We start from the raw sequence: 57,207 nt of genomic DNA, 5'->3' as shown, positions 1-57,207 counted from the left end.
CCTCGACGTCAGGCGCGGCGAGGTGATGGGCTTCGTCGGCGGCTCGGGCCAGGGCAAATCGGTGCTGACGCGCACCATTCTAGGCCTCATCCCCAAGCGCGCCGGCACGATCGAGCTGTTTGGCGAGGATCTCGACAGGATCTCGCATGACGCGTTCCTGGCGCTCGAGCAGCGCACCGGCGTCATGTTCCAGGGCGGCGCGCTGTTCTCGTCGCTGACCGTCAAGCAGAACGTGAAGGCGCCGATGCGCGAGCATCTGAAGCTCTCGGCCCGCCTCGCCGACGACCTCGCCATGCTCAAGATCGAGCTCGTCGGCCTCGCCCTCGACGCGGCCGACAAATTTCCCTCCGAGCTTTCGGGCGGCATGGTCAAGCGCGCGGCGCTGGCCCGCGCGCTGGCGCTCGACCCGGAGCTCCTGTTCCTCGACGAGCCGACCTCGGGCCTCGACCCGATCGGCGCCGCCGAATTTGACGATCTCATCGCGACGCTGCAAAAAACGCTGGGCCTGACGGTGTTCATGGTGACCCATGACCTCGACAGCCTCTATTCGATCTGCGACCGCATCGCCGCGCTCGCCGACCGCAGGGTGATCGCGACCGGCGCGATCGACGACATGCTGGCGTCGGACCATCCGTGGCTGCGCGCCTATTTCCACGGCAAGCGGGCGCGCCAGCTCGACCCCCGGCTGGCGCGCCGCGGTCCGCGCCGAAGGCTGCGGACCGCGCCGAAGCTGCGGGCGAGCGCTGACTCCGCAAGACGCGCAAGCGGCAAGGACAAGGCGCCGCAAGGCGCGCGCAACGAGCGAAGGACGAAATGGAGACACGCGCCAATTACGCCCTGATCGGCGCCTTCGTCGTGGCGGTGATCGCCTCGGCCTTCGGCTTCGTGCTGTGGTTTGCGAGCGGCGACCAGGGCGCGGCGCGCAGCGTCTATAAAGTGGTGTTCACGGGCTCGGTCTCGGGCCTCTCGAAAGGCGCCGGCGTGCTGTTCAACGGGGTTCGCGTCGGCTCGGTCACCAAGATCGACTTCGAGCCCGAGAGCCCCGGCAAGGTCTACGCCCTGATCGAGATCGACGCCGACACGCCGATCCGCACGGACACCAAGGCGCGGCTCGAAACCACCGGCCTGACCGGCGTCGCCAACATCGCGCTTTCGGGCGGATCGGAGAGCGCCCCGGCCCTCAAGCCGCCGCCGAAGGGGGGCCCGCCGGTGATCGTCGCCGAGCCCTCGGAGTTCCAGGACCTGATCGCCAGCGCGCGGCGCATCGCCGGCCAGGCGAGCGAATTTCTCGACCGCACCAACAAGGTGCTCGACGCCAATTCGGGCTCGATCACCACCTCGATCCACAATCTTCAGAAATTCACCGACGCGCTCGCCGCCAATTCCGAAGGGCTCAATGATTTCCTCGGCACGATGAGCGAGGTCGGGCGGGCGATCAAACCTTTGACCGCGCGGCTCGAATCGCTCGCCGGCGACGCCGACGCCGTGGTCAAGGCGGTCGACCCCAAGGAGGTCAAGGCGATCGTCGCCAATTTCGGCGAGCTTTCGGCCAAGCTCAACGCCGCCGCCGACAAGGTCGACAGCGTGCTGACCAATCTCAACGGCTTCCTCGCGACCGGCGACAACAAGGGCGCCTTCGCCCAGGTCGCCGAGGCGGCGGCCTCGGTGCGCCAGCTCGCCGACAACGTCAACCGCAGCTGGAAGGACATCGGCGGCAATCTCTCGCGCTTCTCGAACCAGGGCCTGCGCGAATATCAGGCGCTCGCCGCCGACGGGCGGCGCACGCTCGGCTCCTGTCGCAGGCGATCCGCTCGATCGAGCAGAACCCGCAGCAGTTCATCTTCGGCAAGCGCCAGCAGATCCCCGAATATTCGGGGCGATAGCCGCCCCTACTTCCTCGATTTGCGCGAAAAAAACAGCGCGGCGAGGGCCAGGACCGGCAGGATCAGGTCGAACCAGAACACCGGGCCGGCGTTGTCGACCGCGAAATTGCGCGCGACGATCATCTGCCGCGCATGGCCGACGCCGTCGCCGAGCAGGAACACCGCCGTGATCAGCGTCACGGCGGCGCGAAAGCCGAAGCTCGCGAAAAAGCCGAAGCAGCCGGCAAGCCCGATGGCGAGGTCGGCCATGCCCACCTCGAACTGGAACGGGCTGTCGATCCAGCCGATGGCGCGGGCGGCGAGCTCCGGCTGGAACAGGTGGAAATAGGCGCTCCACAGCCCGCCGAGGCCGATCGGCAGCAGCAGAAGCCAGGACAGGAGCCGGTCGGCGACCGGCTTGCCGCGGTCGAAGCCCGCGACGACGAGGGCGATGACGAACAGGATGGGCGCGACGTTCTGGAGAACGAGGCGAATGATCTCGGAAAGGCTCATGGCTTGCGTCTCGAAGGCGCGGCGCGCTGATGTTTTGCCGGCGGCTGGTTAAGAGATGGAGCGTTAAACAAGCGCGCGCGGCGCAAATCAAAGCTGCGTAAAGAAAATGCCCGCGCCGGAAACCAGCCCTGCCGCAGAAATCGTCGAGCGCCTCGTTGGCCTCCTCGAGCCGGTACAGCACCGTCTCGGCGCGCGTCGGAACCTTCAGGGCCAGCGCCAGAAACTCTATCGGCGTCGCGGCGCGTCAGATTGGCGACCGAGCGGATCACGCGCTCCTCCCAGAGATCGGCGTAGGGAAAGGCCGGGATGTCGCTCATGTGGATGCCGCCGCAGCACACGCAGCCGCCGCGCGCGACCGCCTTGAGCGCGGTCGGGACGAGCGCGCCGACGGGGGCGAAGATCAGCGCCGCGTCAAGGGTTTTGGCGCAGGCTGCGTACTGTCCGGCCCAGACCGCGCCGCAGGCGCGCGCGAAGGCCTGCGCCGCGTCGTCGCCCGGCCGCGAGAAGGCGTAGATCTCGAAGCCGAGATGGCGCGCCGCCTGGGCGACGATATGCGCCGCCGCGCCGAAGCCATAAATGCCGAGCCGGCGCCCCTCGCCCACAAGGTCGGGCTCGGCCTCGAAGGCGAGGCGCAGCGTGCGGTAGCCGATCAGCCCGGCGCAGAGCAGCGGCGCGGCCTCGGCGTCGGAATAGAATTCGGGCAGCGGGAAGACATAGCGCGCGTCGGCGAGCGCGAATTGCGCATAGCCGCCGTCGACGTCATAGCCGGTGAACCGCGCCTTTTCGCACAGGTTCTCGCGGCCGCAGCGGCAGAAGCGGCATTCGCCGCAGGTCCAGCCGAGCCACGGCACGCCGACCCTGTCGCCGGCCCTGAAGCCCGACACGCCCTCGCCGAGCGCGTCGATCCGCCCGACGATCTCATGGCCGAGCACGAGCGGCAGCTTGGGATGGTCGAGCTCGCCGTCGATCACATGCAGGTCGGTGCGGCAGACGGCGCAGGCCGAGACCTTGACGCGGACCTCGCCCGGGCCGGGCGTCGGGGTGTCGATCTCGCGCATTTCGAGCGGGCGCCCGACGCCCTCGAACAGCATGGCCTTCATCCGCGCCCTCCCAGCCTTGCGCCCCGCCTTCAGCGCGCGTCGGTGAGGTCGAGCGCGAAAAGCTGCCTGATGCGGTCGGAAAAGCGCCGCGCCGAATGTTCGGAGCGGCGCCTGGCCGCGGCGCTCTCGTCGTTCTGCCGCATCGCGCGATGCCGCGCCAGAGCTTCGCCCAGAACGCGCGACAGCTCCGGCCGCTCGCGCAGGATCGGGGCGAGATCCTCGGCCCCGATCTCATAGACGATCGCGCGGGTCACGGCGCGCAGCGCGCCATGCTGCGGCTCGCCGAGCAAAAGCCCGTCCTCCCCGAAATAATCGCCGGAGCCGAGACGCACAAGCTCATGCTCGCGCCCGTCGCGCCCCTCGATCACGGCCACGGCGCCGGTCAGCACCACGCCGAGCGCGTCGGCGACGACGCCGCGGCCGATCACCTCGTCGCCCGGCGCATATTCGCGCCGGCGCATCTTGGCGGCGAGGGCGGCGCGGTCCTCGAGCGCCAGCGAGGCGAACAGCGGCAGATTTCCGGCGAGCCGCCGCGCCGCGTCGACGGCGACGTCGGCCTCGTGCGGCGGGGCGGCGTCGCCGGCCTCGGGCGCGAAGCGCAGCCCCGCCGCCGCGACATGGCGGTAGAGATGGTCGAACATCTCGTTGCGGGCGGCGTCGACCTGCGTGCGGTCGGGCGCCCGGCCCTTGAGTTCGAGCTCGATCGCGGTCGCGCTCAGCGACCTGATCACCACGCCGGGCGCCGGATCATGCAGGATCAGGTTGCAGCTCGCGAGCGCGTCGCGCGCCATGTCGACGACGTCGTCGGGGGGGAGGGTCGGGCGCAGCCGCGCCACGAGCTTGGCGTCGCGCGCGGACTCGGGCCAGCTCTGGTTGACGATGCGCGCCTTGGCCATGACGCTGTTCGGAACGATCGCGAGGTCATGCGTTCCGGTGAGCAGATGCACGTTCTGCCAGTTGGTCTCGACGACCTTGCCCTCGACGCCATTGTCGAGCGCGATCCAGTCGCCGATGCGGTAGGCGCCTCCAAGACCGATGGCGACGCCCGAGAAGACGTCGGACAGCGTGCTCTGCAGGGCGAGGCCGAGGATGATCGCGACCGCCCCCGAGGTCGCGAACACCGCGCCGACCGGGACCTCGAACAATTGCCCGAGAATGGCGACGACGACGCAGAGATAGACGAGGACGCCGATCAGCTGCCGGAACAGGCGGCTTTCGCGCGGCTTGCGCTCGAAGATGACGAAGACCTCGGCGGCGCCGGTGACGCAGCGGGCGAGGCTGACCCACCACAGCGCCGACACGACATAGACGCCAAGCCGCTGCGCCGGGCGAAGCGCGGACAGGTTCGGCTCATAGGGCGTGACGCCATGGCCGAGCAGAAGCAGGGTGAAGGCCGCAAACATCGCGATGCGGCCGGCGAGGCGCACCGGCGCGTCGCGCCGCAGGAGCAGGATCGCGGCCCCGCCGCAGCCAAGGATAAAAGCCGCGCAGAGGACCGCGAAGGAGGACTGGCCGGCAAGGTCGCCAAGGCTGGGAAGGCTCGAAAGCGTCGTCTCCATCCTGGCGTCCCCCCGGCCCGCCGGCCCATGGCGCCGCTCAGAGCTCGGCGGCGACCGCCGCGCCGGCGTAGGCGATCTGCGCGTCCTGCGGCGACTGCACGCCCGAGACGCCGATGGCCCCGACGATCGAGCCCTGGTTGAACAGCGGCAGGCCGCCTTCGATCGGGGTCGCGCCGGGCAGCGACATCATGACGAGCCGCCCGCCCGCGACCGCCTCCTCGATGCCCTTGGTCGGGCGCTTGAACAGGAAGGCGGTGCGCGCCTTCTCCTGCGAGACGACGATCGAGCCGGGCGGCGCCTCGTCGGCGCGCTGCAGATAGAGAAGATTGCCGCCCTCGTCGAGAATGGCGATGGTCACGCGCCATTCGTTCTTCTGCGCCTCGGCCTCCGCCGCGGCGGCGATGGCTTTGGCGTCGGCGAGAGTAAGAGCCTTCTTGAGATACATATTTCGGTCGCCCCTTCGACATCCGCGCGTCGGATTCGCTTTGCGCAGCCTACGCCTTTTAGGGGAAGCGAAAACGAAAATGGAGCGGTTTCGCACGAACGCGACGCAAAATCTGCGCGCCCCCCGGGGCGGCCGCCGCGCGCGGCGGCTTTCAGGCCGGGCGCGGCGCCGCGCCGTTCAGGAACAGGGCGATCGCGGCGCGGGCGAGGGCGCGCCGTTCCTCAGGCCCGGGCGGGGGCCTGAGGCCAATGAGGCACTGCTGGCGCACGCCGCCCGCCAGCATGTCGAGGAAATGGGCGGCCGCCGCGCCGGCGTCCCCCACGGCGAGCTCGCCGCCGGCGCGCCGGCGCTCCATGAAGGCTGAAAGAAAGGCGTGGGTGCGGGCCGGGCCGCGCGCCCAGTAGCGCTCGGCGAGCGCCGGGATGCGCGCGCTTTCGGCGATCAGCAGCCGGCGCAGCGCCAGCGCCTTGGGCGAGGTGACGGCGGCGAGATAGCGTTCGCTGAAAAAGGCCAGCGCCTCCTCGAGCGGCAGGAGCTCGAGGTCCTGCGGCGCCATGCCGACGAGCATGGTCTCGCAGATCTCCGTGACCAGCGCCTCGAACAGGCCCTGCTTGTCGCCGAAAAGCGCGTAAAGGGTCTGGCGCGAGCCGCCCGAGCGCGAGATCACGTCCTCGATCGTGGTCGCGGCGAAGCCTTTTTCCTCGAAGGCCGCGCGCGCGGCGGCGAGAAAGGCGGCGCGCCGGGCGGCGAGCCGCGCCCCGCCGCGCGCCGGCGCGGGGTCGTCAAGCGGAAAGGCGGGTTCGGCGGGCGGGTTCCGCGCGGTCATCATTCAAAGTTGAGCGATCCGGGATGGACGGTCCGGCGTTGCGTACTGTACCATACAGTACGCCGCCTTGTCGTAAAATCCATGCCCTTCGCCTGAGGCCGGCCGCCTTCGCCGTTCGGCCGGGCGCGGGGCGCAGGGCCCAATCGTCCGCCTTTTCTTCCGCGCGCGCCGGCTCCCGGGCGCCGCGACGGTCTGGAGCCGCCATGGGCCTCGTCGCCTTCGCCCTGCGTTTTCGCCACACCTTCTATGTGCTGGCGCTGATGATGCTGTTCCTCGGCGGGGCGGCGATCCTGACGACGCCGAAGGACATCTTCCCCAACGTCAACATCCCGGTCGTCACCGTCATCTGGCAATACGCCGGCCTGACGCCCGACGAGATGGAGGCGCGGGTCACGACCTATAGCGAATATTCGATCAGCTCCAACGTCAACGACATCCGCAACATCGAGAGCCAGACGCTGGCCGGGATCGCGGTCGAGAAGATCTATTTCCAGCCCAATGTGAACGTCGACCTCGCCATCGCCCAGGTGGTTTCGGCGTCAAACTCGATCAGGGCGCTGATGCCGCCGGGCATCAACCCGCCGATCGTGGTGCAGTTCAACGCCTCCTCGGCGCCCGTGCTGCAGCTCTCGCTGAGCTCCGACAGGCTCAACGAGCAGCAGCTTTATGACTACGGCATCTACCAGATGCGCCAGGCGCTCGCGCCCATTGCGGGCATCACCCTGCCGACGCCCTATGGCGGCAAGTACCGCCAGATCATGGTCGACCTCGACCCCGACGCGCTCAGCGCGCGCGGCCTCACGCCCGACGACGTGCTGCGCGCCGTCAACGCGCAGAGCCTCACCCTGCCGTCCGGCGACGTCAAGCTCGGCGACCAGCAGTTCATCGTCAAGGTCAACGCCTCCGCGCCCTCGATCGAGGACCTGAACCACATTCCGGTCAAGAAGGACGGCGGGGCGACGGTGTTTTTATCCGACGTCGCCCATGTGCGCGACGGCTGGGCCGTGCAGCAGAACATCGTGCGCGCGGAGGGCAAGCGCTCGGTGCTGCTGACCATCATCAAGAACGGCAACGCCTCGACGCTCGACGTCGTGAACAGGGTCAAGGCGGCCCTGCCCGAGATCCAGAAGGCCGCCCCGCCCGGCATGGAGATCAAGCTCCTGTTCGACCAGTCGACCTTCGTCGAGCACGCGATCGAGGCCGTGCTGCACGAGGGCGCGATCGCGGCCGGGCTCACCGCCGCGATGATCCTCCTGTTCCTCGGCTCATGGCGCTCGACGCTCGTCGTCATGGTGTCGATCCCGCTGTCGATCCTGACCTCGATCGCGGTCCTTTCGGCGCTCGGCCAGACCATCAACACCATGACGCTCGGCGGCCTCGCCCTCGCCGTCGGCATCCTCGTCGACGATTCGACGGTGACCATCGAGAACACCCACCGGCTGCTCGAGGAGGGCGAGGACTTCGACACGGCGGTGCTCGAGGGCGCGGCCGGCATCGCCGTGCCGACGCTGATCTCGACGCTCGCCATCTGCTGCGTGTTCGTCGCCGTGTTCTTTTTGCAGGGAGCCGCGCGCTATCTGTTCTCCCCGCTCGCCATGGCGGTGGTGTTCGCCATGCTCGCCTCCTACGGCATCTCGCGCACGCTGACCCCGATCATGATCTCGCTGCTCGTGCGCAAGGAGCACGCGCAGCGCCACAGCGGCGAAAAGGACTGGCTGACGCGATTTCACGACCGCTTCAACGCCGGTTTCGACCGCTTCCGCAGCTATTACGCCTGGCTGCTCGCCGGCGTCCTGCGGCGCAGGATCGCGACGCCGCTCGTCGCGCTCGCCGTCGTCCTTGGCGCCGGCGCGCTCGCGCTCGACGTCGGCCGCGACTTCTTCCCCCAGGTCGATTCGGGCCTGATCCAGCTGCATGTGCGGGCGCCGGCGCGCACCCGCATCGAGCGCACCGAGCAGATCTTCCAGGACGTCGAGGACAAGATCCGCGCCCTGCTGCCGCCGCATGAGCTGAAGCTCACGCTCGACAACATCGGCCTGCCGGCGCGCGTCTACAATCTCGCCTTCACCGACGGCAGCGCGATCGGCGTCAACGACGGCGTGATCCAGCTCGAACTCGGCGAGGGCCACAGGCCGACCGAGGAGATCGTCGCCCTGCTGCGCGCCGAACTGCCGAAGGCCTTCCCCGACGTGATCTTCTACTTCCAGCCGGCCGACCTCGTGACGCAGGTTCTGAACTTCGGCGTGCCGACCCAGATCGACGTCCAGATCCAGGGCCGCGACCGCGAGAACAACAAGCGCGTGGCGAAGCTTTTCGCGCAGCGCATGAACGAGCTTCCGGGCTTCGCCGACGTGCATGTCCAGCAGGAGCTCGACGCGCCGCAGCTCTATTACACGATCGACCGCACGCGCGCGCAGCAGCTCGGCCTCAACATGCAGCAGGCGGCGAACAGCCTGAACATCTCGCTGTCGTCCTCGGCGCAGGTCTCGCCCAACTTCTGGTCGGACCCCAGGACCGGCATCCCCTACTACATGCCGGCGCAGACGCCCGAATACCGCATCGCCACCAAGAACCAGCTCGACAACACGCCGCTCGCCGCCAGCGTCGACGCGAGCGGCACGCCGGTGCCGACGCTGCTCGGCAACATCGCCTCGGCGGAGCGCCGCTCGGTGCAGTCCGTCTACGCCCATTCGAACATCCAGCCGGTCTATGACGTCTACGCCAGCGTGCAGCGGCGCGACCTCGGCTCGGCGGCGGCCGACCTCAAAAAGCTCGTCGCCGAGCTTTCGCCCGAGCTCACGCCCGGCAACCGCATCGTGCTGCGCGGCCAGATCGAGAGCATGGAGTCGGCCTTCGGCAATCTGACGCTCGGCCTGCTGTTCGCCGCGGTGTTCGTCTATATGTTGATGGTGGTGAACTATCAGAGCTTCGTCGATCCGCTCGCGGTCATCTGCGCGCTGCCGGGCGCGGGGGCGGGCATCGTGCTGATGCTCTATGTCACCGGCACGAGCTTCAGCGTGCCGTCGCTGATGGGGGCGATCATGGCGATCGGCGTCGCCTCGGCCAATTCGATCCTGCTCGTCACCTTCGCGCGCGAGCAGCGCCAGCTCGGCATGAGCGCGCATGACGCCGCCCTGCTCGCCGGCGAGACAAGGCTGCGCCCGGTGCTGATGACGGCGGCGGCGATGATCGTCGGCATGGCGCCGATGGCGATCGGCGGCCCGGGCGCGGAGCAGAACGCCGTGCTCGCGCGCTCGGTGATCGGCGGCGTCGCGGTCGGAACCCTGACCACGCTGCTGTTCGTTCCCTTCCTGTATTCCTTCTTCGGACGTTTCGAGCATGTCGAGCCGCAGGGCGAGACGGCCGAGGCCTCCGGCCCGCACGCGGCCGCCGCCGCCCAAGGATCGGCGTCATGAACAGCGCTCCCCCCAAAGACGGCTTCAAGACGGACCATGGCCACGCGCGCCAGCCCGACCCGGGGCTCTGCGAGACCGCGCGCCAGGAAAAAAGCCGGCGCCGCCTCGCGTTTCTTCTCGGCGCTTTCGCGCTCGTCGCCGTCGGCGGGCTCGTCGCCGTCGGCGCCGCCTCGCGCGCCAGCCGGAGCGGCCTCGCCGCCGCCGCGGTCGAAGAGCGCCGGGCGCTCGTCCCGACCGTGCGCGCGGCGACGATGACCGAGGTCGCCGCGCCCCGCAAGCTGCTGCTCACCGGCAATATGGCGCCGTTCGAGAGCGCCACCATCTATGCCCGCGCCACCGGCTATATCGCCGAGCGGCGCGTCGACATCGGCTCAAAGGTGAAGAAGGGCGACGTGCTGGCGGTGATCGCCGCGCCCGAGCTCGACCACCAGCTCGAACAGGCGAAGGCGCAGCTGCTCCAGAACCAGGCGGCGGTGCGGCAGGCCGAAGCCTCGGCCGACCTCGGCAAGCTCACCGACCAGCGCACGGCGCGCCTCGTCGCCAAGGGCTGGTCGAGCGAGCAGCAGGGCGACACCGACCGGCTGACGCTCGAATCGCGCGTCGCCCAGGTCGCCGTCGCCAAGGCCAATGTCGCGGCGCAGGAGGCGGCCGTGAACCGGCTGCGCCAGTTGACGGAATTCAAGCAGATCGTCGCGCCCTTCGACGGGGTCGTCACCAACCGCCTGATCGACGTCGGCAGCCTGGTCACGGCCGACGCCGCGAGCGGCACGCCGCTGTTCCAGCTGGCGCGGGCCGACAAGCTGCGCGTGCAGGTGTTCGCGCCCCAATCCGCCGCCTTCGGCCTCAAGGACGGCGACCCCGCGAAGATCACGGTCGCCGAGCTGCCGGGCCGCGTCTTCGCCGGCCGGGTGGCGCGCAACGCCGCCGCGCTCTCGCCCGGCACGCGCACCCTGCTCGTCGAGATCGACGTCGACAACGCCGACGGGATTTTGAGCCCCGGCCTCTACAGCCTCGTCGAACTGTCCGCGCCGCGCCCCTATTCGGTCGTCGTGGTGCCGTCGCAGGCGGTGATCTTCGGCAAGGACGGGCTGCAGGTCGCGGTGATCCGCGACGACGGGACGGTCGAGCTGCGCAAGATCGACGTCGCCCAGGACAATGGCGCGACGCTCGACGTGCGCGCCGGCCTCAAAACCGGCGAGCGCATCATCCTGAGCCCGCCGGCCAACGCCGCGAACGGCATGAAGGTCGAGGCCGCGGCCGAGGTTCCGCAGAAAAGTTGACTTGTTTTATATGCTAAAATAAGAGCCGGAGCCTGCGTCCGGCCGCTCGGGCGCCCGCACGCGAGGGACCGATGAGCTTTTTCCGACTGACACGGCGCGACGCGGCCTTCGCGGCGGCGGCGGCTTTGGCCTGCGCCGCCCTGCCCGCCGCCGTCGTGCCCGCCGCCGCCGAAACCAAAATCAAGATCGGCTACATCCCGGTGCTCGGCTCGTCGCAGCTGTTCGTCATCGAGGGCGAGGGCTGGGCGAAGGCCGAGGGGCTCGATCTCGACCTCGTCCGCTTCGGCTCGGGGCCGCAGGCGATGCAGGCGCTGGCCGCGGGCCAGCTCGACGCCTATCTCGCCGGCGTGCTGCCGCTGCTCGTCGCGCGGTCGAAGGGCGTCGACGTCAAGGTGGTCGCGGCGGGCGCGATCGAGGAGCTCCAGCTCGTCGGGCGCGGCGCGCTCGTCGAGGCGGCGAAAGCCTCCGGCGGCGACATGAAGGCCGCCTTCGCCGCCTTCACGAAGGCGCAGGGGCGCAAGCCCAAGCTCGCCGCCCAGCCGGCGGGCTCCGTGCCCGACACGCTGCTGCGCTACTGGCTCGAACAGACGGGCGTCGACGCCGCAAGCGTCGACATCGCGAGCATCGACATCGACGCCGCGCAACAGGCCTTTCTGGCGAGCTCCGTCGACGCCGCCGTGCTGCGCGAGCCGGCCGTGACCGTGGCGCTCGACCGCGTCAAGGACGCCAAGATCCTCGTCGACGGCCATCAGTTCATGCCCGACCAGCCGGGCTCGGCGCTCGCCTTCTACAAGCCGCAGGCGCTGATCGACTCGGGCGTCGGCGCAAAGCTCCTGAAGCTCCATATCCGCGCGACGGCGTTTTTGAAGAACGAGCCCGACAGGGCCGCGCCGCATATTCTCGCGGCGCTGGGCTCGGGCCTGCTCACTGAGGCGCAGATCAAATCGGCCCTCAAGGGCTCGCGCGGAACCTTCGTCGCCGATCCGGCGCGGATCGTCGATTCGGTGGCAAAGCTGCAGGACTTCCAGGTCAAGCTCGGCGTGGTGCGCAGGGCGACGCCGGTCGCCGAGCTGTTCGACCTCGACCTCTACAGGCGCGTCGCGCCATGAGGATCAAGCCATGAGCTTGGCGCAGGCTCCAGCGGCCGGCGCCGGCCGGCGCCTGATCCGGCCCGGCGCGCTGCGGCCTCATCTTCTCGCGCTGCTTGGCCTCGCGCTGTTCTTCGGCCTGTGGGAGGCGGCCGGGCGGATCAGTCCGGCCATGACCGCGCTGATCCCGCTGCCGAGCCAGATCCCGCAGGCCTTCGCCGACGAGATTTCGGGCGGCTTCTGGCTCGCGGCGGTCAGGAACAGCCTGTCGCATTACCTCGTCGGCGTCTTCTTCGGCTCCTTTTTCGGCGTCGCCTTCGGCCTCGTCTGCGGCGTCGCGCCTTCGGTCGAGGCGCTGTTTTCGGGCGTGGTGCGCCTGCTGCGGCCGATTCCCGGCCTCGCCTGGGTGCCCTTCGCCATTCTCTGGTTCGGCCTCACCCCGGCGGCGGCGGCCTTCGTCATCGCCATCGCCGTGTTCTGGATCAATTTTTACGCCGCCTTCGGCGCGGTGCAGGCGATCGGCCCCGACCTGATGGAGGTCGCGCGCGCCTTCGGCCATGGCGGCTTTTTCGGCCGGCTGTTCAAGATCGCCCTGCCGGCCTCGACGCCGGGCGTGCTTGCTGGCGTGCGCACCGGGCTCGGCCAGGCGTGGATGTCGGTCGTCGCCGCCGAGCTGTTCGGCGTGCCGGGCGTCGGCGCGCGCATGATGCAGGCGGCGAGCCTGCTCGCCACCGACGTGGTGGTGGTCTACATGCTGACCATGGCGCTGCTCTACGCCGTCACCGACATGCTGTTCCTTCTGGCCCGCAGGAGGCTCACCGCATGGCTCCCATAGCGCAATTGCGCGGCGTCGCGCTCGCCTATGGCGAGGGCGCAGGGCGCACGCGCATCCTCGAAAACTGCGACCTCTCGATCGAGCGCGGCGAATTCGTCGCCCTGCTCGGGCCGTCGGGCGTCGGCAAGTCGACGCTGCTGCGCGTGCTCATGGGGCTCGCGCCGCCGAGCGCCGGCGAAGCGCTCGTCGACATTCCCGACCGGCCGGGGCGCCGCCGCATGGCGCTCGTCTTCCAGGACGCCAAGCTGCTGCCGTGGCGGCGCGTCGCCGGCAACGTCGCCTTCGGGCTCGAAGGGCTCGGCCTCGCGCGCCGCGAGATCGAGGCGCGCGTCGCCGCCGCGCTCGACCTCGTCGGGCTCAGCCCGCAGGCGCGGCGCTATCCGCACCAGCTTTCGGGCGGCCAGCGCCAGCGCGTCGGCCTCGCCCGCGCGCTCGCCGTCGAGCCGGACCTGCTGCTCATGGACGAACCTTTCGGCGCGCTCGACGCCATCACGCGGGCCGACCTTCAGGACGAGCTGCTGCGCCTGCGCGAGGCGACCCACAAGTCGATCCTGTTCGTGACCCATGACATCGACGAGGCGATCTATCTCGCCGACCGCGTGATCGTGCTCGCCGGCGCGCCGGCGCGCGTGCAGGGAACGTTCGAGACCCCGACCGCGCCGCGCAAGCGCGCCGATCCGCGCAGCTGGGGCCTCGCCGAGGAGATCCGCGCCGCGCTCGAATGCGTGAGCGAGATCGTCGACTTCGAGATCTGAAGCGGGCCTGAGCCGCTTGCGTCCGAAGCGCCGCGGCTTATCATCCGCCGGCCAGCGACTCATGAGGCGGCGATGAACGCGTATGATTTTTCGCTCAGGACCATCGACGGCGCGGATCTGCCGCTCGACGCTTTCCGCGGCCAGGCCGTGCTTCTCGTCAACACCGCCTCGGCCTGCGGCCTGACCCCGCAATATGACGGGCTGGAGCAGCTTTATAAAACCTATGGCGCGCGCGGGCTCGTCGTGCTCGGCGTGCCCTCGAACGACTTCGGCGGCCAGGAGCCCGGCTCCGAAGCCGAGATCAAGACCTTCTGCGAGACGCGCTTTGCGGTCGATTTTCCGCTCGCCTCGAAAGAAAAAGTGTCGGGCGAGGGCGCCCATCCGCTCTACCGCGCCATCGTCGCCGAAGCCGGCGAGGCGGCCGCGCCCAAATGGAACTTCCACAAATATCTCATCGGCCGCGACGGGACGCTGAGGGCGAGCTTCGGCTCGCGCACGGCGCCCGAGGCGCCCGAAATCGTCGCGGCGATCGAAGCCGAACTCGGCTAGGGCATTTTCAGTGGAAGTCGCAGACTTTTACCTTAAGAAAATGCGTAAGAACAAAATGTTAGAGCGCGTTCGCGACGCGATGAAGTCCGAACGCGCTTGAGAAGGCGCGCCCGGCGGCCTGACGCAAGACGGAGAGACCGGAATGGCCGGCCAGATTCTCGTGCTCGGAGCGACCGGCCATGTCGGACGCCCGCTGACGGCGGCGCTCGTCGCGCGCGGCGAAAGCGTGAAGGCCGCCTCGCGCACGGCGCGGCCGGTCGGGGGCGCGCGCGCCGTCCGTTTCGATCTTGCCGACCCCTCGACCTTCGCCGCCGCCTTTGAAGGCGTCGACCGCGCCTTCGTCATGGCGCCGACCGGGACGGTCGAGGTCGAGAAGCTGCTGACGCCCGTCATATCGGCCGCCGCCGAGCGCGGCGTCGGCGTCGTGCTGATGTCGGCCTTCGGCGTCGACGCCGACGATGAATTGCCCTATCGCCGCATCGAGCGCGTTCTTGCGGCCTCGGGCGCGCCCCATGCGGTCGTGCGGCCGAACTGGTTTTCCGACAATTTTCATGTGTTCTGGAAGCCGGCGCTGCTGTTTGGCCAGCTCGCCCTGCCCGCGGGCGACGGCAAAACGAGCTTCGTCGACACGCGCGACGTCGCCGCCAGCGCCGCGAGCCTGCTCACCACGCGCGGCCTCAGGGGCGAGGCCTTCGATCTGACCGGGCCGCAGGCGCTCGGCTACGCCGAGGCCCTCGCCATCCTCGGCAGGGCGCTCGGCCGGACCCTTCTCTATACGCCGGTCGAGGGCGAGGCCTTCGTCGCGCTGCTGCGCGGCTTCGGGACGCCCGAGGCCGACGCGCGCATGATGGCGGCGATGTTCATCCCCGTGCGCGCGGGCTTTTGCGCGCGCGTGACGCAGGACGTCGAGACGCTCACCGGAGAAACGCCGCGCGCGCTCGAAGCCTACGCGCGCGACCATCTCGCCGATCTCGTGATTTAAGCCGCGCCCTCACGCCCCGTCTTCGTCGAGCGTGAAGCCGACCTTGAGCTTCACCTGGAAATGCCGCACCTTGCCGCCGTCGATATGGCCGCGCGTCTCGACCACCTCGAACCAGCGCAGATTGCGCAGCGACGCGCTCGCGCGCTCGACCGCGACCCTGATCGCGTCGTCGATCGATTCGGTCGACGATCCCGCGAGCTCGACGATTTTGTAGACGTGATTCGACATCGAAGCCCCTTTCTGTCGCGTGGCGCCAAGGACGCGCCCGCGCGTTTCTCCCACAGCCGTCCGCGGCCGCCGGGACGGCGTCCGAGAGTGCGCCCGGCTCCAGACCTTCAGCAAGGCCATTTTGTCACAATCTTCCCGCCAAATTCCGACGCGCCCGCCGGGCCGGGCGAAACCAGAGGGCGCCGCAATGTCGAAACGCGCATGGACCACGCCGCGCGACCAGAACCTTGGCCTCCTGCACGCGAAGAACGCCTGCGGCCTTCATGTCTCGCGCCTGCCGAACGGCGCGCTGTTCGCGCTTGAGCTTGAAACCGGCGCGCGCCGCTTCATGATCAACCAGCTGCTCGGCTCGCCTGTCGCGGGCGGGCTCGCCGGAATCGTGCTGCGCGTCGAGGGCGAGGCGCCGGTCGAGGCGACGGGCGCCGGCGCCGCGCGCTTTGGCGGCGGGGAGCGCGGCTTCGTCTGGGAGGGCGAGGCGCATGGCGTCTCCTTCCGCGCGAGCCTCGCGCTCGCCGCGGCCGCCGCCGCCTGGGTCTGGGAAGTCGAGGTCGAAAATCGCGGCGGCGCGCCGCGCGCGCTCGACGCCGTGCTGATCCAGGACGTCGGCCTCGGCCCGCGCGGCTTCCTCATGAGCAACGAGGCCTACGCCTCGCAATATGTCGATCATTTCATCGCCGCCCATCCGGCCTTCGGGCCGGTCGTGACCTGCCGCCAGAACCTGCCGCAGGACGGCGCGCATCCCTTCGTCATGCACGGCTGCTTCGACGGCGCGACGGGCTTTTCGACCGACGGCAGGGAGATCTTCGGGCCCCGCGCAAGAGGCGGCGCAAGAAGCGGCGGACGCGGCGGCGGGCGCTTCGCCTCGCCCTTCGGCGAACTGCCCCCGTCGCTGCGGCTGCAGCACGAAATGGCCTGCGTCGCGCTTTACGCCCCGGCGCGCCGTCTCGCGCCGGGGGAGTCCGCGCGCTGGCGCTGGTTCGGCCTTGCGGGCGCAGACCAGCCGGGCGCCTCGAGCGAAGCCGGCCTCTCCCGTATCGACGCCGTCGACTGGCCGCCTCCGCCGGCCGTCGCGGCGCTCGCCGCCCCGCGCCGCAGCCTCGTCGAGACGGCGCCCGTTCTCGCGGCCGAGCCGCCCTGCGCTGACGACGTCGCGCGCGCCTATCCGGGCCGTTTCGAGGTCGAGGCCGGCGCGGGCGACGCGCCCGCCTCGTTCTTTGCGCCCGACGGCCCGCTCAACCGGCATGTGGTTTCGCAGGGCAAGGAGCTTGACGTCACGCGCCGCCACGGCGCCATTCTGCGCACCGGCGCGGCGCTGCTGCCAGACGACGCGACGCTCTGCGCCACGGCGTGGGCGCATGGCGTCTTCGCGGCGCAGCTCACGATCGGCAACACCTCGTTCCACAAGATCTTCACCGTCTCGCGCGACCCCTACAACGCGACGCGCGGAAGCGGGCTTCGCATGATGGCCCTCATCGACGGGCGCTGGCGGCTTCTCGCCGTCCCGACGCTGTTCGAGATGGGGCTTTCCGACTGCCGCTGGATCTATGTTTTCGCGGGGGGCCGCATCGTCGTCTCGGCCGAGGCTGCGGGCGAGGACCCGGCCATGATCTTCCGCGTCGAGGCCGAAGGCGCGCCCTTGCGCTTTCTCGTCTTCGGCCAGCTCGCGCTCGGCGAGCGCGAATATGAGCACGCCGGCCGGATCGAGGCCGACGCCGAAGCGAGGCGCTTCACGCTGCGCCCCGACCCCGACTTTCTGTGGGGCGCGGCCTATCCGCAGGCGGCGTGCCACATCGTCAGCGCGACGCCCGGCGAGATCGAGGCGATCGGCGGCGAAGAACTGCTGCATGACGATCCTCATGTCTTCGGCGGCGGCCATGTCGCGCTGCGCACGCGCGCGACGAACGGCTTCTCCTTCGCGGTCACGGGCTCCATGAGAAGCGCGCGCGAGGCCGAAAGGCTCGCCGACAAATACGCGCGCGGCGCATCGCGCGAACAGGCGCTCGAGCCGGCGCGAAGCTTCTGGAGAACGCTCGCGCGCGGCGCGCGCGTCGAGGGCGACGACGCGCTCGACGCCGTCCTGCCCTGGCTCGTGCAGAACGCGCTCATTCATCTCAGCGTCCCGCGCGGGCTCGAACAATATACGGGCGCGGCCTGGGGCGTGCGCGACGTGTGCCAGGGCCCCGTCGAGCTGCTGCTCGCCCTGCGCCACGACGCGCCGGTCAAAGAGATTTTGCGCGTCGTCTTCGCCCAGCAATATGAGGACACGGCCGACTGGCCGCAGTGGTTCATGCTCGCGCCCTATGGCGCGGTGCAGGGCCGCGTCAGCCATGGCGACGTGATCGTCTGGCCGCTGAAGGCCGTCTGCGACTATCTCGAAGCGACGGGCGACTTCGCCTTTCTCGACGAAGAGATGTTCTGGCGCGACCGCGAGAGCCTTGAGCTTTCGCCGCGCAAGGACACGCTCGGCGCCCATCTCGAACGGCTCATGGCGGCGGTCGAGGCGCGCTTCATTCCCGGCACGCGGCTCATCGCCTATGGCGAGGGCGACTGGAACGATTCGCTCCAGCCCGCCGACCCGTCCCTGCGCGAGCGCATGACCTCCGCATGGACCGTCGCCCTGCTGTTCCAGCAGCTCGAACGCTACGCCGCGGCGCTCGACGCCGCCGGCCGGAGCGCCGAAGCGGCGCGGCCGCGCGCCCTCGCCGCGGGCGTGCGGGACGATTTTCGCGCGCTTTTGATCCGCGACGGCGTCGTCGCCGGCTACGGCCTGTTCGACGCGGACGAGGCCGCCGCGCCCGAGCTCCTGCTGCACCCCTCGGACCGGCGCACCGGCCTGTCCTATTCGCTGCTCGCCATCGAGCGCGCCATCGCCGCCGGCCTGCTCGACCCCGGCGAGGCCGACGCGCATATGACGGTCATCAGCGAACATCTGCTCTACCCCGACGGGGCGCGGCTGCTCGACCGGCCGGTGGCCTATCGCGGCGGCCCCGAGAAAATCTTCCGCCGCGCCGAATCGGCGAGCTTCTTCGGCCGCGAGATCGGGCTCATGTATACGCATGAGCATCTGCGCTACGCCGAGCTTCTGGCGCGGCGCGGCGAGACGGAGCGTTTCTTCGAGGCGCTCGCCGCGGTCAATCCGGTCTGCGCTGCGGCGCGCGTTCCCGCCGCCGCGCCGCGCCAGCGCAACGCCTTCTTCTCGTCGTCGGACGCGGCCTTCCGCGATCGCGCCTCGGCGAGCGCCGACTGGGAGGCGCTGCGCGCCGGCAAGATCGCGCTTGAAGGCGGGTGGCGCGTCTATTCGAGCGGGCCGGGCATTTTCCTGCATGCGCTCGTCGCGCATGGCTTCGGCCGCGTCCGCCGCTTCGGCGTCGAGACGGCCGCGCCGCGAACGGGCGCGGCGCGGCTCATCTGGGATCTTGACGCGCAAGCCTGACGCGCGGGCGGGCGGCACGCGCGGGGCCCGCCGTTCAGCCGGCCTCGCCCGTCGATTTTTTCGTCGCCTCGCGCGCGCCTTTTCGGGCGTCCTTGCGCGCCGCGGCCCTGTGCGCCCGCTCCTCTTTCTGCCGCTCATAAGCCTCGTAGCGGGCGCAGCAGGCTTCGCTCGCCGCGGGCCCCGGCGCGAGCTTCAGCTGCATGGCGGCGAGCGGCGCGCCGGTGGCGCGGTCGATCAGCACGGGATCGACCGCGCGGCCGGTCTCCTCGTCGACGATCGCGACCGCCGCGCCCTCCGGCGCGAAATGACGGTTGCCATAATCGAGCAGGGCGAGCAGCACCGGAAAAAAATCGCGCCCGCGCGGGGTCAGCACATATTCATGGCGCTTCGGCCGCTCCTGATAGAGCCGGCGCTCGAGCAGCCCGTCGGCGACCAGCGTCGAGAGCCGGCGGGTCAGCATGTTGGGCGCAATCTTGAGGCTCGCCTCGAAGGCGTCGAAGCGGGTCACGCCGCTCGCCGCGTCGCGCAGGATGAGCATGGTCCACCATTCGCCGACGCGCTCGAGGCTGCGGGCGATGGGGCAGTCCACGCTCTCGAAACTCTTGCGCCGCATGGCCTCCTGCGCCGCCGGGCCGCCTGCGCGGCCCCGCGGCCTCCTTATCTCAGGCCGATTTCAGCGCCTGCGCGTCGATCGGCAGCTTGCGCAGCCGTTTGCCGGTGGCGGCGAAGACGGCGTTGACGACCGCCGGCGCGATTCCCGCGGTCCCCGGTTCGCCGGCCCCGCCCGGCGCTTCCTCGCTTTCGACAAGATAGGTCTCCATCAGGGGCGCCTCATTGATCCTGAGCACGGGATAATCGTTAAAATTCGACTGCTCCACGCGTCCGTCGGCGAGGGTGATCTCGCCGTAGAGCGCCGCGGCGACGCCGAACAGGAGCCCGCCCTCGACCTGCGCGCGCAGCGTGTCAGGATTGACCTTGCGGCCGCAGTCGAAGGCCGAGACGACGCGCTTGACCCTGACCGAGCCGTCGGGCGCCACCGCCACTTCGGCCACCTGCGCGAGGTAGCTGCCGAAGGCGAAGATGACGCTGACCCCGCGGCCTTCGCCTTTCGGCAGGGGGCTCCCCCAGCCGGATTTTTCGGCGGCGAGATTGAGCACGGCGAGCGCGCGCGGCGACTTGCCGAGCAGGGCGCGCCGGTAGTCGACCGGATCCGCCCCCGCCGCCGCCGCGAGTTCGTCGACGAAGCCTTCGACCATGAAGGCGTTATGCGTCGAGCCGACGCCGCGCCACCAGCCCGTGGTCATGCCGGCGGGCGGTTCATGACGCACGTAATCGACAAGCAGATTGTCAAAGGCGTAGGGGCCGGCGGCGCCTTCGACGGCGTCGAAGTCGAGGCCGTTCTTGAACAGCGGCGGCGCCCAGCGCGCCACGATCGAGGAGCCGACGACGCGATGGCTGAAGGCGACGGCGCGGCCGTCCTTGTCGAGGCCGGCCGCAAGACGGTCGTAATAATAAGGCCGGTAGACGTCGTGCTGCACGTCCTCCTCGCGCGACCAGACGATCTTCAGCGGTCCCTTGACCTGCTTCGCCAGGTTCGCCGCCTGCACGATCGAGTCGACGTCGAGGCGCCGGCCGAAGGCGCCGCCGATCAGATGATTGTGGACCTTCACCTTTTCGGGCGGCAGGCCGAGCGCCTTTGCGGCCGCCTCCTGCGCGCGCGAGATCACCTGCGTGCCGACAAAAATCTCGCAGGCGTCGGGGCGGGCGTCGATCGTGACGTTGATCGGCTCCATCGCGGCGTGGGCGAGGAAGGGCAGTTCATAGACCGCCTCGATCTTTCGCGCCGCCGATTTCATCGCGACGTCGACGTCGCCAACCTTTTCGCCGGGAACGGCCTCGCCCTTCGCCGCGGCTTCGCTCATCTGCGCGACGAGATCCTTCTGCCCGAAATGGGCGTTCGGCCCCGCGTCCCATTCGACGACCAGCGCCTCGAGCCCTTTCCGCGCCGCGCCGTAATGGTCGGCGACGACCGCGACGGCGTCGTCCATGCGCACGATCTGGCGCACGCCCTTGACGGCTTTCGCCTTGGATTCGTCGACGCTTTTCAGCGTCCCGCCAAAAACCGGACAGGCGGACACCGCGGCGTAGGCCATGCCCGGCAGACGCACGTCGATGCCGAATTTGGCCGCGCCATTGACCTTTTGCGGCGTGTCGAGCCGCGCCGCCGGCTTGCCGATGAGCGTGAAATCCTTCGGGTCCTTCAGCGGCGGCTTTTCGGGAACGGGCCGCCGCGCCGCCGCCTCGACGAGGTCGCCATAGGGCAGGCGCCGGCCCGTCTCCGCGTGGATCGCCTCGCCGGCGCTGGCGCGCACGCTCGAGGGATCGACGCCCCAGCGGGCGGCCGCCGCCTCGGTCAGCATCACGCGCGCGGCGGCGCCCGCCGTGCGCAGCGGCGTCCAGAAGGCGCGCACGCTGGTCGAGCCGCCGGTGACCTGGAAGCCGATCAGCGGATTGGCGTAAAGCTTGTCGTCCGGCGGGGCTTCGAGCACCGTGACCCGCTCGAGCGGAACTTCGAGCTCCTCGGCGAGGAGCATGGGCAGGGAGGTGTGCGTCCCCTGCCCCATCTCGATCTGCGGCATGAGGATCGAGACCCTGCCCTCGCGGTCGATGCGCAGGAAGGCGTTGGGCGCGAATTCGAACGCGCCTTCCGCGTCCCTCGCTCCGGCGTCGGGCGTGGCGTCCTTCGCCTGCGCGCCGGGGATGCGGAAGCCGATGACGAGCCCGCCCGCGGCGGCGGCCGAAAGCTTGAGAAGATGGCGGCGGCTCGGGGCCGGAGCGCCGGTCTGGTCGAGGTCGAGCATGGTCAGCCTCCCTTGACGGCGCCGGCCGCCTCCTTGATCGCCGCGCGGATGCGGCCATAGGTGCCGCAGCGGCAGATGTTGCCGCTCATGGCGTCGTCGATGTCGGCGTCGGTCGGCTTCGGGTTTTCGGCGATGAGCGCCGCCGCCGACATGATCTGGCCCGACTGGCAATAGCCGCATTGCGGCACCTCGAGCCCGAGCCAGGCCTTCTGGATCTTCGCGCCGGCGGGCGTCTCGCCGATCGCCTCGATGGTGGTGATCGAGGTCGTCCCGACGCTTTCGACCGGGGTGACGCAGGAGCGGATCGGCTGTCCGTCCTGATGCACGGTGCAGGCGCCGCACAGCGCCGCGCCGCAGCCGAATTTCGTGCCGGTCAGTCCGAACACGTCGCGCAACACCCACAAAAGCGGGATGTCGCCGTCGACGTCGGCGATGCGCTCGACGCCGTTCACCTTGATTGCATAGGCCATGCGCGTCTCCCTGCCGCCGGCGCGGTCATGCGCGACCGCGCCCTGGCGGTTTTCGCCACAGAGGCTTTCATTATGATAGCCTGTTTCGGCGCAAAGGAAAGGCGCGGCCTTTCGCGCGGCGCGGAACGGGCGGCGGCCCTACCAGCCGCCGTCGTCGATCCCCTCGCAGCGCCCGTCCGCGAGCTTGTAGGAGATCGGATCGCAGGGGCTCTCGTCGGCGGCGCACATCTTCAGGCACCGCCGCGCCGCCTGGGGCGCCGGGGCGCCGTCCGGCGTCCACGCCCCGGGATCGTCGCCGGGCGGCGGCGGCATGACCGGGGCCGGCGGGCGCTCGAAGAGCTGCGCCGCGGCGGGCGCCGGCGCGAGGCCCGCCGCGAGGGCGACGCCAAGCGCGAGGCCGAAGGCCGCGCCGCCGCGCGCGAGCCGCCTGGCGAAAGCGTGGGACATCGTGTCGGACATGGTCTGGCGCTCCGCCGTCTCGTGCAGGATGTGCAAGCGCTAGCTTCGCCCCCCGCCCCGGTCAAGCGCCTATTCGGCGGCCGCCTCGCGCGGCGGCGGGCCGGGCTTTTGTCGTGCGTCCGGGGCGGCGGGCTTGCCGCCGCGCAGCCGCGCGAGGCGCTCGCCGATCCCGCGCACGACCACATAGAAGGTCGGCGTGAACAGAAGGCCGAACAGGGTCACGCCGAGCATGCCGAAGAACACCGCCGTGCCGAGCGACTGGCGCATCTCGGCGCCCGCGCCCTGCGCCTCCGCAAGCGGCAGCACGCCGAAGATGAAGGCGAAGGAGGTCATCAGGATCGGCCGCAGCCGCGTGCGCGCGGCGCGCACCGCCGCCTCGAAGCGGGTCGCGCCCTCCTCCTCGGCCTGCTTGGCGAATTCGACGATCAGGATGGCGTTCTTGGCGGCGAGCCCGACGAGCACCACGAGGCCGATGTCGACGAGGATGTTGCGGTCGAGCCCGCGCCAGGTGACGCCGAGCATCGCCGCGAGGATGCACATCGGCACGATGAGGATGACCGCGACCGGCAGCAGCCAGCTTTCATAAAGCGCGGCGAGCAGCAGGAACACGAACACCACGGCGAGGCCGAAGGCGATCATCGCCGTGTTGCCGGCGAGCTTCTCCTGCAGCGCGATCTCGGTCCATTCGAAGCCGAAGCCCTGCGGCAGAACCTTCGCCGCAAGCGCCTCGATCGCGGCGATGCCCTGCCCCGAGGAGAAGCCGCGCGTGAGCGCGACCTGCACCTCGGCCGCCGGATAGAGGTTGAAGCGGGTGACGCGGAACGGCCCCGTGGTGTCGCGGAATTCGGCGACGGAGCCGATCGGCACCATGTCGCCGGCGGCGTTGCGGGTCTTGAGGTTGGCGACGTCGCGCGTCGTCAGGCGGAACGGCGCGTCGGCCTGGGCGGTCACCTGGTAGGTGCGCCCGAGCAGGTTGAAGTCGTTGATGTAGGCCGAGCCCATATAGGTCGAGAGCGCGCCGAAGACCTGGCTGATCGGCACGCCGAGAAGCTCGGCCTTGGTGCGGTCGACGTCGGCGTAGATCTGCGGCGTCTTGGTGTTGAACAGGGTGAAGGCCTGGGCGAAGCCGGGGTTCTGGCGCGTCGCGCCGACAAGCCCCCAGGTCGCCGCCTCGAGCGCCTGCGGCCCGCGTCCGGCGCGGTCCTGCACATAGCCCTTGAGGCCGCCGCCGGTGCCGATGCCGGGCACGGAGGGCGGCTCCAGCACGAAGGCGAAGGCCTCGGTCACGGCGGAAAGATGCTGGCGCACGTCGGCGAGGATTTTGGCCGAGCCGAGGCCGTGCTTCACGCGCTCCTCGAACGGCTTCAGGCTGACGAAGATGACGCCGGTGTTGGTGGCGTTGGTGAAGGTCGCGCCGTCGAAGCCCGCGAACACCACCGCATGGGCGACGCCCTCGCGCGCGAGGATGATGTCGGTCGCCTTGCGCAGCGCGCGGTCGGTGCGTTCGAGCGAGGCGCCGGGCGGAAGCTGGAAGGCGGCGATGAGATAGCCGCGGTCGAGCTGCGGGATGAGGCCCGTCGGCGTGCGGTTCAGCACGTCGAAGGCGAGATAGATCAGCCCGGCGTAGACGACGAGCACGATCGCGCCGAGGCGGATGAGCCGCGCGGTGAGCGCGCCATAGCCGCGCGAGAGCGCGTCGAACAGGCGGTTGAAGCCGGCGAAGAACCAGCGCAGCGGCGCGCCGAGCCTGTAGAGAAGCCCCTGCGTCTTCGGCGCGGCGCGCTCCTTCAGCAGGATCGCGGCGAGCGCCGGCGACAGGGTCAGCGAGACGAAGGCCGAGATCAGCGTCGCGCCGGCGATGGTGATCGCGAACTGCCTGTAGAAGGCGCCCTGCAGCCCCGAGATGAAGGCTGTGGGAATGAACACGGCGCACAGCACCAGCGCGATCGCGAGCAGCGCGCCGCCGACCTCGTCCATGGTCTTGTGGGCGGCCTCGCGCGGGCTCGCGCCATGTTCGAGATAGCGCTCGACGTTCTCGACCACCACGATGGCGTCGTCGACGACGATGCCGATGGCGAGCACGAGGCCGAACAGGGAGAGCGTGTTGAAGGTGAGGCCGACGCCGCTCATCACGAGGAAGCAGCCGATCAGCGACACCGGAATGGCGATGACCGGGATGACCGCCGCGCGCCAGGTCTGCAGGAACACGATGACCACGATCACCACGAGCAGCACGGCCTCGTAGAGCGTGTGCACCACCTCGTCGACCGACTGCTGGATGAATTCGGTCGGGTTGTAGACGACCGTGTAGTCGAGGCCCGGCGGAAAATCCTTCTTCGCCGCCTCCATCGTCGCGCGCACGGCGGCGGCGGTCGCGAGCGCGTTCGAGCCCGGCCGCTGGAACAGGACGAGGGCGGTGGCGGCGTCGCGGTCGAGATAGGCGTTGACGGTGTAGTCCTGCGCGCCGAGCTCGACGCGGGCGACGTCGCGCACGCGCACATAGCCGTCGGGGTCCGAGCGGATGACGATGTCCTCGAACTGCTGCGGATCGGAGAGGCGCCCGAGCGTCTGCACCGAAAGCTGGAAGGCGCTCTGCGAGGTGATCGGCGGCTGGTTGATCGCGCCCGCCGCGACCTGCAGATTGGCCGCCTGCAGCGCGCGCACCACCTCCTCGGCGGTCAGGCCGCGCGCAGCGACCTTGGCGGGGTCGAGCCACACGCGCATGGCGTAGTCGCGCGCGCCGAAGACATTGACCCGGCCGACGCCGTCGACGCGGGCGAGCGCGTCCTTGAGGTAGAGCGTCGCGTAGTTCGAGATATATTGCTGGCTGCGCGAGCCGTCGGGCGAGACGAGATGCACGACCATCATCAGGTCGGGCGAGGCCTTCTGCACCGTGACGCCCTGGCGGATCACGGCTTCCGGCAGGCGCGGAGTGGCGATGGCGACGCGGTTCTGCACCAGCACCTGCGCCTTGTCGACGTCGACGCCGGGCTTGAAGGTGACGTCGATCGACAGCCGTCCGTCGCCGGTCGACTGCGAGGTGATGTAGAGCATGTCGTCGACGCCGTTGACCTGCTGCTCGATCGGCGTCGCCACCGTCGCCGCGATCACCTCGGCCGAGGCGCCCGGGTAGGTGGTCGTGATGTTGACCGTCGGCGGCGCGATCTCCGGATATTCGGAGACCGGAAGCGTGCGCTGCGCGATCGCCCCGGCGATGGTCAGGATGATCGACAGGACCGCGGCGAAGATCGGACGGTCGATGAAGAAATGGGAAAAGCGCATGATCGTCCCCGCCGCAGGGCGGCCCGGCTTGAAATGAGGAGAGCGCCGCCCGTCAGTTCGACGGCGCGGCCGGGAAGACGATCTCGCCCGGCTTCGGATCGACCTTCGCGCCCGGCCGCACGAACGGGTTGGCGACGCCCGCGATGATCACCCGGTCATGCGGGCCGAGCCCGCCGAGGATCACGCGCAGGCCCTCGTGCATCGGCCCGAGCGTCACCCGCTTCGGGACCACCGTGTCGTCGGGCGCGACGGTCAGGATCATTTTCGAGGCTTGGTCCGACACGATCACGTCGTCGGGCACGAGCAGGGCGTCGATGTCGCCGCCAAACAGGCGCAGCCGGCCGAACGAGCCCGGCAGCAGGAAAAGATCCTTGTTGTCGAGCACGGCGCGGCCGCGGATCGTGCCGGAGCGCGCGTTGAGCGCGTTGTCGACGAAATCCATCACGCCCTTGTGGCTGCGGCTCCAGTCGGTCTCGTCGGCGAGCCGGACCATGACCGGATTCTTGAACTCGCGCGACGACGGCCTGACCTTGGCGTCGGCGAGACGCGCGTAGCGGATGTAATCGGCCTCGGAGGCGTCGAACACGAAATGGATCGGGTCGAGCGTGACGATGGTGGTGAGCAGGCTGCCCGTCGTCTGGCCGCCCTGCACCAGATTGCCGACGTCGACGCGATGGTCGGAGACGCGGCCGGCGATCGGCGCGCGCACCTCGGTCCAGTCGAGGTTGAGCTCGGCGTTGCGCAGCGCCGCTTCGGCGGCGAGCTGCTGGGCCTTGGCGATGTCGAGCGAGGATTTGCGCTGGTCGACGTCGCGCGAGGTGATCGCCCGGCTCTCGACGAGCTGCTGCGCGCGGGTGACGTCGTTGGCGGCGACCTCGACCTGCGCCTTCGCCTTGGCGACCTCGGCCCTGGCGCTGTCCACCGCGATGCGATAGGGGCGCTGGTCGATCACGTAAAGCAGGTCCCCGGCCGCGACGAGCTGGCCGTCGGTGAAGCCGATCGCCTCGACCGCGCCCGAGACGCGCGGCCGGATCTCGACGTTCTGGATCGGCTCGAAACGGCCCGTATATTCGTCCCAGCGCGGCACGGTGCGCGCGAGCGGCGTCGCCACCGTCACCTGCGGCGGGGGCGGGCCCTGCGGCGGCTTGTCCTCGGCGCGCGCCGAAGACGCCCCGCCGAGAACGGCCAGGGGCAGGATCAGGGCCAGGATCAGGGCCGCGGCGAGGGCGCGCGGCGCGCCGCCTGTCGAAATCTTGCGCATGACTCTCTCCGCGCCCGAAAACGCGCGCCCCTCTGCGGGCCGCGCCGGACTTCATGCGGCCGGGCGGCGCCGGCGCGTCCTTGGGACGCCTCTCAAACCATGGTTACTTGCAAATTACAAGCGACCGCCGCGTCGCAGCGCGGGCGTGTCCGCAAGGACGTCTTCGCACGTGCGAAATTGCGCGCAATCGCCGTCGCGCTCAATCGTCATGAGAGAATTTAACGATTGGACAGCCCTTCGCCGGTGGTGAAAGACTCGGCCCGATCAGGCGCGGAGATCACAACCGCGAAGGGAGGCGACATGAACGTCGAAGCCAAATGCCCCATGCATGGCGGCAGGGTCGAAGGCCAGGCCGTGCTGTTCGAGATGACCAACCGGCTGTGGTGGCCAAACCAGCTCGACCTCTCCGTTCTTCACCAGAATCCGCCCGCAGGCGACCCGATGCGCGCGGATTTCGACTATGCGGCCGAATTCAGAACGCTCGACCTCAAGGCCGTGAAGGCCGACATTTTCGCGCTGATGACCACGTCGCAGCCGTGGTGGCCGGCCGACTTCGGCCATTACGGCCCGCTGTTCATCCGCATGGCCTGGCACAGCGCCGGCACCTACCGCGTCGGCGACGGGCGCGGCGGCGCGGGGGCCGGCTCGCAGCGCTTCGCGCCGTTAAACAGCTGGCCGGACAACGCCAACCTCGACAAGGCGCGCATGCTGCTGTGGCCGGTCAAGCAGAAATACGGCCGCAAGCTGTCCTGGGCCGACCTCATCGTCTACGCCGGCAATTGCGCGCTCGAATCGATGGGCTTCAGGACCGCGGGCTTCGGCGGCGGCCGCAAGGACGTGTGGGAGCCGCAAAACGACGTCAACTGGGGGCCCGAGCGCGAATGGCTCGGCGGCGACAAGCGCTACAGCGGCGAGCGCGACCTCGCCAATCCGCTGGCCGCCGTGCAGATGGGCCTCATCTATGTGAACCCCGAAGGCCCGAACGGCGCGCCGGACCCGGTCGCCGCGGCGCATGACATCCGCGAGACCTTCGCCCGCATGGCCATGAACGACGAGGAGACCGTCGCCCTCATCGCCGGCGGCCACACCTTCGGCAAGACCCATGGCGCGGCCGTGCCCGACCAGTATGTCGGCCCCGAGCCCGAGGGCGCCCCGATCGAGATGCAGGGGCTTGGCTGGGCGAACAGCTTCGGCTCGGGCGCGGGCCGCGACGCCATCACGAGCGGCATCGAGGTGATCTGGACCGAGACGCCGACGCAATGGAGCAACAACTTCTTCAAGAACCTGTTCGAATATGACTGGGTTCTGACCCGGAGCCCGGCCGGCGCGCATCAGTGGACCCCGACCAACCCGGAAGCCCAGGGCCTCGTGCCCGACGCGCATGATCCGCACAGGCGCCACGCGCCGGCGATGCTGACGACCGACCTCTCGCTGCGCTTCGACCCGGCTTACGAGAAGATCTCGCGCCGCTTCTACGAGCGTCCGGACGAGCTCGCCCAAACCTTCGCCGAAGCCTGGTACAAGCTGACGCATCGCGACATGGGCCCCCATGTCCGCCTGCTCGGCCCCGAAGTTCCGGCGCAGCCGCGCGTCTGGCAGGACCCGGTCCCGCCGGTCGACCATCCGCTCGTCGACGACGCCGACGTCGCCGCGCTCAAGGCCAGGCTCCTCGACTCGGGCCTGTCGATCTCGCGCCTCGTCACGACCGCCTTCGCCTCGGCCTCGACCTTCCGCGGCAGCGACAAGCGCGGCGGGGCGAATGGCGCGCGCATCCGCCTCGCGCCGCAGAAGGACTGGGACGTGAACGAGCCGCAAGAGCTCGCCGCGGCGCTCGCCGCGCTCGAAAAGGTCCGGCAGGACTTCAACGCCTCCGCGCCCGGCGGCAAAAGGATCTCGCTCGCCGACCTCATCGTGCTCGGCGGCTGCGCGGCGGTCGAGGCGGCCGCGAAGAAGGCCGGCCATGACGTCACCGCGCCCTTCACGCCCGGCCGGACCGACGCCACGCCCGAGCAGACCGACGTCGACAGCTTCGCGCCGCTCGAGCCGAAGATCGACGGCTTCCGCAACTTCATCGGCGGCGACCTCTATGCGTCGGCCGAGGAGCATCTCGTCGACCGCGCCCATCTGCTCACCCTGAGCGCGCCCGAAATGACCGCGCTCGTCGGCGGCCTGCGCGTGCTCGGCGCCAATTACGGCGGCTCGAAGCACGGCGTGTTCACCGACCGGCCCGAGACCCTGACCAACGACTTCTTCGTGAACCTGCTGAAGACCAGCACGGACATGAAGTGGACCGCGTCGGACGCCGAGGACGGCGTGTTCGTGGCGAGCGACCGCGCGACCGGCGAGCAGAAGCTCGCCGGCACGCGCGTCGACCTGATCTTCGGGTCGAACTCGCAGCTGCGCGCGCTGTCTGAAGCCTACGCCACGGACGACGCCGGCGCGTTCTTCGTCGACGCCTTCGTCAAGGTCTGGACCAAGCTCATGAACCTCGACCGCTTCGACCTGCGCGTCGACCTGCGCGGCTGAGCCGCGTCATCTTCCGCGGCCGCGCCGTTTTCCGGGCGCGCGGCCGCGCCGGCCTGCCCCTCCCCTGCCCTTTTTCTTCAATCGCGCGCGGCCCCGCCCCGCGCGATTTTTCTTGAGAGCGCGGCGAGGCCCTGCGCGTCGGGCGCGGCCCCGCCGCGGCCGTAAAGCCCGGCCTCAAGCCGGGCGAGCTCGGGCCCGGCGCCGCGCGCCGCGCGCGCGAACCGCTCGGGAAAAGCCCGCGAAAGGGCGAGCGTCGCGGCCATGACGCCGGCGGCGTCGCCCCTTCGCCCCGCCCGCCGCAGCCGCGCAAGCTCGGCCCGCCCCGGCGCGCGCCAGAAAGCGAGACGGCCGCCAAGCGCCCCGACATGGGCCGGCGAGGTCAGGATCAAAAGGCCGAGCGCCGCCGCCCATGCGAAGCCCAGCCCCGCCGCGCCGAGACGGCGCGCGAACGAGGCCCCTTCGCTCGCCCCGCCGGCGATCTGCGGCGCGTTCGGATCGACAAAGGCGACGACGCGCGGCGGCAGCGACGCTTCGCGCATGCGGCGCTCGACCGTGTCGAACCAGGCGACATGGATCGCCGGCGTCTTCGCCGGCTCGCTCGACGCGGGCCTGACGTCGTAACGGTAGACCGCCTTCGCGGTCAGGCCCTTCGGCGTCGCGATGGTTTCGCGCTCGGCCGGCGCGGCGAAGACGATGAGCCCCGGCGCGCGCATCGGCGGCGGCGGCGGCAGCCGGTCGGCGGTGAGCCCCTCGGCCATGATCGTCAGGGTCCGCCGCGCCGCGTCGTTGAGGCCGAGCCGGTCGGGGCGCGGCTCCCATTCGTCGGTCAGGGTCACGGAGCGCGCCGGCAGAAAAAAGTCGCCGGGCTTGACGAGCCCGTCGAGCGCGCGCGCCTCGACCGTCACGGGGGCCGAGGAGAAGGCCGCGTCGCGGCGCGTGTTGTCCGGCCCGATCAGCTCGACCTTGCGGGTGAAGGGGTCGATCGTCAGGCGGCCGGGCCGGCGCGGAAAGATCGCGATCGCCCGTTCGAGGCCGCGCAGCGTGACGCCCGCGACCTGCGTCTCGACCTCGACGTCGCGCCCATATTGGCGCCAGTCGAAATCGACGAGCTGCGGCTGCTCGATTTCGTGGCGGGCCACGGGAGCCTCGATGAAGGAGCGCAGCCGCAGGATCAGCATCTCGCCGACATAGGGCTCCTTCGGCCCGTCGACGACCGCTTCGGTCAGCGCCAGCGGCGCCGCGGGCTCGGCGCGCGGGCGGGCGCCCGGCGACAGCGCCGCGAGCGCCAGAGCGAGCGCCAGGGAGACTGCGAGGCGGCGCGGATCAGTCATCGTCGCGGGCCTCGCTCGCGGCGGCCCGGCGCCGCGCCCGCTCGGCCTTCACATGCAGCTTGAGCCACTGGCCGGGGTCGTCGGGCACGGCGTCGAGCCAGTCGCGCGTCGGCAGCACGGCGTGATGGTCGAGCGTGCGGCGCGCCGAAAGATCGCGCGCGGCCATCATCTTGGTGATGTCGGCGAGCTCGCCGCCGGCCTGGCCCGCGCCGCCCGCGTTGCCGGCCGAGCCCGTCGCGCGCTTTTGCGCGGCGTCAGCGCCCTTGTCGGAGCGGCCGGATTTCGGCGCGCTCCCCTGCCCCTGCGCGCCGGTCGATTTCGACTGGATGGTCCCGACGAGCCCCGAGCCCGTGCTTTTCGCGTCGCTCAGCTCCGGCGTCGAGCGCGGCCCGTGGATCTGCTTCGTGGCGTCGGCGCCGGCGGCCCCGCCCTCGCGCCTGCGCCCCTCGCCGCCGGCGGCCGCGAAACAGCCGCCACGATCTCGCGGTTGGCGGCGGCGTCGGCGTCTTCGGCGTCGCGCCCGAGCGCCTCGTCGAAGGCCGCGAGCGCCTCGGCGTAGCGCCCGGCCCGCGTCAGCGCGACGCCGCGATTATAGGCCTCGCCCGGCCCGAAGGCCGCTCGCCGCCTCGTCCCAGCGCCCGGCGGCGGCGAGCGCCGTCCCCTTCCAGCCGGGCGTCGGCGAGGACGCCTGCCGCTGGCCCCGGCGAGCCGGCGGCGAACAGCAGCCGGCGAGTCCTGCGCCGCGCCGAGGGCGAAGAGACGGCGAGCGGGCGCAAGCGCCAGCACGAGGATCGCGAGCCGCCTCATCGCCCGACCCGCAGAAAGGCGAGCAGCGCCGGAATGGCGAGGCGAGAAGGACACCGCCGAAATCGCGCCAGAACAGCGAGGCCGCGCGGGCGCTCGCGAGGCGAAGCGGCGCGCGTCCCTCGATCGCCGCCAGCACGGGCGCGGGCGCGGCCGCCTCCGCGAACACGCCGCCGCCCGCGGCCGAGAGCGCGAGCAGCGCGGCCCGCCGCGCCGCCGCCTCGCTCGGCGTCCGGCCCGGCGGCGGCGCATGGAGCGCATGGACGGACAGGCCCTGCGCGCGCAGGGCGCGCGCCTGCGCGACGGCCTCTTCGCCGACGCCGCGCCCGACGAGACGAGCGTGACGTCGCCGGAGACGACCCCCATTTCGCGGGCGGTCCTGAGCGCCAGCGCGAGCGCGAGGTCCGGCCGCGCGCCGAAGTCGGCACGGTCTCGTCGTCGACGGCGAGAAAACGAGCCCAGCGCCGCCGCGTCGTCGGTGGGCGGAGCGGCGAGATGAGCGTCGCCGGCGTAAAGAATGAGCCCCGCCTGACGCGCCGCGCCGGCTCGAGCGCCTGATGCGCGCTAGCGCGCGCCTGCCGCAGCCCGGCGCGCGAAGCCGCTTCGGCAGAGACGTCGACGAGGACGAAATTGGCGTCGAGGTTGCGGAAGCGCTCCGCGTCGGAGCGCCGCTGCGCCGGCCCGGCGAGGCCGAGCGCGAGCAGCAGCAGCGCGGCGAGCAGGAGCGCCGCCGCGCCGCGCCGCGCGGCCCCGCGCCGGGCCATCGCCGCGAGGAGATGAGCGTCCGCCGCGCGCGGCCAGTCGCCAAGGCCCCCGCCCGCGCGGCGCGCCCGCAGCGCGGCGAAAGCCAGCACCGAGGCGCGGCCGCGGCGAGCCGCCAAGGGCCGCATCAGCGCACTAATCGCCGAGGACGATCATCGGGCCGCCCCCGCGCGTGCGCCAGCGCCGCGAAGACGAGGAAGGACGCCGCGGCGGGCCATGGCCAGAGCTCGCGCCGCTCGATCGCCGCGGCGAAGCCGCGGCCTCGCCCGCGACCAGCGCCTCGATGGCGCGCGAGGCCACGTCGAGCTCGGCGGTGGAGCGGGCGCGGAAGGCGCGCCCGCCGCCGATCGCCTGAGCCGCTGCAGCGCGGCGTAGTCGACCGGGTCGCCAAGCCCGTTGAAGGTCTGTTCGTCGAGAACGCCCATGCCGATCGTGTAGACGCGCACGCCAAGCTCGCGCGCGTAGGCCGCGCGACGCCCTCGGGGTCGGTCGTGCCGGCGTCATTGGCGCCGTCGACAGAAGCACCACGATGCGCGAGGGCGCGCCGAGGCCGCGAGCCGCTTGAGCGTGAGGCCAGGCCCCTGATCGCCGATGGCGGTCGAATGGCCGACGAGCCCGGAGCGGAACCTCGCGCAGCGCGCGAGCGGCGGCGTCGACGTCGAAGCTGAGCGGCGCGGCGGCGTAGGCCTTTTCGGCGAACACGACGAGGCCGACGCGGTCGCCAGCGCGGCAGCATCTCGCGCCGACATGCTTCAGGGCGTCGACCCGGCTCGCCTTCGCCCCGTCGATCTCGAAATCCTCCGCCGCCATGCTGCCCGAAAGGTCGAGCGCGGAAACGCATGATGTCGCGCCCCGACGCCTGCGACGGCTGCGCCGCCGCCGCCACGCGCGGCCCGGCGAGGGCGAAGACCAGCGCCGCCCAGCCAGCACGAGCAGCGCCAGCGCCGGGCACCTTGCGCCCGCAAGGGCGCGGCCGCCGCGCCCGGCCCGAACCGCGCGGCGAGCGCGCGCGACAGTACCCCCGGCTCCGCCGCGCCCCCCGCCGCCACAACAGCGCGAGCAGCGGCAGCGGCAGCGCCAGAAGCGCGGGCGCGAAGGAGAAGTCGAAGCCGCTCATCGCCGCGCGCCCGCGCAGGGGCCGCGCGAGACGCGAAAGCTCGCGGTCGATGGCGTCGAGCGTTTCGGGTTTTTGGGGCTCCGGCCGGTAAAGCGCCTCGCCCAGCGCCCGCCCCGGCCCTTGCGCGAAGAACGAGCGCCGAACAGCGCGTCGAGCTTGCGCAGCGCATCGCCGAAGCGGCGGCGCTTGGCCCTGCGCGCGCGCGAGAGCGGCGGGCGAGCTTCGCCTGCGCCGCGAGACGCTCCTGCGGCGCAAGCCCGCGCGCGCCGGCGAGCAGCGCGGCGGCGGCGCAGCGCCCGCGCCGGCGCAGGCGCAGCCAGTTCGCGGCGCGACGCGGCCGCCGCCGCGAGGCCGAGCGCCGCGCCGACGAAGCGCCAGGGCGAGCAGCGCGCCCCCTCGCCGGCGTCTGGCGGCGGGCGGATCGGCCGCAGCGCGTCGCGAGCGTCCGGTCTCGGTCATCGACCTCTGGCCCGCCCGGCTCAGGCTTCGAGCCGCGCAAGACGCGCCGCGATCGCGTCCGGCGCGAGGCGCCGTCGAGCGCCAAAACCTCGGCGCCGAGCCGGCGCAGGCGGGCTGCGCGCGCGTCAGGCGCGGCCGCGGGCCAGGCCCGGCCTCGCCCACGTCAAGCCATCCGGCGGCGCCGGCGATGGTCACGAAGGGATAGGCGCCGGGCGGCGCGCGGTCTCGAAACGGTCGGTCATGAGCAGCACGGCGAGGTCGCGCCGGGCCGCGATCTTCTCGGCGACGGCGGCGAAGCGCGCCCTTCCTCGTCGAGGCCGGTCGCGAGCACGAAGCTCGCTGCGCCCGGCGACGGCGTCGGCCTCTTCGAGCGCGGCGTCGAGCGGCGGATCAGCGCGCGCCCCGCGGCGAGCGCCTCGGCATGGGCCGCGGCGAGCGCGCCGCAGGCCGCGATCATGGCCCGCGCCGCGCCCGTAGCGCAAAAGCTCCGCGCCCTGAAAGGTCAGCGCGACGAGCCCGACGCGCCCCTCGCGCGCCGCGCGCCAGCCGACGAGCGCCAGCGCCTCGGCCCCCGCAAGAACGCAGCGCGCGCCGCGTGCAAACAGCATGGAGGGCCGCAAGTCGGCGACGAGCAACACGGCGCGCTCGCGCTCCTCGCGGAAGGCGCGCACATGCGGCGCGCCGGCGCGCGCGGTGACGTTGCGGTCGAGATGGCGCAGGTCGTCGCCGTCGACCCAGGGCGCACGTCATGGATCTCGACGCCGCGGCCGCGCCGGCGATGCGGCGTCTCCCCGGCAGGGGCGAGCGCGGCGGCCCCGCCGGCGCGTCGAGGCGCAGCGCGAGATGGCGCAGGCTGAGGAGATGGTCGACGTCGAGCACGACGCCTCGCCCCAGATCCTGCCCCGACGTCCTCCTGCGCCGCCGGGCGCCGGCCCCGGCCCGCCGGCGGAGGCGCGAGGCGAGGCGCCAGCCAGCGCGCAGACGCGTTCGAAGAGAACATGACGGACCCCATCGCCTCACACGGGTTCGATCTCGTCGAGAAGGGCGAGCACCACGCCGCGCGGCGCCCCCTCGGCCAGCGCGCGCCAGGTCAGGATCAGCCGGTGCGAGAGCGTGTCGACGGCGAGCGCCGCGACGTCCTGCGGGCCCGCATGGTCCCGGCCCGCGAGAAAGGCGCGGGCCCTGGCGGCTCTTGCGAGCGCGATCGCCCCGCGCGGCGACGGCGGGTGCTCGACCTTGCGCAAGAGGCCCGGCGACGCGCCGCGCTGGAGGTGAGGCGCACGATATAATCCTTCACGGCCGGCGCGAGATAGACGCCCGCGGCCGCGCGCCGTGCCGCGAGGACGTCCTGCGCGCTCAGCAGCCCGGCGGCTGCGGCGGCCCCGCTCGCGTCCTCATCCTCGACGAGATCGAGGATGCGCCGTTCAGCTTCGGCGTCGAAGCCTTGACCTCGGCGTGCAGCATGAAGCGGTCGAGCTGCGCTTCGGGCAGCGGAAAGGTGCCCTCGTGCTCGATCGGGTTCTGCGTCGCCACGACCATGAAGGGGTCGGGCAGGACATGGGTGACGCCGGCGGCGGTGGTCTGGCGTTCGGCCATGGCTTCGAGCAGGGCCGACTGCACCTTCGGCGGGGCGCGGTTGATCTCGTCGACGAGCACCAGCGAATGAAAGAAGATCGGCCCGGGAATGAATTCGAACACGCCGCGGTCAGCCCGCCAGACCGTGGCGCCGGTGAGGTCCGCGGGCATCAGGTCAGGGTGCACTGGATGCGCGCGAGCAGCGCGTCGAGGCCTTCGGCGAGCAGCTTCGCCGCCCGCGTCTTGGCGAGGCCGGGCGCGCCTTCGATCAGCGCATGGCCGTCGGCGAGCAGCGCGACGAGAAGCCGCTCCACGAGCTCGGCCGCGCCGATGAGATGGGGTTCGAGGAAGGCGCGCAACGCGCGGAGCCGGCGCGCGAGGCGTTTCCCGTCCGCGGCGGGCTCCGCCGACGAAAAGGACTGGCGCGCGCAGCCGCGCGAAGCCTGCGCCGACGCGATGGACAATGCTGTTTCCTCCCGCCGCCTTTTCGCCGCCGCGGCGCGCGGGCCTCCATGATCTAGCCGGAACGGGCCCGGGTCAACCTGAAGCGGGACGGATTTACCCGCGCGAGCCGAGCGAGGAGACGCTAGCCGGCCGCCTCGAAGGTCGCGATCCAGCCGCGCAGCGCCGCGAAATCCTGATGCAGCTGCTCCAGCGCGAAGCCGAGCGCGAACAGCCGTTCCAGCGCATCGACGTCGAGCGCGCGCGTATGGCCTTCGCCGCGCCAGGCCGCGATATCCGCGTCATAGGCGGCGAGCGCCGCCTCGAACGCGTCGAGCGAAGCCGCCCAGCCCCCGGCGAGCGCGCCGGCCGACGCCTCAAGAAAGCCCCCGCCTTCCCCGGCCACGCGGTCGATCCGGGGGCCGAGCGTCTTGCGCAGCCCGTCCGGCAGCGGCTCGAGCACGGCGCGCGCCGATGATGACGAGATCGTGACGCAGCCGCAGCAGAATGGGCACGAGCGGCCAGCACATGGCCCTCGCCGCGCTGGACGCGCTCGCGCCGCGCCTCGTCGACGAAGATTTCGAGCCGCGCCAGCGCCAGGCCGAGCCCTTTCTGGATCTCGGAGACGCGGGCGAGGTCGAGCGGGCCGGCGCAGCCCCGCGACGCAGCTGGCGCAACACGTTCCATGCGCCGCAACATGGCGGCGGCGTTCTCGAGGCTCAGCGTATGGGCGCGCGACGGCAGCACGAAGAAGGAGACGAACAGCGCGACGAGGCCGCCGAGCAGAACCTCGAGCATGCGGAACTACGGCGGATTCGATCGGCGTCGCGTGGATGATGGTCGGCGCGAGCAGCACCATGACGGCCGTGAACGGCGCCGAGGCGAAGCGCGGCCGCAGCGCCGCGAGCAGCGCGACAGGCGGAACGCCGATGGCGAGGATCAGGAGATATCCGGCCTCGCCGCCATGCGGCACGGTCGCGGCGACGAACCCGCTGAACAGCGCTCCGCCGAGCGTCCCCGAAAAATAGTCGAGCGTCGCCTTGACCGAACGGCCAAGGCTCAGCTGCGACATGATGACGGAGGTCAGCACCGTCCACAGCACCTGCGGCACATGGAGCAGCAGCGACAGGACATAGGCGAGCAGCGCGGAAACCGTGACGCGCACGGCGAGGCGCAGCTCCGCCCGGTGGGCCCTCGTCCATTGGCGCGCCGCGCCGTAAAGACGCGCGGGCCCGGCCGTCCACGACGCCCCGTCCATGCTCGTGCGTTCCGCTCCCCCGCCGTCATCCTGAGACGCGTTCGGCGAAAACCAATTCGCTGAATGCGCGATAACTGTTTGTTAAGCGGCATTTTCCTGACGCGAAAGTCTGCGCCTTTCGCTGAAAATGCTCCAGACGCGTTCGGCGGCTCCCTTCGCGAAAGGCGCGACGCCGGTCCGTTCAAACGCTTGGCCCGACCGCATGGCCGCGCCGCGAAGCTGCGGTTTTCTCCAAACCTGCGCGCGAAAAATCACGCCGCGCGAGCGCAGACGCGGCTGCGCCTGCGACGCCTGCGTCCTGAGGAGAAAAAGCGGAGGCGCGCGGCCATGGCGTCGGGCGCAAGGCCGCAGTCGAGCGTCATGGCCTCGACGCCGAGCCGGCGCAGCCGGGCCTCGCGCGCGTCCGGGAGGGCGACGCCGGCCTCTCCCACGTCGAGCCATCCGGCCGCGCCGGCGAGCGTCGCGAAAGGATAGGCGCCGGGCGGCGGCGCGGTCTCGAAACGGTCGGTCATGAGAAGCGCGGCGAAGTCGCGCTTCGCGGCGATCTTCTCGGCGACGGCGGCAAAGCGCGCGCCTTCCTCGTCGAGCCCGGTGGCGAGCACGAAATCGGCGCCGCGCCCGGCGAGGCCGTCGGCCTCGTCGAGCGCCGCGTCGAGCGGCGGATCGGCGCGCGCGCCGGCGTTGAGCGCCTCGCGGTGGGCGGCGGCGAGCGCGCCGCAGACGGCGATCATGGCCCGCGCGCCGCGTCCGTAGCGCAGCAGCTGCGCGCCCTCATGGGTCAGCGCGACGAGCCCGACCCGCCCCTCGCGCGCGGCGCGCCAGCCGATCAGCGCCAGCGCCTCGGCGCCCGCATGGGAGCGCAGCGCGCGCCGCGTGCCAAACAGCATGGAGGGGCGCAGGTCGGCGACGAGCAGCGTCGCGCGCTCGCGCTCCTCGCGGAAGGCGCGCACATGCGGCGCGCCGGTCCGCGCCGTGACGTTGCGGTCGAGATGGCGCAGGTCGTCGCCGTCGACCCAGGGGCGCACGTCATGGATCTCGACGCCGCGGCCGCGCCGGCGATGCGGCGTTTCGCCCGGCAGGGCCGAGCGCGGCGGGCCCGCCGGCGCGTCGAGGCGCAGCGCGAGATGGCGCAGGCTCAAAAGGTGGTCGACGTCAAGCGCGACGCCCTTCGCCACGCCCTCTCCGGGGACGTCCTCGCGGGCCAAAACGGCGCCGGCCCCGGCCCGCCCGCGAAACGGCGAGGCGAGGCGAAAGCCAGCGCGAAGACGTTCGATGAGGCGCATCAGGGGTTTCCTCGCCTCACACGGGGTCGATCTCGTCGAGCAGGGCGAGCACCACGCCGCGCGGCGTCGCGCCCTCGGCCAGCGCGCGCCAGGTCAGGATCAGGCGGTGCGACAGCGTGTCGACGGCGAGCGCCGCCACGTCCTGCGGGCCGGCGTGGTCGCGGCCGAGCAGGAAGGCGCCGCGCGGCGAGGGCGGATGCTCGACCTTGCCCGCGCCGCTGAACCCGCCCGCGCCGCGCAGCGCCGAGGCGAGGCGCACGATATAGTCCTTCACCGCGGGCGCGAGATAGACGCCGCCCGCCGCGCGGCGCGCGGCCACGATCTCTTCGGCGGTCAGCACGCGCGGCGGCGCCGGCGGCCCGCAGGCGTCTTCATCCTCGACGAGGTCGAGAATGCGCCGCTCGGCGGCGGCGTCGGGCGCCTTGACCTCGGCATGCAGCATGAAGCGGTCGAGCTGCGCCTCGGGCAGCGGGAAGGTGCCTTCATGCTCGATCGGGTTCTGCGTCGCCACCACCATGAACGGGTCGGGCAGGCGGCGCGTGACGCCGGCGGCGGTGGTCTGGCGCTCGGCCATGGCTTCGAGCAGCGCCGACTGCACCTTCGGCGGGGCGCGGTTGATCTCGTCGACGAGCACCAGCGAATGAAAGACCGGCCCGGGGATGAACTCGAACACGCCGCGGTCCGGCCGCCAGACCGAGGCGCCCGTGATGTCGGCGGGCATCAGGTCGGGCGTGCACTGGACGCGCGCGAGCGGCGCGTCGAGCCCGTCGGCGAGCAGCTTCGCCGCCCGGGTCTTGGCGAGGCCGGGGGCGCCTTCGATCAGGACATGGCCGTCGGCGAGCAGCGCCACGAGCAGCCGCTCCACGAGGTCGGAGGCGCCGATGAGATGGGTTTCGAGAAAGCCCCTGAGCTCGCCGAGCCGGGCGGCGAGGCGTTCCGCCGCGGCCTGGTCCGCCGACGAAAGGGACTCCTGCGCGAAGCCGCGCGGCGCCGGCGCCGAAGCTGTGGACAATAGGTTTCCTCCCGCCGGATTTTGCGCGCGGCGCGCGGCCCGCCGCGGTCGCCGGCCGGTCGTCTGGCCCATGATTGCGGCGGATCGCGTCGCGGTCAACCTGAGCCTCGGCGCCAGCCGACCGCGCCGAACGCCTCGATCCAGCCGCGCAGCGCCTTGAAGTCCTGATGCAGCTGCTCCAGCGCGAAGCCGAGCGCGAACAGGCGTTCGAGATCATCGACGCCGAGCGCGCGCATATGGCCTTCGGCGCGATAGGCCGCGATGTCTTCGTCATAGGCGGCGAGCGCCGCCTCGAACGCGTCGAGCGAGGCCGCCGGGCCGCCGGCGAGCGCGCCGGCCGACGCTTCAAGAAAGCCGCCCCCCTCGGCCGAGACGCGGTCGATCCGGCCGCTCAGCGTCTCGCGCAGCCCGCCGGGCAGCGGTTCGAGCACGGCGCGCCCGATGATGACAAGATCGTGACGCAGCCGCAGGAGCACCGGCAGCAGAGGCGCCAGCGCATGGCCTTCTCCGCGCGCGAGCCGTTCGCGCCGCGCCTCGTCGATGAAGATTTCGAGCCGCGCCAGCGCTGGGCCGAGCCCCTTCTGGATGTCCGAGACGCGCGCAAGGTCGAGCGGCCCGGCGCAGCCCGCGAGCAGCTGCCGCAAAACGCCCGCCATGCGCCGCAGCATGGCGGCGGCGTGCTCGACGCTCAGCGCCTGGGCCCGCGAGGGCAGCACGAAGAAGGACACGAACAGCGCGACAAGCCCGCCGAGCAGCACTTCGATGACGCGGAACACGGCGGATTCGAGCGGCGTGGCGTGAATGATGGTCGGCGCGAGCAGGACCATGACGGCGGTGAAGGGCGCCGAAGCGAAGCGCGGCCACAGCGCCGCCAGCAGCGCCACCGGCGGAACGCCGACGGCGAGGATGACCAGATAGCCGGCCTGCCCGCCATGCGGGACGGTCGCGGCGACGAACCCGCTGAACAGGGCGCCGCCGAGCGTGCCGGCGAAATAGTCGAGCGTCGCCTTGACCGAGCGGCCGAGGCTCAGCTGCGACATGATGGTGGCGGTGAGCACCGTCCACAGCACCTGCGGCACATGCAGCAGCAGGGACAGCGCATAGGCGAGCAAGGCGGAGACCGTGACGCGCACGGCGAGACGCAATTCGGCGCGATGCCCCCGCGTCCACTGGCGCGCCGCGCCAAAGGCGCGCGCCGGCTTGTTCATGCGGGCCTCGTCCATGGCTTCGCGCTCCGCTCTCCCGATCACAGAGCCTTTAGACGAGGACGGGAGCGCAGGCGAGCGCGGACGCTGCGGTTTTGGCGCGAAGGCCAGGCTGCGAAGGGTCAAGCCGCGGAGGGTTTAGCCGCGACGGTCAGGACGCCACGGCGCGCGCCCCCCGCCCGCGCAGTCCGGGCGCACCGCGGCCGCGCCAAAAAGACGGCGGCTCAGGCCGCCTTCTGCTTGGGCTGCACTTCGGCCGAATAATCGTCGATCATGGCGCGCGACAGCGCGCCGGGCGAGAAACGGTAAGGGCCGATCTCGGCGACCGGCGTGACCTCGGCGCCGGTGCCGCAGATGAAGCATTCCTCGAAGCCTTCGAGCTCGTCGGGCATGATGCGGCGCTCGACGACCTCGATCCCGCGCCGGCGCGCGAGCTCGATCACCGTGCGCCGCGTGATGCCGTCAAGGAAGCAGTCGGCGATCGGCGTGTGCAGCGCCCCCTTCGAGACGAAGAAGATGTTGGCCCCGGTGCATTCGGCGACGCGGCCCTGCCAGTCGAGCATCATCGCGTCGGCGTAGCCGCGCCGCTCGGCGCGATGCTTCGAGATGGTGCAGATCATGTACAGCCCGGCGGCCTTGGAGCGGCAGGGCGCGGTCATCGGATCGGGGCGGCGGTATTCCGCGACGTCGAGCCTGACGCCCTTCATCTTGGCGGCGACGTCGAACATGCTCGGCCAGTCCCAGGCGGCGACGGCGACATGGATCTTCGCGTGCTGGGCCGCGACCGCCATCATCTCGCTGCCGCGCCAGGCGACGGGACGGACGTAGCAGTTCGAGAAATTGTTGCGCGAAACGACCTCGGCCTTGATCGCGTCGAGCTCGGCCGCCGAATAGGGAATCGAGAAGTCGAGCAGTTCGGCCGAGGCGCGGAAGCGCTCCGAATGCTCGGTCGACTTGAAGATGCGCCCGCCATAGGCGCGCTCGCCCTCGAACACGCAGGAGGCGTAGTGCAGCCCGTGCGACAGCACATGCAGGCGCGCGTCCGCCCATGGCGTGAAATCGCCGTCGAGCCAGATGAAGCCGTCGCGCTGATCGAAGGGCAGAACCGACATTGACCTTTGTTCCTTAAAATCTCGCGGGCGCGACGCCCCGCCGCAAAATCCTGCGGGCGGACCGCCCCGCCGCGCACGCCGTCCTTGAAGCTGCGACGCCAGTTTAGACAAAAACCCTCCTTTGGAAAAGTTTTACCATTGCGGCGCTTGCGCCGGGCTTGCGCGCGCCGCGCCGGCGCCCAAAGGGCGATATTGACCGCGCGCGCGGCCTGCGGGACAGTATGGCCCGGAGGGCGCGGCATGAATCACGCGGCGCGGGACCTTCGACCAGGAGCGCGCGGAACGGCCGGAGACGGCGACGGCCGGCGGCTTGGCGAGGAGGACGCCGATTTCGAACTCATCGAGCTTTTGTTCTTCGCCTATCGCGATTTCGTGGCCGACGCCGACCGCCTGCTCGAGGCGTTCGGCTTCGGCCGGGCGCACCACCGCGTCCTGCATTTCGTGAGCCGCAACCCGGGGCTCTCGATCGCCGAGCTTCTCGACATCCTGAAAATCACCAAGCAAAGCCTCAACCGCGTGCTGAAGGACCTGCTCGATCAGGGCTATGTCGCCGCCGAGCCTGGCGAGCAGGACCGCCGCCGCAGGCGCCTCTACGCCACGGCGCGCGGACGGGCGCTGGCGCTTGAGGCGGCGCAACGCCAGTCGCGCCGCTTCCAGCGCGTCTTCGCCGCCCTGCCCAAGGACGCGCGCCCGCGCGCCCGCGACTTCCTTCTCGCCATGATCGACGCCGCTCCCGTCGACCCGCGCGCGGCGCGAACGCCTGCGCCGCCCGCGCCGCGACGCGACAGAAAGGCCAGCCATGCCTGACGAGCCCGCCCGACGCCCGCCCCCGGCCGACGACGCCGCCCATCTCCTCGTCGTCGACGACGACCGGCGCCTGCGCGCCCTGCTGTCGCGCTACCTGACCGACCAGGGCTATCGCGTCACGACGGCGGGCTCGGCGGCGGAGGCGGCCGCCTGCCTGAAAAGCCTCGCGTTCGACCTGATCGTGCTCGACGTGATGATGCCTGGCGAGAACGGCTTCGACTTCGCCGCGCGGCTGCGCGCCGAGACCGGCGATCTCGGCCTCGTGCCGATCCTGATGCTGACCGCCAAGACCGACGCCGAGGACAGGGTGCGCGGCTTTGAGCTCGGCGTCGACGACTATCTCGGCAAGCCCTATGAGCCGCGCGAGCTCGCCCTGCGCGTCGCCTCGATCCTGCGCCGCGCTCAGCCCAAGGCCGCGCCGGGCCCGGTGACGCAGGTGCGCTTTTCCGATTTCTGCTTCGACCTCGACCGCGGCGAACTGCGCCAGCGCGACGAGGTGGTGCGCCTGACCGACCGCGAACGCGAGATGCTGCGCCTGCTCGCCGAGCACGCCGGCGAGACGGTGCCGCGCGAGGCGCTCGCGGGCTCGGGCGCGGCCGGCAACGAGCGCACCGTCGACGTGCAGGTCAACCGCCTGCGGCGCAAGATCGAGCGCGACCCGGCCAATCCGCTGCATCTCCAGACCGCGCGCGGCGCAGGCTACCGCCTGCTGATCGACCGCTGAGCCTCGCCGCGGCGGTCGCTACAGCGGCGGGCCGAGGCGGCGGCAGAGCGCGTCGAGCTGGTCGAGGCTCTGGTAGGAGATGCGCAATTCGCCGCGCTCGCCCTTGCCCGCGATCGTCACCTTGAGGCCGAGATTGGTCGACAGCGAGGATTCGAGCGCGCGCGTGTCGGCGTCCTTGTCGCGCTTCCCGGCGGCTTTGGCTGGCGCCTCCTCGCCCGACTGCGCCTGGACGATGCGCTCGACGTCACGCACGGACAGCCCTTCCGCGACGATGCGCTGGGCGAGCCGCTCGGCGTCGTCGCGGCCGATCAGGGCGCGGGCGTGGCCGGCCGTCAGGGCGCCCTCGGCGATCAGCGCGCGCACCGACTCCGGCAGCTTGAGCAGCCGCAGCGTATTGGCGACATGGCTGCGGCTCTTGCCGATGATTTTTGCAAGATCGGCCTGTGAATAGGAAAATTCCACGCCAAGCCGCTCATAGCCCGCCGCCTCCTCGAGCGCGTTGAGATCGGCGCGCTGCACATTCTCGATGATGGCGAGTTCGAGCGCCTCGGACTCCGTCGCCTCGACGGCGAGAATGGGCACCTCATGCAGTTCGGCGCGCTGCGCCGCGCGCCAGCGGCGCTCGCCGGCGATGATCTCATAGGCGTCGACGACGCCTTCGAGCGCGCGCACGAGGATCGGCTGGATGACGCCCTTTTCGCGGATCGAGGCGGCGAGGTCGTCAAGTTCGGCGTCGTCGAAATTCTTGCGTGGATTGCGCGGATTGGGCCGCAGAAACTCGATCGGCGCCTTTTTCGCGCCGCGCGCGCGTGGCTGGGCGGCGTCCTCGCCCTCGCCGATCAGCGCTGCGAGGCCGCGTCCGAGGCGCGGCCGGCCGTCGTCTGGTCTCGCCATTTTCGACATCGCCTGCTCCACGCCCGCGCCGCGCGCAGGCGTTAAGGTAAATGAAAGATTACGCCGCCCGATACAGCCGCTCGCGCCGGATGACCTCGGAGGCGAGCTTCAGATAGGCCTGGCTGCCGGCGCATTTGAGATCATAGAGCAGCACCGGCTTGCCATGCGACGGCGCCTCGGTGATGCGGATATTGCGCGGGATCACCGTTTCATAGACCTTTTCGCCCAAAAAGCCGCGCACGTCGGCGACCACCTGCGACGCGAGGCTGTTGCGCGAGTCAAACATGGTTAACACGATGCCGTGAATGGTCAGCCGCGGGTTGAGCGTGGCGCGCACCTGATCGACCGTGGCGAGCAGCTGCGACAGGCCCTCGAGCGCGAAGAACTCGCATTGCAGCGGCACCAGCACGCTGTCGGCGGCGGTCATGGCGTTCATGGTCAGGAGATTGAGCGAGGGCGGGCAGTCGATCAGCGCATAGGTGAATCGCTCGCCGGGCTCAAGCTTCTGCTGCTGCGCATGAAAATTGGCGAAGGCGTTCTTGAGGCGGACGGCGCGATCCTTTTGCGTGGCGATTTCGAGCTCGACGCCCAGCAGGTCGAGCGTCGAGGGTGCGATGGCGAGGCCCGGCACGCCGCTCGGCAGCAGCACGTCCTTAAAGCCCTCCTCGCCCATCATCACGTCATAGGTCGAGGCGGCCCTGTTGCGCCGGTCGACGCCGAGCCCGGTCGAGGCGTTGCCCTGCGGGTCGAGATCGACGAGCAGCACCCGTTCGCCGATAGCGGCGAGCGCGGTGCCGAGATTGATCGCGGTCGTGGTCTTGCCGACGCCGCCCTTCTGGTTGGCGAGAACGAGAATCCGCATGTCTGGCGGCGGAGCCATGAAAACTCCCGCGTCGGAGCAAGGGGCTAGTGCGCGGCGTCAGACGGAAGGGCGCGCGCCCCGCGTTTGCGGATGAGAACGATGTGCGCGGAGTGGAGCGTGAGGCTCGGCGACGCGTCGATGAAATATTTATCCGTCGCGTCGATTTCCGTCAATTCCGCCGGCGCGCTCGCGCCCTTGGAAAACACGCCGACGGCGCCCTGATCGAGAAATTTTTCGGCATAGGCGAGGAGTTTCGGCAGCGACGCGAGCGCCCGCGCGCTCACCGCGTCAAAATGCGCGTCGAGCTTTGGCGTCACAGCCTCGATGCGTCCGCAATGGATCGTGGCGCGCGCGCCTGTTTCACGTGAAACAGTCCGCAGAAAGGCGCATTTGCGCTGGTCCGATTCGATCAGATGAACATCAGCCGCCGGATCGTCGGCGTAGCGGATCGCGGTGACGAGGCCCGGAAAGCCGCCGCCTGAGCCAAGGTCGAGCCAGCGCCGCGCCGCGGGCGCCGCGTTCGACGTCTGAAGCGAATCGGCGAAATGGCGCGTCCACATGTCGTCGAGGGTCGAGGCCGCGACGAGATTGATCGTCCGGCTCCATTTGCGCAGCAGCGCCTCATAAAGGCGCAGCCGCTCGACGAAGACCTCCGGCGCGCCGGCGAAGGCCAGCGGCGGCTTTGCAGCCGATGCGCGGTTCATGACGCCAGGCGGGCGAGCCGAAGCCGCGCCGCGAGCAGGGTCATGGCGGCAGGCGTCATGCCTTCAATCCGGCTCGCCTGGGCGAGGCTTTGCGGGCGCGCCTCCATCAGACGCGCCCTGACTTCATTGGAAAGGCCGGGCATGGCCGCATAATCGACGTCGGACGGAATGGCCATCGCCTCGTCGCGCCGCGCCGCCTCCACGTCACGCGCCTGCCGTTCGAGATAGACGGCATATTTGGCGTCGATCTCGACCTGTTCGGCGACAGCCGGCGCAATGGCGTCAAGCTCAGGCCAGATGCCGGCGAGCGTCCGCAGCGTCACATCCTGCAAGGCGAGCAGGTCGAAGCCGCTGCGGCGCTGGCCGTCCTGGTTGACGGCGAGCCCATGGCGCGCGGCCTCGTTCGGGGTCAGCCGGCGCGCTTCGAGCAGGGCGCGCGCCGCCGCGAGCGCCTCGGCCTTGCGCCGAAAAGCCTCGGCGCGCGCCTGCCCGACACAGCCGATTTCGAGCCCCGCCGGCGTCAGTCGCTGGTCGGCGTTGTCGGCGCGCAGCGACAGGCGATATTCGGCGCGCGAGGTGAAGACGCGATAGGGTTCGCTCACGCCCCGGCAGACGAGATCGTCGATCATCACCCCGAGATAGGCTTCGGACCGCGCAAACAGGCGCGGCGCGGCGCCGCCCGCCCGCGCCGCCGCATTGAGCCCGGCGACAAGCCCCTGGGCCGCCGCCTCTTCATAGCCGGTCGTGCCGTTGATCTGGCCGGCGAGGAACAGCCCCGGCAGACGCTTTGTCTCAAGGCTCGCCGACAGCTCCCGCGGGTCAATAAAATCATATTCGATCGCATAGCCCGGCTGGAGCACGCGCACATGGGCGAGGCCGGGGACAAGACGCAGGAAAGCGTCCTGAATCTCGGCCGGCAGGGAGGTCGAAACGCCGTTCGGGTAGACGGAATCGTCGTCGAGCCCTTCGGGCTCCAGAAAGATCTGATGGCTCGGGCGGTCGGAAAAGCGCGTGACTTTATCTTCGATCGAGGGGCAATAGCGCGGCCCGCGGCCCGAAATGGCCCCGGAATAGACCGGCGATCGGCCGAGGTTCTGGCGGATCACCTCATGCGCCGCCTCAGTGGTGGCGGTGATGAAGCAGTCGACCTGCCGGTTCTCGATGCGGCGCGTCAGGGTGGAGAACGGCTGCGGCTCGTCGTCGCCTGTCTGGCGTTCGAGCGCGGCCCAGTCGATGCTGCGTCCGTCGAGGCGCGGCGGCGTTCCGGTCTTGAGCCGGCCGAGGCGGAAGCCGAGACGCTCCAGCGTCTCGCCGAGCCGCACCGAGGGCTTTTCGCCGATGCGGCCCGCCGGCGTGCGTTCCTCCCCGCGATGGATCACGCCGCGCAGAAACGTGCCGGTCGAAATGACCACGCTGGGGCAGGCGAGGACGCGCCCGTCAAGCGTTATGACGCCGGCGACGGCCCCGCCCTTGACGATGAGATCCGCCGCCTCGCCTTCAAGAACATGAAGATTCGCCGTCGCCGCCAGGGCGGCCTGCATGGCGGCGCGGTAGAGCTTGCGGTCGGCCTGGGCGCGCGGCCCCCGCACGGCGGGCCCCTTGGCCCGGTTGAGCAGCCGGAACTGGATGCCGGCGGCGTCGGCCACGCGGCCCATAAGGCCGTCAAGCGCGTCAATCTCGCGCACGAGATGCCCCTTGCCCAGCCCGCCGATCGCCGGATTACACGACATGACGCCGACGCTGGCGTGCGACAGCGTCAGCAGCGCGGTTTTCGCGCCCCTGCGGGCGGCGGCGGCGGCGGCTTCACAGCCGGCATGGCCGCCGCCGATGACGACGACATCAAACTTCTCGGTCATGGATCTTAAGCAGCCGCTCTCTCAAGGTGGCGCGACGCCCGCTTATAGCGGTTTTTTCGGCGCCTGTCCGCCGCGCCTGTTTCACGTGAAACATCATTTGCCGATGCAGAAGCGGGAGAAAATATCGCCAAGCACGTCTTCGACATCCACACGGCCAATCAGCCGCTCCAGCGCGAACAGCGCCTGCCGCACATGTTCGGCGGCGATTTCTTCCGGCAGGGCCGGGCCTTCGAGCAGCGGCCGAAGGGCGTGGGCCGCGTCGGCGACGGCGCGGCGATGGCGCTCGCGGGTGATCAGCCCCTCGCGTCCGTCGCCGCTCGCCTCCTCCGCGAAGCGCGTCAGGCGCTGAAGCAGAGAATCGAGATTGCCCCCGGTCGCGGCGCTGAGCGCCAGATCCGCGTCAACTGGCCACGGTTGCGGCGCGAGATCGGCCTTGGTCAGAACGCGCCAGACCGGGCCTTGAAGCCGCGCGTCGGGCGGCGTCGGCGCGGCGGCTTCGCTCAGCCACAGCGTCAGATCGGCGCGCGCGGCCCTTTCGAGCGCCCGCGCCACCCCGATCCGCTCGACCCTGTCGCCCGTCTCCCGCAGGCCGGCCGTGTCGATCAGGGTCACGGCGTAACCGCCAAGATCGAGCGCGACTTCGATTGCGTCGCGCGTCGTGCCGGCCTCCTCCGACACGATGGCCACGTCGCGCCGCGCCAGAGCGTTGACCAGCGTCGACTTGCCGGCGTTGGGCGGCCCGGCGACGACGATGACGAGCCCTTCGCGCAGGCGCTCGCCGGCCTTCGCAGCCTTGAGTTCGGCGTCAAGCGCGGCGACGACCGGCGAAAGCAGACCGGCAAGCTCCAGCTCGGGCGCGGCCGCCACCTCGCCCTCGTCGGAAAAATCGATGCGCGCCTCGATCCGCGCCGCCGCTTCAAGCAGGGCCGCGCGCCAGCCCGCCGTCTCGCGGCCCAGCGCGCCCTCGGTCTGGCGCAACGCCTGGCGGCGCTGGCGCTCGGTCTCGGCCGCGACGAGATCGCCGAGACCTTCGATCTGGGCGAGATCGAGCTTGCCGTTCATCAGCGCGCGGCGGGAAAATTCGCCAGCCTCGGCCGCGCGCATCCCCGGACAGGCGGAAAGCGCCTCGATGAGCGCGGCCACCACCGCCCGCCCCCCATGGGCATGCAGCTCGGCGCCATCCTCGCCGGTGAAGCTCGCAGGCCCTTCAAAGAAGATCACGAGGCCGCGGTCGATCCTTTCGCCGCTTGCGGGGTTCTGGAAGTCGGCCAGCACGGCGCGGCGCGGCGCGGGCAGCCGGCCGCAGACGGCCTTGACAATGGCGGCCGAGGCCGGTCCCGATAGACGCAGCACCGCCACGGCGGCGCGGCCGGCGCCCGAGCTCAGCGCGAAGATCGTGTCGCCGGAGCGGCCCAGAAGCGCGGTCATCAAGGCCCCTTTCTTGCTGGCGACCGGCCGTTCGCCCTCTCCGGCGCGCACCGGGAGCCAAAACCGGACATGCCGCGCCCGCGCGGACCGAAAGATGACGAAGGATGCGTTCCATGCCAGCCAATGAACTCGCGCGGGCGGCGAGCCCCTATCTTCTCCAGCACGCCGACAATCCGGTCCATTGGCGCATGTGGTCGGAAGCCGCGCTCGCCGAGGCCCAGGCGCAGGACAGGCCGATCCTGCTGTCGATCGGCTACGCCGCCTGCCACTGGTGCCATGTGATGGCGCATGAAAGCTTCGAGGATGAAGCGACCGCCGCCGTCATGAACGAGCTGTTCGTGAATATCAAGGTCGACCGTGAGGAGCGGCCCGACATCGATCATATCTACATGCAGGCGCTGCAGGCGTTTGGCGAGCGTGGCGGCTGGCCGCTCACCATGTTTCTCACGCCCAGGGGCGAGCCCTTCTGGGGCGGCACCTATTTTCCAAAAGTCGAGCAATATGGCCGCCCCTCCTTCGTGACCGTGCTGCGCACGGTGGCCGAGGCCTACGCCAAAGAGCCCGGGCGTATCGCCGCCAATGTCGGCGTGGTCAGGCGCAACCTCGCCCGCGCCCCGGCGGCCGGAAGCTTCGAGCTCTCGCTCGGCCAGCTCGACCATATCGCCGAGCAGCTCGTCACCGCCATCGACACGGTGGACGGCGGGCTGCGCGGCGCGCCAAAATTCCCCAACACGCCGGTCCTCGAATTCCTGTGGCGCGCCGGCCTGCGCACGGGCAAGCCGGCCTATATGCAGGCCATGCGCCTCACCATGGAGAAAATGTCGGAAGGCGGCATTTACGACCATCTCGGCGGCGGCTATGCGCGCTATTCGACCGACGAGCGCTGGCTCGTGCCGCATTTCGAAAAAATGCTCTATGACAACGCCCAGATCCTCGAATGCCTCGCGCTCTGCTTCGACGCTTTCGGCGACGATCTGTTCCGCACGCGCGCGCGCGAGACGGTCGGCTGGCTGACGCGCGAAATGACCCATGACGGCGGCGCCTTCTGCGCCGCGCTCGACGCCGATTCGGAAGGCGTCGAAGGCAAGTTCTACGTCTGGAAATGGGACGAGATCGTCGGCGCGCTGGGGCTCGAGGACGCGCGGTTTCTGGGCAGGTTCTATAACGCCGGACCGATCGGCAACTGGGCCGACGCGCATTATCCCGAGGGAATCACCGTCCTCAACCGGCTCGAGTCGACGCGCCCGACCGACGAGGAGGAGGCGAGGCTCGCGCCCCTGCGCCAGAAGCTGTTCGCGCTCAGGCAGACGCGCGTGCGTCCCGGCCTCGACGACAAGATCATGGCCGACTGGAACGGGCTGATGATCGCGGCCCTCGTCAACGCCGGGACGCTGATGGGCGAGCCGGCCTGGCTCGGCCTTGCGGCGAACGCCTATCAATTCGTCGCCTCGACCATGACCTATGAGGACGCGGCCGGCGCGCGCCGTCTCGCCCACAGCTGGCGCGCCGGCGTCTTCGTCAAGCCGGGGCTCGCGCTCGACTACGCCGCCATGGCCCGGGCGGCGCTGTCTTTATATGAAGCTCGTCATCTTTTTGACGCGCCCGCCCCGCGCGATTATCTCGCCGACGCGCAAAGCTTCATGCGGACGCTCGACTCGCATCATCTTTCGCCCGAAACCGGCCTCCTCGCGATGGCCGCGAGCGACGCGGGCGACGTGCCGCTGCGGCTCGCCCCGACCGCCGACGACGCCATTCCCAACGCCCATCCGGTCTATCTCTCGGCGCTGCTGCGGCTTGCCGGCGTTTCGGGCGAGGACGCGCCGCAGCACCGCGCCGACGCGCTGTTCGCCGCGCTCGCGCCGTCGATCCGCGAGAACATCGTCGGCCACGCCGGCGTGCTCAACGCGCTCGACCTGCGGCTGCGGGCGCGCGAGATCGTCACCGCCGGACCGCGGCGGCGCCCGCTCTATGAGGCGGCGATGAAGACGCCCTTCATCGACCGCATCGTCATGGACGTCGACCGGCCCGAGGCGGTGCCGGCCGGCCATCCGGCGCAGGCGCAACAGGCGGCGGCGGGAGAGGCGGCGGCCTTTGTGTGTCAGGGGGGCGCCTGCGCGCCGCCGGCGCGCGACGTCGAAAGCCTGCGCGCCCTTTTGACGGAGCCGGCGGGCGCCGGGGCCTGACGCCACGCCATTTGAATTGTGCGTCATGAGATTTCTGACCTTAAAATGACGCACGATGAAAATAGACGACATTCCCGCGTTCACAAGAAGCTTTGCGGGTCGACGTCGACCGTCACCCTGACGCCGCCGCGCTGCGGCGGCCCGGCCTTCAGCAGCGCGCTCAAAAAGCCCTGCAGATCGGCCGTGCGCGGCGCGCGCGCGAGCAGCCTAAAGCGGACGCGCCCGCGCAGCACGGCGATCGGCGCCTCGGCCGGCCCGAGCAGGGCGATTTCATCCTCGCCCGCAAAAGCGCCCGGCGGCGGCAGTCGCCAGCGGTCGGAGGGCGGCAGCTCATGCGCCGCCCGCGCCAGCGCCCGCGCGAACCGCTCGGTCGAGGCCGCGTCGTCGCCCGAGACGATCAGCGCGGCGAGGCGCCCGAACGGCGGCAGGCCGGCGCGCGCGCGCTGGCCGATCTCTTCGGCGTAAAAGCGCTCGCCGTCGCCGGACAGGATGGCCCGCATGACGGGATGTTCGGGTTGCCAGGTCTGGGCGAAGGCGCGGCCCTGCCGCTCGAACCGCCCGGCGCGGCCCGTCACCTGGTTGAGCAGCTGAAAGGTGCGCTCGGCCGCGCGCGGGTCGCCCGAGGTCAGGCCGATGTCGGCGTCGATCACCCCGACGAGCGTCAGCAGCGGAAAATTATGGCCCTTGGCGACAAGCTGCGTGCCGACGACGATGTCGCAGTCGCCGCGCGCCACGGCGTCGAACTCGGCCCGCGCCTCGGCCGGCCCACTGAGCGCGTCGGACGATAAAATCATGACGCGGGCGTCGGGGAACAGCGCCGCCGCCTCCTCGCCGAGCCGCTCGACGCCGGGCCCGCAGGCGGTCAGCGTCTCGGCCGCCCCGCAATTGGGGCAAAGCTCGGGGCGTGGCTCGGCGTGGCCGCAATGATGGCACATCAGCATGCGGCGAAAACGGTGCTCGACGAGCCAGGCGGTGCAGTTCGGGCACTGGAAGCGGTGGCCGCAGGCGCGGCACAGGGTCAGCGGCGCATAGCCCCGCCGGTTGACGAACAGGAGCGACTGCTCGCCGCGCGACAGCGCCCCGGCCATGGCCGAGACAAGCGTTGGCGAGATGAAGCGCCCGCGCGGCGGCGGATGCAGCCGCAGGTCGATCGCCTCGATCTTCGGCGTCGCCTGGCCGCCGTGGCGCGCGTCGAGCCGCAGGCGGCGGTAGCGGCCCTGGTCGGCGTTGACGCGCGTCTCGACCGAGGGCGTGGCCGAGGCCAGCACGACCGCGCAGCCTTCGAGCCGCGCCCGCGCCACCGCCATGTCGCGGGCGTGATAGGCGACGCCGTCCTCCTGCTTGTAGGCGGCGTCATGCTCCTCGTCGACGACGATGAGGCCGAGGGTCGAGAACGGCAGGAACAGGGCCGAGCGCGCGCCCACCACGATCTTCGCCTCGCCCGTGGCCACCGCGCTCCAGGCGCGGGCGCGGCGGGCCGGCGGCGCGCCCGAATGCCATTCGACCGGCTCGGCGCCGAAGCGCGCGGCGAAACGCGCGACGAACGGCGCGGTCAGCGCGATCTCGGGCATCAGCACGAGCGTCTGGCGCCCGGCGCGCAGGGCGCTGGCGACGGCCTCCATATAGACTTCGGTCTTGCCAGAGCCGGTCACGCCTTCGAGCAGCGTCGCCTCGAAGCCGCCGGCGGCGACGGAGCGCGACAAGGCCCCGGCCGCCGCCGACTGGCCGGCCGAAAGCGTCGGCGGGGCGAACTCGGGGTCGGGCGCGGGCGCGGCCGCAGGCGACGACAGACGCTCAAGCGCCAGCGCCCCCTCGCGCAGCAGGCCGTCGACGACCGAGGCCGAAACGCCGGCCTCGCGCGCCAGCGCGGCCTTGCTCTGGCGCGGCGTGCGGCGCGCGGCGTCGAGCGCGCGCGTTCGCGCCGGCGTCTCCCTGCGCGGCGGCGCGCCCGTGGCGACGAGGCCGAACCGCTCGGCCTCGCGCGCGGCCGAAAAGGGCGCGCGCATGGCGAGCCGCAGCGCCATGCCGCGCGGGCTCAAGGTCCAGCGCGCGACGAAATCGACAAGGTCGCGCAGGGGTTTGGGCAGCGGCGGCAGGTCGATGCGGGCGCGCACGGGCTTGAGGTTGGAGCCGCCCGCAGGCGCCGCGCGCGCCGCCCAGACGACGCCGGCGGCGCGGCGGGGGCCAAGCTCGACCTCGACGAAATCGCCCGGCGCGAGGCCGAGGCCGGCCGGAGCGTGATAGGAATAGGCCGTGTCGAGCGCGACCGGAACCAGCACGTCGACGATCTGCGCCGCGGCGCCTGCGTCCGCCCCGGCGCCTTCGGGCTCAATGTCCGGCGTCGCCGCTCTCCCTGCGTTTTGAGCGCGCATACATGTTGAGGCCCTCGACGAGGCCCGAGAAGGCCATGGCGGTGTAGATATAGCCCTTGGGGAAATGGAAGCCGAAGCCTTCGGCGATCAGCGTCGCGCCGATCAGCAGCAGAAACCCCAGCGCCAGCATGACGATGGTCGGGTTGTGGTGGATGAAATTGGCGAGCGGGTCGGCCGCGAGCATCATGGCGGTCACGGCGGCGAGCACCGAGATGATCATGATCGGCAGATGCGGCGTCATGCCGACCGCGGTGATGATCGAATCGAGCGAGAAGACGATGTCGATGACGAGGATCTGCGTCACCACTCCGGCGTAGGAGCTCGCCACGCCGACGCTTTTTTCGCCGGGATCGTCCGGGTCGACCGAATGATGGATCTCGGTCGTCGCCTTGTAGACGAGGAACAGGCCGCCGGCGATCAGGATCATGTCGCGCCACGAGAAGCCATGGCCGACCGCATGGAACACCGGAGTGGTCAGGCGGATCAGCGTCGAGATCGTGAACAGCAGCAGGATGCGCATCACGAGCGACATGGCGATGCCGAAGCGGCGCGCGCTCGAGCGCCGCTCCGGCGGCAGCTTGTTCGAGATGATGGCGATGAAGACGAGATTGTCGATGCCGAGGACGACCTCCATCACGATCAGGGTCGCGAGCGCGAACCAGGCCGCGGGGTCAGCGGCCAGCGCCAGAAGATTGTCCATGGGTCGGTCTTTCAGCTCCGTGGGGCGCTAGAGCGCTTGGCGTTCATCGAATCGCGAACGCGCTGCAACATCTTGTTTCTACGCATTTTTCTTAATGTAAAAGTCTGCGGCTTCTACTGAAAATGCGCTAACGGACGCGCCGCGCGGCGCCGCTCAGCCCTTTTCATATCCGAGCGCGACGCGGATCTTGCGCGAATAGCCGTAGACGTCCTCGAACGTCAGCAGCCGTCCATAGGCGTCGACCTTGGCGGTGAAATATTCGAGATGGATCGGCAGCGGCCGCGCCAGATTGACGTAGCGCTCCTTGTCGCCGCCGATCAGCTTTTCGAGCCGCTCCTGCGTCCAGCCCCGGCCGAGCACGGTCTCGGCGAAGCTCATCGGCTCGTCGACGCGCACGCAGCCATGGCTGAACATCCGGCGCTCCTCGGAGAACAGCTTGCGCGAGGGCGTGTCGTGCAGATAGACGGCGTAGTCGTTCGGGAACATGAACTTGATGCGCCCGAGCGCGTTGCGCTCGCCGGGCGGCTGGCGCACGCTGAGCCTGCCGTTCTTCCATTCGGCCTGGTAGCCGAGCCGGCGCAGATAATTCGGATCGGCCGCGAGCTTCGGCATCATCTCCTTGCGGATGATCGACTGCGGCACGTTCCAGGCCGGATTGACGATCAGATAGCGCATCGTGTTCGAGAACACCGGCGTCGGCGTCTTGTCCTTGCCGACCACGACGCGATGGCGCGCGACGACGGCGCCGTTCTCGACGACGACGACCTCGAACTCCGGCAGGTTGACCTCGATGCGGCTCGCGCCGAGGTCGCGCGGCGTCCAGCGCCAGCGCTCCATGTTGGCGACGATCTCGCCTTCGACGCGCGACTGCTCCGGCCCTGACAGCAGGACCAGCGTCTTTGGCGTGAGCTGGCCCGAGGACGGCAGGCCGTTCGCCTTCTGGAAGTCGGCGACGGCGCTCGCGACCTGCGTGTCATAGACTTGCGCGTCGCCCCCGGCCGGGCGGCCGTCGAGGCTGAGCCTGGCGCGGATCAGCGGCACGCGCGGATCGCTCATGCCGAGCTTGAGCGTCGGCCCCGGCGGGATCGCCGGCGCCTGCCGGCGCGCCGTCGGCGCGCCGGCGCGGCGCGTCTCGGCGAGCTTGTCGCGCAGCGCCGCATAGCCCGGCTGGGGCGGATTGAAGCCGCGCAGCGCGGCGCCCGCCTGCGCGCCCGCCTCCGACACAAGGGCGAGGGCGAGCGACGGGTCGGCCGCCTCGGGGCGAAGGGCGATCAGCGGCGAGATCGAGCGCGGGTCGACGCGCCCGGCCGACGCCTGCCGCGCATAGGCGACGACGGCGTCGGAGAGCGCGACGTCGGCGGCGGCGAGCTTTGCGGGATCGTCGGAGGTCTGGAACACGGGCGCCCTGACGACCAGCGCGTCTTCGGCGGCGAGCTGGAGCCGCGCCAGCACGGGCTTGACCTCGGCGCGGGCCTCGCCGTTCCTGGTCCAGAGCGGCGCGAAGCCACGCTGGGCGTAGAAGGCCGCGACGGCGTCATGCTCGCGCCGGCGCGTGGCCGGAACGCGGTCGGCGCGGTCCTGTTCGCCGCGCGCCTCGAGCAGGGCCCTGATCGCCGCCCCGGCCGACGCCGGCGCGGGATCGGCGACGGGCGCGGCGGGCGCGGCGAAGCTCGTTTCGGCGGGCGGCGGGGCCGCCGCGGCGTCGGGGGCGGCGGGGGCCGGCGCCGGAGACGGCGCGGCGGCGGTCGGGCGCGTCGCGCCGACCGTCAGCGGGGCGCGGGCGGCGCCGGGCGTAGCCGAAATCTGCGCCGCGTCGCCTGCGCCCGGGGCGATCGCTCCGGTCACGTCTTCGGGCGCCGGCGCGGGCGGTCGCGCCGGGCGGGCGACGACGCGCGGCGGAGCGGGCGGGGGTTTGACCGCGGCCCGCTCCTCGGGACGCGGCCGGGGCGGCGGGGCGGCGGCCTCGGTTTTCGGCGCGCGCCCGGACGCGCGCTCAAGGGGGCGCTCAGGGGCGCGCTCGACGGCGGGCGCCGGCGGAGACGGGCGCACGCCCTGCGGCTGCGCCGGCGCGCCGCCCAGCGCCTGGCCGATGCCCTGAATGATCTGGTCGAAGGCCAGCGGAACCTGCGCCAAGGCCGGGCCCGGAAGAAAGAACGCCGGCGCGGCGGCGAGCGCCAGCGCGACGCGCAGCGCCGGCGCGGCGACGACGTTGGGGGTGCGGCGTGCGGTGTCTCGGGCCATGCCTCTTGATCGCTCCCGTGCCTTTAGGCCGCGCGGCGCCTTCGCCGCCTGCGGCGGAGCGAACGCGCCCTTCTGTAAGACGCCGCAGCCGAAGGCGGAGTTGCGGCGGCGGAGGTTTTTTATGGCGCCTTGCGCCGAAGCGCAAAACTCACGCGGCGTCCGCGTCTTTTTCAGGCGGAGCCCCAGCCTCCCCGATTGCGGCGGGCTCGTCGGCCGCGCCCTGGCCGAGGCCGTAATCCCTGAGCTTCCGATAAAGGGTCGAGCGGCCGACGCCAAGCTTTCTCGCCATCTTCGACATGCGGCCGCGATAATGGCCGAGCGCGAAGCGGATCGCCTCGCGCTCGATC

Annotated in this window: 43 protein-coding genes and 5 pseudogenes (2 of these 48 cut by a window edge); 17 read left to right on the top strand and 31 right to left on the bottom strand. The window is 71.0% G+C overall.

All coding sequences use genetic code 11. The features are described from left to right. Window positions 1-676, top strand: a pseudogene (locus ACILRB_RS05555) (ABC transporter ATP-binding protein) (its annotated part extends 65 nt beyond the left edge of the window); the annotation flags it as partial. A 137-nt stretch (window positions 677-813) separates the two neighbouring features. Beyond that, window positions 814-1,101 (top strand): annotated as a pseudogene (locus ACILRB_RS05550) (MlaD family protein); the annotation flags it as partial. Between the two features lie 788 nt (window positions 1,102-1,889). On the opposite strand, the gene ACILRB_RS05545 reads toward ACILRB_RS05550, so the two are convergent. The 5 genes and pseudogenes from ACILRB_RS05545 to ACILRB_RS05525 form a co-directional block, all read right to left on the bottom strand. Beyond that, complete coding sequence (locus ACILRB_RS05545) at window positions 1,890-2,375, bottom strand: DUF6790 family protein (RefSeq protein ID WP_395665301.1); 486 nt, start codon at window positions 2,373-2,375, stop codon at window positions 1,890-1,892. Window positions 2,376-2,460: 85 nt separating this feature from the next. After that, window positions 2,461-3,475 (bottom strand): annotated as a pseudogene (locus tag ACILRB_RS05540) (zinc-dependent alcohol dehydrogenase family protein); the annotation flags it as partial. A gap of 29 nt (window positions 3,476-3,504) precedes the next feature. Further along, entirely contained in the window at window positions 3,505-5,034 is a 1,530-nt protein-coding gene (locus tag ACILRB_RS05535) for a mechanosensitive ion channel family protein (protein WP_395665300.1), read from the bottom strand. Between the two features lie 37 nt (window positions 5,035-5,071). Further along, window positions 5,072-5,479 carry a heme-binding protein gene (locus ACILRB_RS05530; RefSeq protein WP_395665299.1) on the bottom strand — a complete coding sequence of 136 codons (408 nt, stop codon included), beginning with the start codon at window positions 5,477-5,479 and terminating at the stop codon, window positions 5,072-5,074. Between the two features lie 151 nt (window positions 5,480-5,630). Next, entirely contained in the window at window positions 5,631-6,308 is a 678-nt protein-coding gene (locus tag ACILRB_RS05525; RefSeq protein WP_395665298.1) for a TetR/AcrR family transcriptional regulator, read from the bottom strand. A gap of 200 nt (window positions 6,309-6,508) precedes the next feature. Here ACILRB_RS05525 and ACILRB_RS05520 point away from each other — a divergent pair, with 200 nt between their 5' ends. The 7 genes from ACILRB_RS05520 to ACILRB_RS05490 all read left to right on the top strand — a co-directional run bounded on the left by ACILRB_RS05520 (window position 6,509) and on the right by ACILRB_RS05490 (window position 15,210). Continuing rightward, window positions 6,509-9,721, top strand: a complete 3,213-nt coding sequence (locus tag ACILRB_RS05520; RefSeq protein ID WP_395665297.1) for an efflux RND transporter permease subunit — start codon at window positions 6,509-6,511, stop codon at window positions 9,719-9,721. Continuing rightward, window positions 9,718-11,001, top strand: coding sequence for an efflux RND transporter periplasmic adaptor subunit (locus tag ACILRB_RS05515; protein WP_395665296.1), 1,284 nt, complete (start codon window positions 9,718-9,720; stop codon window positions 10,999-11,001). Before ACILRB_RS05520 ends, ACILRB_RS05515 begins: the two co-directional genes overlap by 4 nt. 71 nt (window positions 11,002-11,072) lie before the next feature. Beyond that, window positions 11,073-12,110, top strand: a complete 1,038-nt coding sequence (locus ACILRB_RS05510; RefSeq protein ID WP_395665295.1) for an ABC transporter substrate-binding protein — start codon at window positions 11,073-11,075, stop codon at window positions 12,108-12,110. 10 nt (window positions 12,111-12,120) lie between these two features. Next, the gene (locus ACILRB_RS05505) at window positions 12,121-12,924 is read left to right on the top strand and encodes an ABC transporter permease (protein ID WP_395665294.1); all 804 of its coding nucleotides are present in this window, start codon (window positions 12,121-12,123) and stop codon (window positions 12,922-12,924) included. Next, complete coding sequence (locus ACILRB_RS05500; protein WP_395665293.1) at window positions 12,912-13,679, top strand: ABC transporter ATP-binding protein; 768 nt, start codon at window positions 12,912-12,914, stop codon at window positions 13,677-13,679. Before ACILRB_RS05505 ends, ACILRB_RS05500 begins: the two co-directional genes overlap by 13 nt. A 72-nt stretch (window positions 13,680-13,751) precedes the next feature. Next, complete coding sequence (locus ACILRB_RS05495) at window positions 13,752-14,228, top strand: glutathione peroxidase (protein WP_395665292.1); 477 nt, start codon at window positions 13,752-13,754, stop codon at window positions 14,226-14,228. Window positions 14,229-14,370: 142 nt separating this feature from the next. Then, a complete protein-coding gene (locus ACILRB_RS05490; protein WP_395665291.1) occupies window positions 14,371-15,210 on the top strand; it encodes an SDR family oxidoreductase in 840 nt (279 codons plus the stop codon). Window positions 15,211-15,219: 9 nt separating this feature from the next. Here ACILRB_RS05490 and ACILRB_RS05485 read toward each other — a convergent pair whose 3' ends face one another. Then, window positions 15,220-15,438 (bottom strand): dodecin, encoded by a 219-nt coding sequence (locus ACILRB_RS05485; protein WP_395665290.1) that lies wholly within the window; start codon window positions 15,436-15,438, stop codon window positions 15,220-15,222. A 187-nt stretch (window positions 15,439-15,625) separates the two neighbouring features. Between ACILRB_RS05485 and ACILRB_RS05480 the strand changes: the two genes are divergently transcribed. Continuing rightward, window positions 15,626-18,871, top strand: coding sequence for a cellobiose phosphorylase (locus ACILRB_RS05480; protein WP_395665289.1), 3,246 nt, complete (start codon window positions 15,626-15,628; stop codon window positions 18,869-18,871). A 34-nt stretch (window positions 18,872-18,905) separates the two neighbouring features. Here the strand turns inward: ACILRB_RS05480 and ACILRB_RS05475 are convergent, their stop codons facing one another. The 6 genes from ACILRB_RS05475 to ACILRB_RS05450 form a co-directional block, all read right to left on the bottom strand. Next, entirely contained in the window at window positions 18,906-19,484 is a 579-nt protein-coding gene (locus tag ACILRB_RS05475) for a winged helix-turn-helix transcriptional regulator (RefSeq protein ID WP_395665288.1), read from the bottom strand. A 49-nt stretch (window positions 19,485-19,533) separates the two neighbouring features. Continuing rightward, the gene (locus tag ACILRB_RS05470) at window positions 19,534-21,732 is read right to left on the bottom strand and encodes a molybdopterin cofactor-binding domain-containing protein (RefSeq protein ID WP_395665287.1); all 2,199 of its coding nucleotides are present in this window, start codon (window positions 21,730-21,732) and stop codon (window positions 19,534-19,536) included. Between the two features lie 2 nt (window positions 21,733-21,734). After that, window positions 21,735-22,202 carry a (2Fe-2S)-binding protein gene (locus ACILRB_RS05465; protein WP_395665286.1) on the bottom strand — a complete coding sequence of 156 codons (468 nt, stop codon included), beginning with the start codon at window positions 22,200-22,202 and terminating at the stop codon, window positions 21,735-21,737. Window positions 22,203-22,340: 138 nt separating this feature from the next. After that, entirely contained in the window at window positions 22,341-22,697 is a 357-nt protein-coding gene (locus tag ACILRB_RS05460; protein ID WP_395665285.1) for a hypothetical protein, read from the bottom strand. 33 nt (window positions 22,698-22,730) lie between these two features. Then, window positions 22,731-25,943 (bottom strand): efflux RND transporter permease subunit, encoded by a 3,213-nt coding sequence (locus tag ACILRB_RS05455; protein ID WP_395665284.1) that lies wholly within the window; start codon window positions 25,941-25,943, stop codon window positions 22,731-22,733. Between the two features lie 52 nt (window positions 25,944-25,995). Beyond that, on the bottom strand, window positions 25,996-27,204 hold the full coding sequence (locus ACILRB_RS05450; RefSeq protein ID WP_395665283.1) for an efflux RND transporter periplasmic adaptor subunit: 1,209 nt from the start codon (window positions 27,202-27,204) through the stop codon (window positions 25,996-25,998). 300 nt (window positions 27,205-27,504) lie between these two features. Between ACILRB_RS05450 and katG the strand changes: the two genes are divergently transcribed. After that, the gene (katG, locus tag ACILRB_RS05445; RefSeq protein ID WP_395665282.1) at window positions 27,505-29,730 is read left to right on the top strand and encodes a catalase/peroxidase HPI; all 2,226 of its coding nucleotides are present in this window, start codon (window positions 27,505-27,507) and stop codon (window positions 29,728-29,730) included. A gap of 77 nt (window positions 29,731-29,807) precedes the next feature. On the opposite strand, the gene ACILRB_RS05440 is transcribed toward katG, so the two are convergent. Further along, on the bottom strand, window positions 29,808-31,061 hold the full coding sequence (locus tag ACILRB_RS05440; protein WP_395665281.1) for a hypothetical protein: 1,254 nt from the start codon (window positions 31,059-31,061) through the stop codon (window positions 29,808-29,810). Further along, a complete protein-coding gene (locus ACILRB_RS05435; RefSeq protein WP_395665280.1) occupies window positions 31,054-31,230 on the bottom strand; it encodes a hypothetical protein in 177 nt (58 codons plus the stop codon). The genes ACILRB_RS05440 and ACILRB_RS05435 overlap by 8 nt, the downstream gene beginning before the upstream one ends. 885 nt (window positions 31,231-32,115) lie before the next feature. On the opposite strand from ACILRB_RS05435, the gene ACILRB_RS05430 reads away from it, so the two are divergent. Both ACILRB_RS05430 and ACILRB_RS05425 read left to right on the top strand, forming a co-directional pair. Further along, complete coding sequence (locus tag ACILRB_RS05430; protein WP_395665279.1) at window positions 32,116-32,364, top strand: hypothetical protein; 249 nt, start codon at window positions 32,116-32,118, stop codon at window positions 32,362-32,364. 854 nt (window positions 32,365-33,218) lie between these two features. Then, entirely contained in the window at window positions 33,219-33,470 is a 252-nt protein-coding gene (locus ACILRB_RS05425) for a hypothetical protein (protein ID WP_395665278.1), read from the top strand. 924 nt (window positions 33,471-34,394) lie between these two features. On the opposite strand, the gene ACILRB_RS05420 is transcribed toward ACILRB_RS05425, so the two are convergent. The 3 genes and pseudogenes from ACILRB_RS05420 to ACILRB_RS05410 form a co-directional block, all read right to left on the bottom strand. After that, on the bottom strand, window positions 34,395-34,922 hold the full coding sequence (locus ACILRB_RS05420) for a DUF58 domain-containing protein (protein WP_395665314.1): 528 nt from the start codon (window positions 34,920-34,922) through the stop codon (window positions 34,395-34,397). Between the two features lie 297 nt (window positions 34,923-35,219). Then, window positions 35,220-36,137: pseudogene (locus ACILRB_RS05415) on the bottom strand (AAA family ATPase). A 227-nt stretch (window positions 36,138-36,364) separates the two neighbouring features. Then, entirely contained in the window at window positions 36,365-36,682 is a 318-nt protein-coding gene (locus ACILRB_RS05410; RefSeq protein ID WP_395665317.1) for a hypothetical protein, read from the bottom strand. A gap of 65 nt (window positions 36,683-36,747) precedes the next feature. Here ACILRB_RS05410 and ACILRB_RS05405 point away from each other — a divergent pair, with 65 nt between their 5' ends. Then, window positions 36,748-37,056 carry a hypothetical protein gene (locus tag ACILRB_RS05405; protein WP_395665316.1) on the top strand — a complete coding sequence of 103 codons (309 nt, stop codon included), beginning with the start codon at window positions 36,748-36,750 and terminating at the stop codon, window positions 37,054-37,056. A 10-nt stretch (window positions 37,057-37,066) separates the two neighbouring features. On the opposite strand, the pseudogene ACILRB_RS05400 reads toward ACILRB_RS05405, so the two are convergent. From ACILRB_RS05400 to ACILRB_RS05380, 5 genes and pseudogenes are all read right to left on the bottom strand, one after another. Continuing rightward, window positions 37,067-37,477: pseudogene (locus tag ACILRB_RS05400) on the bottom strand (FUSC family protein); the annotation flags it as partial. 251 nt (window positions 37,478-37,728) lie between these two features. Continuing rightward, on the bottom strand, window positions 37,729-38,652 hold the full coding sequence (locus tag ACILRB_RS05395; RefSeq protein ID WP_395665277.1) for a DUF58 domain-containing protein: 924 nt from the start codon (window positions 38,650-38,652) through the stop codon (window positions 37,729-37,731). Between the two features lie 124 nt (window positions 38,653-38,776). After that, complete coding sequence (locus tag ACILRB_RS05390) at window positions 38,777-39,772, bottom strand: AAA family ATPase (protein WP_395665276.1); 996 nt, start codon at window positions 39,770-39,772, stop codon at window positions 38,777-38,779. A 95-nt stretch (window positions 39,773-39,867) separates the two neighbouring features. Continuing rightward, window positions 39,868-40,995 (bottom strand): FUSC family protein, encoded by a 1,128-nt coding sequence (locus ACILRB_RS05385; protein ID WP_395665275.1) that lies wholly within the window; start codon window positions 40,993-40,995, stop codon window positions 39,868-39,870. Window positions 40,996-41,201: 206 nt separating this feature from the next. Next, on the bottom strand, window positions 41,202-42,089 hold the full coding sequence (locus tag ACILRB_RS05380) for a branched-chain amino acid aminotransferase (RefSeq protein ID WP_395665274.1): 888 nt from the start codon (window positions 42,087-42,089) through the stop codon (window positions 41,202-41,204). 240 nt (window positions 42,090-42,329) lie between these two features. Here ACILRB_RS05380 and ACILRB_RS05375 point away from each other — a divergent pair, with 240 nt between their 5' ends. Together ACILRB_RS05375 and ACILRB_RS05370 are read left to right on the top strand one after the other, a co-directional pair. Further along, window positions 42,330-42,896, top strand: coding sequence for a MarR family winged helix-turn-helix transcriptional regulator (locus ACILRB_RS05375; RefSeq protein WP_395665273.1), 567 nt, complete (start codon window positions 42,330-42,332; stop codon window positions 42,894-42,896). Continuing rightward, window positions 42,889-43,620: a response regulator gene (locus ACILRB_RS05370; protein WP_395665272.1), complete on the top strand. Its 732-nt coding sequence runs from the start codon at window positions 42,889-42,891 to the stop codon at window positions 43,618-43,620. Before ACILRB_RS05375 ends, ACILRB_RS05370 begins: the two co-directional genes overlap by 8 nt. 18 nt (window positions 43,621-43,638) lie before the next feature. On the opposite strand, the gene ACILRB_RS05365 is transcribed toward ACILRB_RS05370, so the two are convergent. From ACILRB_RS05365 to mnmE, 5 genes are all read right to left on the bottom strand, one after another. Beyond that, window positions 43,639-44,514 carry a ParB/RepB/Spo0J family partition protein gene (locus tag ACILRB_RS05365; protein ID WP_395665271.1) on the bottom strand — a complete coding sequence of 292 codons (876 nt, stop codon included), beginning with the start codon at window positions 44,512-44,514 and terminating at the stop codon, window positions 43,639-43,641. 58 nt (window positions 44,515-44,572) lie between these two features. Then, window positions 44,573-45,394: a ParA family protein gene (locus tag ACILRB_RS05360; protein WP_395665270.1), complete on the bottom strand. Its 822-nt coding sequence runs from the start codon at window positions 45,392-45,394 to the stop codon at window positions 44,573-44,575. Between the two features lie 26 nt (window positions 45,395-45,420). After that, the gene (rsmG, locus tag ACILRB_RS05355) at window positions 45,421-46,080 is read right to left on the bottom strand and encodes a 16S rRNA (guanine(527)-N(7))-methyltransferase RsmG (RefSeq protein ID WP_395665269.1); all 660 of its coding nucleotides are present in this window, start codon (window positions 46,078-46,080) and stop codon (window positions 45,421-45,423) included. Next, window positions 46,077-47,936, bottom strand: a complete 1,860-nt coding sequence (mnmG, locus tag ACILRB_RS05350; protein WP_395665268.1) for a tRNA uridine-5-carboxymethylaminomethyl(34) synthesis enzyme MnmG — start codon at window positions 47,934-47,936, stop codon at window positions 46,077-46,079. Before mnmG ends, rsmG begins: the two co-directional genes overlap by 4 nt. A gap of 93 nt (window positions 47,937-48,029) precedes the next feature. Continuing rightward, complete coding sequence (mnmE, locus tag ACILRB_RS05345; protein WP_395665313.1) at window positions 48,030-49,352, bottom strand: tRNA uridine-5-carboxymethylaminomethyl(34) synthesis GTPase MnmE; 1,323 nt, start codon at window positions 49,350-49,352, stop codon at window positions 48,030-48,032. 125 nt (window positions 49,353-49,477) lie between these two features. Between mnmE and ACILRB_RS05340 the strand changes: the two genes are divergently transcribed. Beyond that, the gene (locus ACILRB_RS05340) at window positions 49,478-51,547 is read left to right on the top strand and encodes a thioredoxin domain-containing protein (RefSeq protein WP_395665267.1); all 2,070 of its coding nucleotides are present in this window, start codon (window positions 49,478-49,480) and stop codon (window positions 51,545-51,547) included. An 80-nt stretch (window positions 51,548-51,627) separates the two neighbouring features. Here ACILRB_RS05340 and ACILRB_RS05335 read toward each other — a convergent pair whose 3' ends face one another. The 4 genes from ACILRB_RS05335 to ACILRB_RS05320 form a co-directional block, all read right to left on the bottom strand. Next, window positions 51,628-53,919, bottom strand: coding sequence for a primosomal protein N' (locus ACILRB_RS05335; protein WP_395665266.1), 2,292 nt, complete (start codon window positions 53,917-53,919; stop codon window positions 51,628-51,630). After that, on the bottom strand, window positions 53,876-54,619 hold the full coding sequence (locus ACILRB_RS05330) for a TerC family protein (RefSeq protein WP_395665265.1): 744 nt from the start codon (window positions 54,617-54,619) through the stop codon (window positions 53,876-53,878). Before ACILRB_RS05330 ends, ACILRB_RS05335 begins: the two co-directional genes overlap by 44 nt. Window positions 54,620-54,772: 153 nt before the next feature. Further along, window positions 54,773-56,860 (bottom strand): murein L,D-transpeptidase, encoded by a 2,088-nt coding sequence (locus tag ACILRB_RS05325; protein WP_395665264.1) that lies wholly within the window; start codon window positions 56,858-56,860, stop codon window positions 54,773-54,775. A 148-nt stretch (window positions 56,861-57,008) separates the two neighbouring features. Continuing rightward, window positions 57,009-57,207, bottom strand: the 3' end of a protein-coding gene (locus ACILRB_RS05320) for a sigma-54-dependent transcriptional regulator (RefSeq protein ID WP_395665263.1). Its footprint extends 1,328 nt past the window's final position; 199 of the gene's 1,527 nt are visible here — the last part of the coding sequence; the start codon falls outside the window, past its right edge; it ends in the stop codon at window positions 57,009-57,011.

It is taken from the genome of Methylocella sp. (assembly GCF_044226135.1).
Lineage (GTDB): Bacteria > Pseudomonadota > Alphaproteobacteria > Rhizobiales > Beijerinckiaceae > Methylocapsa.
Note: the sequence above shows the minus strand (reverse complement) of the source record. Positions and strands in the feature narration are given on the sequence as shown.

Excerpts from the sequence above, each read along its gene's own strand:
- mnmG (WP_395665268.1), bottom strand. The coding sequence starts at position 47,936 with ATGACCGAGAAGTTTGATGTCGTCGTCATCGGCGGCGGCCATGCCGGC.
- ACILRB_RS05335 (WP_395665266.1), bottom strand. The coding sequence starts at position 53,919 with ATGCGCGCTCAAAACGCAGGGAGAGCGGCGACGCCGGACATTGAGCCC.
- ACILRB_RS05370 (WP_395665272.1), top strand. The coding sequence starts at position 42,889 with ATGCCTGACGAGCCCGCCCGACGCCCGCCCCCGGCCGACGACGCCGCC.
- ACILRB_RS05545 (WP_395665301.1), bottom strand. The coding sequence starts at position 2,375 with ATGAGCCTTTCCGAGATCATTCGCCTCGTTCTCCAGAACGTCGCGCCC.
- ACILRB_RS05500 (WP_395665293.1), top strand. The coding sequence starts at position 12,912 with ATGGCTCCCATAGCGCAATTGCGCGGCGTCGCGCTCGCCTATGGCGAG.
- ACILRB_RS05435 (WP_395665280.1), bottom strand. The coding sequence starts at position 31,230 with ATGATGGCCGCGCGCGATCTTTCGGCGCGCCGCACGCTCGACCATCAC.
- ACILRB_RS05375 (WP_395665273.1), top strand. The coding sequence starts at position 42,330 with ATGAATCACGCGGCGCGGGACCTTCGACCAGGAGCGCGCGGAACGGCC.
- ACILRB_RS05480 (WP_395665289.1), top strand. The coding sequence starts at position 15,626 with ATGTCGAAACGCGCATGGACCACGCCGCGCGACCAGAACCTTGGCCTC.
- ACILRB_RS05535 (WP_395665300.1), bottom strand. The coding sequence starts at position 5,034 with ATGGAGACGACGCTTTCGAGCCTTCCCAGCCTTGGCGACCTTGCCGGC.
- ACILRB_RS05450 (WP_395665283.1), bottom strand. The coding sequence starts at position 27,204 with ATGCGCAAGATTTCGACAGGCGGCGCGCCGCGCGCCCTCGCCGCGGCC.
- ACILRB_RS05365 (WP_395665271.1), bottom strand. The coding sequence starts at position 44,514 with ATGGCGAGACCAGACGACGGCCGGCCGCGCCTCGGACGCGGCCTCGCA.
- ACILRB_RS05470 (WP_395665287.1), bottom strand. The coding sequence starts at position 21,732 with ATGCTCGACCTCGACCAGACCGGCGCTCCGGCCCCGAGCCGCCGCCAT.
- ACILRB_RS05485 (WP_395665290.1), bottom strand. The coding sequence starts at position 15,438 with ATGTCGAATCACGTCTACAAAATCGTCGAGCTCGCGGGATCGTCGACC.
- ACILRB_RS05505 (WP_395665294.1), top strand. The coding sequence starts at position 12,121 with ATGAGCTTGGCGCAGGCTCCAGCGGCCGGCGCCGGCCGGCGCCTGATC.
- ACILRB_RS05425 (WP_395665278.1), top strand. The coding sequence starts at position 33,219 with ATGGCGGTCGAATGGCCGACGAGCCCGGAGCGGAACCTCGCGCAGCGC.
- ACILRB_RS05495 (WP_395665292.1), top strand. The coding sequence starts at position 13,752 with ATGAACGCGTATGATTTTTCGCTCAGGACCATCGACGGCGCGGATCTG.
- ACILRB_RS05360 (WP_395665270.1), bottom strand. The coding sequence starts at position 45,394 with ATGGCTCCGCCGCCAGACATGCGGATTCTCGTTCTCGCCAACCAGAAG.
- rsmG (WP_395665269.1), bottom strand. The coding sequence starts at position 46,080 with ATGAACCGCGCATCGGCTGCAAAGCCGCCGCTGGCCTTCGCCGGCGCG.
- ACILRB_RS05325 (WP_395665264.1), bottom strand. The coding sequence starts at position 56,860 with ATGGCCCGAGACACCGCACGCCGCACCCCCAACGTCGTCGCCGCGCCG.
- ACILRB_RS05440 (WP_395665281.1), bottom strand. The coding sequence starts at position 31,061 with ATGACTGATCCGCGCCGCCTCGCAGTCTCCCTGGCGCTCGCTCTGGCG.
- ACILRB_RS05490 (WP_395665291.1), top strand. The coding sequence starts at position 14,371 with ATGGCCGGCCAGATTCTCGTGCTCGGAGCGACCGGCCATGTCGGACGC.
- ACILRB_RS05330 (WP_395665265.1), bottom strand. The coding sequence starts at position 54,619 with ATGGACAATCTTCTGGCGCTGGCCGCTGACCCCGCGGCCTGGTTCGCG.
- ACILRB_RS05530 (WP_395665299.1), bottom strand. The coding sequence starts at position 5,479 with ATGTATCTCAAGAAGGCTCTTACTCTCGCCGACGCCAAAGCCATCGCC.
- ACILRB_RS05515 (WP_395665296.1), top strand. The coding sequence starts at position 9,718 with ATGAACAGCGCTCCCCCCAAAGACGGCTTCAAGACGGACCATGGCCAC.
- ACILRB_RS05340 (WP_395665267.1), top strand. The coding sequence starts at position 49,478 with ATGCCAGCCAATGAACTCGCGCGGGCGGCGAGCCCCTATCTTCTCCAG.
- ACILRB_RS05380 (WP_395665274.1), bottom strand. The coding sequence starts at position 42,089 with ATGTCGGTTCTGCCCTTCGATCAGCGCGACGGCTTCATCTGGCTCGAC.
- ACILRB_RS05475 (WP_395665288.1), bottom strand. The coding sequence starts at position 19,484 with ATGCGGCGCAAGAGTTTCGAGAGCGTGGACTGCCCCATCGCCCGCAGC.
- ACILRB_RS05405 (WP_395665316.1), top strand. The coding sequence starts at position 36,748 with ATGGCCCTCGCCGCGCTGGACGCGCTCGCGCCGCGCCTCGTCGACGAA.
- ACILRB_RS05465 (WP_395665286.1), bottom strand. The coding sequence starts at position 22,202 with ATGGCCTATGCAATCAAGGTGAACGGCGTCGAGCGCATCGCCGACGTC.
- ACILRB_RS05430 (WP_395665279.1), top strand. The coding sequence starts at position 32,116 with ATGGAGCGCATGGACGGACAGGCCCTGCGCGCGCAGGGCGCGCGCCTG.
- ACILRB_RS05520 (WP_395665297.1), top strand. The coding sequence starts at position 6,509 with ATGGGCCTCGTCGCCTTCGCCCTGCGTTTTCGCCACACCTTCTATGTG.
- katG (WP_395665282.1), top strand. The coding sequence starts at position 27,505 with ATGAACGTCGAAGCCAAATGCCCCATGCATGGCGGCAGGGTCGAAGGC.
- ACILRB_RS05385 (WP_395665275.1), bottom strand. The coding sequence starts at position 40,995 with ATGGACGAGGCCCGCATGAACAAGCCGGCGCGCGCCTTTGGCGCGGCG.
- ACILRB_RS05510 (WP_395665295.1), top strand. The coding sequence starts at position 11,073 with ATGAGCTTTTTCCGACTGACACGGCGCGACGCGGCCTTCGCGGCGGCG.
- ACILRB_RS05525 (WP_395665298.1), bottom strand. The coding sequence starts at position 6,308 with ATGATGACCGCGCGGAACCCGCCCGCCGAACCCGCCTTTCCGCTTGAC.
- ACILRB_RS05455 (WP_395665284.1), bottom strand. The coding sequence starts at position 25,943 with ATGCGCTTTTCCCATTTCTTCATCGACCGTCCGATCTTCGCCGCGGTC.